General features: G+C 54.8%; 53 protein-coding genes, 1 tRNA gene and 1 riboswitch (2 of these 55 only partly in view). Of the genes, 29 read left to right on the plus strand and 25 right to left on the minus strand.

The annotated features are described in order from the left end of the window. From ACXAE6_RS00500 to ACXAE6_RS00530, 7 genes are all read left to right on the plus strand, one after another. Window positions 1-815, plus strand: partial view of a GH36-type glycosyl hydrolase domain-containing protein gene (locus ACXAE6_RS00500; RefSeq protein ID WP_475143068.1) — the 3' end only. It extends 7,894 nt beyond the left edge of the window; 815 of the gene's 8,709 nt are visible here — the last part of the coding sequence; the start codon falls outside the window, past its left edge; the stop codon is at window positions 813-815. Between the two features lie 43 nt (window positions 816-858). Next, on the plus strand, window positions 859-2,202 hold the full coding sequence (gene nhaA / locus ACXAE6_RS00505; RefSeq protein WP_475143069.1) for a Na+/H+ antiporter NhaA: 1,344 nt from the start codon (window positions 859-861) through the stop codon (window positions 2,200-2,202). A gap of 156 nt (window positions 2,203-2,358) precedes the next feature. Further along, window positions 2,359-2,568: a DUF3185 family protein gene (locus tag ACXAE6_RS00510; RefSeq protein ID WP_475143071.1), complete on the plus strand. Its 210-nt coding sequence runs from the start codon at window positions 2,359-2,361 to the stop codon at window positions 2,566-2,568. A gap of 54 nt (window positions 2,569-2,622) precedes the next feature. Continuing rightward, window positions 2,623-3,033: a DUF4398 domain-containing protein gene (locus tag ACXAE6_RS00515; RefSeq protein WP_475143073.1), complete on the plus strand. Its 411-nt coding sequence runs from the start codon at window positions 2,623-2,625 to the stop codon at window positions 3,031-3,033. A 14-nt stretch (window positions 3,034-3,047) separates the two neighbouring features. Continuing rightward, window positions 3,048-3,863, plus strand: a complete 816-nt coding sequence (locus ACXAE6_RS00520; protein ID WP_475143077.1) for an OmpA family protein — start codon at window positions 3,048-3,050, stop codon at window positions 3,861-3,863. Between the two features lie 191 nt (window positions 3,864-4,054). Beyond that, window positions 4,055-4,819, plus strand: coding sequence for a diguanylate cyclase domain-containing protein (locus tag ACXAE6_RS00525; RefSeq protein ID WP_475143079.1), 765 nt, complete (start codon window positions 4,055-4,057; stop codon window positions 4,817-4,819). Then, the gene (locus ACXAE6_RS00530; RefSeq protein WP_475143081.1) at window positions 4,776-5,018 is read left to right on the plus strand and encodes a hypothetical protein; all 243 of its coding nucleotides are present in this window, start codon (window positions 4,776-4,778) and stop codon (window positions 5,016-5,018) included. Before ACXAE6_RS00525 ends, ACXAE6_RS00530 begins: the two co-directional genes overlap by 44 nt. A gap of 17 nt (window positions 5,019-5,035) precedes the next feature. Here the strand turns inward: ACXAE6_RS00530 and ACXAE6_RS00535 are convergent, their stop codons facing one another. Next, window positions 5,036-5,323, minus strand: a complete 288-nt coding sequence (locus ACXAE6_RS00535; RefSeq protein ID WP_475143083.1) for a hypothetical protein — start codon at window positions 5,321-5,323, stop codon at window positions 5,036-5,038. Between the two features lie 391 nt (window positions 5,324-5,714). On the opposite strand from ACXAE6_RS00535, the gene ACXAE6_RS00540 reads away from it, so the two are divergent. Further along, complete coding sequence (locus tag ACXAE6_RS00540) at window positions 5,715-5,876, plus strand: hypothetical protein (protein WP_475143086.1); 162 nt, start codon at window positions 5,715-5,717, stop codon at window positions 5,874-5,876. Between the two features lie 236 nt (window positions 5,877-6,112). Here ACXAE6_RS00540 and ACXAE6_RS00545 read toward each other — a convergent pair whose 3' ends face one another. Together ACXAE6_RS00545 and ACXAE6_RS00550 are read right to left on the minus strand one after the other, a co-directional pair. After that, on the minus strand, window positions 6,113-6,664 hold the full coding sequence (locus ACXAE6_RS00545; protein ID WP_475143088.1) for a hypothetical protein: 552 nt from the start codon (window positions 6,662-6,664) through the stop codon (window positions 6,113-6,115). 68 nt (window positions 6,665-6,732) lie between these two features. Beyond that, a complete protein-coding gene (locus tag ACXAE6_RS00550; RefSeq protein ID WP_475143091.1) occupies window positions 6,733-6,936 on the minus strand; it encodes a CsbD family protein in 204 nt (67 codons plus the stop codon). 116 nt (window positions 6,937-7,052) lie between these two features. On the opposite strand from ACXAE6_RS00550, the gene ACXAE6_RS00555 reads away from it, so the two are divergent. Next, the gene (locus ACXAE6_RS00555; protein WP_475143095.1) at window positions 7,053-7,433 is read left to right on the plus strand and encodes a hypothetical protein; all 381 of its coding nucleotides are present in this window, start codon (window positions 7,053-7,055) and stop codon (window positions 7,431-7,433) included. 104 nt (window positions 7,434-7,537) lie between these two features. On the opposite strand, the gene ACXAE6_RS00560 is transcribed toward ACXAE6_RS00555, so the two are convergent. From ACXAE6_RS00560 to pyrC, 7 genes are all read right to left on the minus strand, one after another. Then, on the minus strand, window positions 7,538-7,885 hold the full coding sequence (locus ACXAE6_RS00560) for a hypothetical protein (RefSeq protein ID WP_475143098.1): 348 nt from the start codon (window positions 7,883-7,885) through the stop codon (window positions 7,538-7,540). Between the two features lie 39 nt (window positions 7,886-7,924). After that, the gene (locus ACXAE6_RS00565) at window positions 7,925-8,947 is read right to left on the minus strand and encodes a hypothetical protein (protein ID WP_475143101.1); all 1,023 of its coding nucleotides are present in this window, start codon (window positions 8,945-8,947) and stop codon (window positions 7,925-7,927) included. Window positions 8,948-8,992: 45 nt separating this feature from the next. Beyond that, window positions 8,993-11,647, minus strand: coding sequence for a DEAD/DEAH box helicase (locus ACXAE6_RS00570; protein WP_475143103.1), 2,655 nt, complete (start codon window positions 11,645-11,647; stop codon window positions 8,993-8,995). A 2-nt stretch (window positions 11,648-11,649) separates the two neighbouring features. Further along, entirely contained in the window at window positions 11,650-13,446 is a 1,797-nt protein-coding gene (locus tag ACXAE6_RS00575; protein WP_475143106.1) for a site-specific DNA-methyltransferase, read from the minus strand. After that, window positions 13,446-15,224, minus strand: coding sequence for an ATP-dependent nuclease (locus ACXAE6_RS00580; protein WP_475143109.1), 1,779 nt, complete (start codon window positions 15,222-15,224; stop codon window positions 13,446-13,448). The genes ACXAE6_RS00575 and ACXAE6_RS00580 overlap by 1 nt, the downstream gene beginning before the upstream one ends. 245 nt (window positions 15,225-15,469) lie before the next feature. Continuing rightward, window positions 15,470-15,556: transfer RNA gene (locus tag ACXAE6_RS00585), tRNA-Leu, on the minus strand. 63 nt (window positions 15,557-15,619) lie between these two features. Beyond that, on the minus strand, window positions 15,620-16,660 hold the full coding sequence (gene pyrC, locus ACXAE6_RS00590; protein WP_475143111.1) for a dihydroorotase: 1,041 nt from the start codon (window positions 16,658-16,660) through the stop codon (window positions 15,620-15,622). A 244-nt stretch (window positions 16,661-16,904) separates the two neighbouring features. On the opposite strand from pyrC, the gene queA reads away from it, so the two are divergent. The 9 genes from queA to ACXAE6_RS00635 all read left to right on the plus strand — a co-directional run bounded on the left by queA (window position 16,905) and on the right by ACXAE6_RS00635 (window position 28,151). Next, window positions 16,905-17,945 carry a tRNA preQ1(34) S-adenosylmethionine ribosyltransferase-isomerase QueA gene (queA, locus tag ACXAE6_RS00595; RefSeq protein ID WP_475143114.1) on the plus strand — a complete coding sequence of 347 codons (1,041 nt, stop codon included), beginning with the start codon at window positions 16,905-16,907 and terminating at the stop codon, window positions 17,943-17,945. Window positions 17,946-17,959: 14 nt separating this feature from the next. Further along, on the plus strand, window positions 17,960-19,078 hold the full coding sequence (tgt, locus tag ACXAE6_RS00600) for a tRNA guanosine(34) transglycosylase Tgt (protein WP_475151678.1): 1,119 nt from the start codon (window positions 17,960-17,962) through the stop codon (window positions 19,076-19,078). 130 nt (window positions 19,079-19,208) lie between these two features. Further along, complete coding sequence (gene yajC / locus ACXAE6_RS00605) at window positions 19,209-19,562, plus strand: preprotein translocase subunit YajC (protein ID WP_392800226.1); 354 nt, start codon at window positions 19,209-19,211, stop codon at window positions 19,560-19,562. A gap of 97 nt (window positions 19,563-19,659) precedes the next feature. Next, the gene (secD, locus tag ACXAE6_RS00610; protein ID WP_475143120.1) at window positions 19,660-21,507 is read left to right on the plus strand and encodes a protein translocase subunit SecD; all 1,848 of its coding nucleotides are present in this window, start codon (window positions 19,660-19,662) and stop codon (window positions 21,505-21,507) included. A 10-nt stretch (window positions 21,508-21,517) separates the two neighbouring features. Beyond that, window positions 21,518-22,468, plus strand: coding sequence for a protein translocase subunit SecF (gene secF / locus ACXAE6_RS00615; protein WP_475143123.1), 951 nt, complete (start codon window positions 21,518-21,520; stop codon window positions 22,466-22,468). A 113-nt stretch (window positions 22,469-22,581) separates the two neighbouring features. Further along, the gene (locus tag ACXAE6_RS00620; RefSeq protein ID WP_475151680.1) at window positions 22,582-23,595 is read left to right on the plus strand and encodes a tryptophan--tRNA ligase; all 1,014 of its coding nucleotides are present in this window, start codon (window positions 22,582-22,584) and stop codon (window positions 23,593-23,595) included. A gap of 2 nt (window positions 23,596-23,597) precedes the next feature. After that, a complete protein-coding gene (locus ACXAE6_RS00625; protein ID WP_475143127.1) occupies window positions 23,598-24,824 on the plus strand; it encodes a glycosyltransferase in 1,227 nt (408 codons plus the stop codon). Window positions 24,825-24,922: 98 nt separating this feature from the next. Next, window positions 24,923-27,655: an aconitate hydratase AcnA gene (gene acnA, locus ACXAE6_RS00630; RefSeq protein ID WP_475143129.1), complete on the plus strand. Its 2,733-nt coding sequence runs from the start codon at window positions 24,923-24,925 to the stop codon at window positions 27,653-27,655. A 235-nt stretch (window positions 27,656-27,890) separates the two neighbouring features. Continuing rightward, window positions 27,891-28,151, plus strand: coding sequence for a hypothetical protein (locus tag ACXAE6_RS00635; RefSeq protein WP_475143133.1), 261 nt, complete (start codon window positions 27,891-27,893; stop codon window positions 28,149-28,151). Between the two features lie 14 nt (window positions 28,152-28,165). Here the strand turns inward: ACXAE6_RS00635 and ACXAE6_RS00640 are convergent, their stop codons facing one another. Next, complete coding sequence (locus ACXAE6_RS00640; RefSeq protein WP_475143136.1) at window positions 28,166-28,765, minus strand: LysE/ArgO family amino acid transporter; 600 nt, start codon at window positions 28,763-28,765, stop codon at window positions 28,166-28,168. Between the two features lie 96 nt (window positions 28,766-28,861). Between ACXAE6_RS00640 and ACXAE6_RS00645 the strand changes: the two genes are divergently transcribed. From ACXAE6_RS00645 to ACXAE6_RS00655, 3 genes are all read left to right on the plus strand, one after another. Beyond that, window positions 28,862-29,731, plus strand: a complete 870-nt coding sequence (locus ACXAE6_RS00645; RefSeq protein WP_475143139.1) for a LysR family transcriptional regulator ArgP — start codon at window positions 28,862-28,864, stop codon at window positions 29,729-29,731. Between the two features lie 132 nt (window positions 29,732-29,863). Beyond that, window positions 29,864-30,337, plus strand: coding sequence for a Dps family protein (locus ACXAE6_RS00650; protein WP_475143143.1), 474 nt, complete (start codon window positions 29,864-29,866; stop codon window positions 30,335-30,337). A gap of 91 nt (window positions 30,338-30,428) precedes the next feature. After that, a riboswitch (cobalamin riboswitch) is annotated at window positions 30,429-30,606 on the plus strand. 102 nt (window positions 30,607-30,708) lie between these two features. Next, window positions 30,709-32,526: a TonB-dependent receptor domain-containing protein gene (locus ACXAE6_RS00655; protein ID WP_475143146.1), complete on the plus strand. Its 1,818-nt coding sequence runs from the start codon at window positions 30,709-30,711 to the stop codon at window positions 32,524-32,526. A 24-nt stretch (window positions 32,527-32,550) separates the two neighbouring features. Here ACXAE6_RS00655 and holA read toward each other — a convergent pair whose 3' ends face one another. The 5 genes from holA to ACXAE6_RS00680 all read right to left on the minus strand — a co-directional run bounded on the left by holA (window position 32,551) and on the right by ACXAE6_RS00680 (window position 38,123). Next, on the minus strand, window positions 32,551-33,573 hold the full coding sequence (gene holA, locus ACXAE6_RS00660) for a DNA polymerase III subunit delta (protein WP_475143149.1): 1,023 nt from the start codon (window positions 33,571-33,573) through the stop codon (window positions 32,551-32,553). Next, on the minus strand, window positions 33,573-34,076 hold the full coding sequence (locus ACXAE6_RS00665; RefSeq protein WP_475143153.1) for an LPS-assembly lipoprotein LptE: 504 nt from the start codon (window positions 34,074-34,076) through the stop codon (window positions 33,573-33,575). The genes holA and ACXAE6_RS00665 overlap by 1 nt, the downstream gene beginning before the upstream one ends. Beyond that, window positions 34,066-36,645 (minus strand): leucine--tRNA ligase, encoded by a 2,580-nt coding sequence (gene leuS / locus ACXAE6_RS00670; protein WP_475143156.1) that lies wholly within the window; start codon window positions 36,643-36,645, stop codon window positions 34,066-34,068. The genes ACXAE6_RS00665 and leuS overlap by 11 nt, the downstream gene beginning before the upstream one ends. Window positions 36,646-36,805: 160 nt before the next feature. After that, window positions 36,806-37,573 (minus strand): fructosamine kinase family protein, encoded by a 768-nt coding sequence (locus ACXAE6_RS00675; RefSeq protein ID WP_475143158.1) that lies wholly within the window; start codon window positions 37,571-37,573, stop codon window positions 36,806-36,808. Further along, on the minus strand, window positions 37,560-38,123 hold the full coding sequence (locus ACXAE6_RS00680) for a class I SAM-dependent methyltransferase (protein WP_475143160.1): 564 nt from the start codon (window positions 38,121-38,123) through the stop codon (window positions 37,560-37,562). The genes ACXAE6_RS00675 and ACXAE6_RS00680 overlap by 14 nt, the downstream gene beginning before the upstream one ends. 253 nt (window positions 38,124-38,376) lie before the next feature. Between ACXAE6_RS00680 and ACXAE6_RS00685 the strand changes: the two genes are divergently transcribed. After that, entirely contained in the window at window positions 38,377-41,010 is a 2,634-nt protein-coding gene (locus ACXAE6_RS00685; protein ID WP_475143163.1) for a hybrid sensor histidine kinase/response regulator, read from the plus strand. A 37-nt stretch (window positions 41,011-41,047) separates the two neighbouring features. Continuing rightward, on the plus strand, window positions 41,048-42,202 hold the full coding sequence (locus ACXAE6_RS00690; protein WP_475143165.1) for a mechanosensitive ion channel protein MscS: 1,155 nt from the start codon (window positions 41,048-41,050) through the stop codon (window positions 42,200-42,202). 430 nt (window positions 42,203-42,632) lie between these two features. On the opposite strand, the gene ACXAE6_RS00695 is transcribed toward ACXAE6_RS00690, so the two are convergent. The 3 genes from ACXAE6_RS00695 to glnL form a co-directional block, all read right to left on the minus strand. After that, window positions 42,633-43,856 carry an argininosuccinate synthase gene (locus ACXAE6_RS00695; protein WP_475143167.1) on the minus strand — a complete coding sequence of 408 codons (1,224 nt, stop codon included), beginning with the start codon at window positions 43,854-43,856 and terminating at the stop codon, window positions 42,633-42,635. 128 nt (window positions 43,857-43,984) lie between these two features. Then, a complete protein-coding gene (gene ntrC / locus ACXAE6_RS00700; protein WP_475143170.1) occupies window positions 43,985-45,412 on the minus strand; it encodes a nitrogen regulation protein NR(I) in 1,428 nt (475 codons plus the stop codon). Next, on the minus strand, window positions 45,399-46,478 hold the full coding sequence (gene glnL / locus ACXAE6_RS00705) for a nitrogen regulation protein NR(II) (protein ID WP_392800179.1): 1,080 nt from the start codon (window positions 46,476-46,478) through the stop codon (window positions 45,399-45,401). The genes ntrC and glnL overlap by 14 nt, the downstream gene beginning before the upstream one ends. Before the next feature lie 252 nt (window positions 46,479-46,730). On the opposite strand from glnL, the gene ACXAE6_RS00710 reads away from it, so the two are divergent. Then, window positions 46,731-49,847, plus strand: a complete 3,117-nt coding sequence (locus ACXAE6_RS00710; protein ID WP_475143176.1) for a diguanylate cyclase domain-containing protein — start codon at window positions 46,731-46,733, stop codon at window positions 49,845-49,847. On the opposite strand, the gene ACXAE6_RS00715 is transcribed toward ACXAE6_RS00710, so the two are convergent. Then, window positions 49,816-50,172 (minus strand): acetyl-CoA sensor PanZ family protein, encoded by a 357-nt coding sequence (locus ACXAE6_RS00715; protein ID WP_475143178.1) that lies wholly within the window; start codon window positions 50,170-50,172, stop codon window positions 49,816-49,818. The two genes, ACXAE6_RS00710 and ACXAE6_RS00715, sit on opposite strands and share 32 nt — an antisense overlap. A 112-nt stretch (window positions 50,173-50,284) precedes the next feature. Between ACXAE6_RS00715 and hisB the strand changes: the two genes are divergently transcribed. The 4 genes from hisB (at window position 50,285) to hisF (ending at window position 53,131) form a co-directional block, all read left to right on the plus strand. Then, entirely contained in the window at window positions 50,285-50,875 is a 591-nt protein-coding gene (gene hisB, locus ACXAE6_RS00720; protein WP_475143180.1) for an imidazoleglycerol-phosphate dehydratase HisB, read from the plus strand. Window positions 50,876-50,977: 102 nt separating this feature from the next. Further along, window positions 50,978-51,595, plus strand: a complete 618-nt coding sequence (gene hisH / locus ACXAE6_RS00725; RefSeq protein ID WP_475151682.1) for an imidazole glycerol phosphate synthase subunit HisH — start codon at window positions 50,978-50,980, stop codon at window positions 51,593-51,595. Window positions 51,596-51,627: 32 nt separating this feature from the next. Further along, window positions 51,628-52,371: a 1-(5-phosphoribosyl)-5-[(5-phosphoribosylamino)methylideneamino]imidazole-4-carboxamide isomerase gene (hisA, locus tag ACXAE6_RS00730; RefSeq protein WP_475143182.1), complete on the plus strand. Its 744-nt coding sequence runs from the start codon at window positions 51,628-51,630 to the stop codon at window positions 52,369-52,371. A 1-nt stretch (window position 52,372) separates the two neighbouring features. Next, on the plus strand, window positions 52,373-53,131 hold the full coding sequence (gene hisF, locus ACXAE6_RS00735) for an imidazole glycerol phosphate synthase subunit HisF (RefSeq protein WP_475143184.1): 759 nt from the start codon (window positions 52,373-52,375) through the stop codon (window positions 53,129-53,131). Window positions 53,132-53,208: 77 nt separating this feature from the next. On the opposite strand, the gene ACXAE6_RS00740 is transcribed toward hisF, so the two are convergent. From ACXAE6_RS00740 to ACXAE6_RS00755, 4 genes are all read right to left on the minus strand, one after another. After that, the gene (locus ACXAE6_RS00740; RefSeq protein WP_475143186.1) at window positions 53,209-53,622 is read right to left on the minus strand and encodes a hypothetical protein; all 414 of its coding nucleotides are present in this window, start codon (window positions 53,620-53,622) and stop codon (window positions 53,209-53,211) included. Window positions 53,623-53,778: 156 nt separating this feature from the next. Beyond that, window positions 53,779-54,354 carry a hypothetical protein gene (locus ACXAE6_RS00745; protein WP_475143190.1) on the minus strand — a complete coding sequence of 192 codons (576 nt, stop codon included), beginning with the start codon at window positions 54,352-54,354 and terminating at the stop codon, window positions 53,779-53,781. 42 nt (window positions 54,355-54,396) lie between these two features. After that, window positions 54,397-55,374: an SRPBCC family protein gene (locus tag ACXAE6_RS00750; protein ID WP_475143194.1), complete on the minus strand. Its 978-nt coding sequence runs from the start codon at window positions 55,372-55,374 to the stop codon at window positions 54,397-54,399. Window positions 55,375-55,402: 28 nt separating this feature from the next. After that, a complete protein-coding gene (locus ACXAE6_RS00755; protein ID WP_475143196.1) occupies window positions 55,403-56,308 on the minus strand; it encodes an AraC family transcriptional regulator in 906 nt (301 codons plus the stop codon). Window positions 56,309-56,414: 106 nt separating this feature from the next. Here ACXAE6_RS00755 and ACXAE6_RS00760 point away from each other — a divergent pair, with 106 nt between their 5' ends. Then, window positions 56,415-57,542 carry a zinc-binding alcohol dehydrogenase family protein gene (locus ACXAE6_RS00760; RefSeq protein WP_475143200.1) on the plus strand — a complete coding sequence of 376 codons (1,128 nt, stop codon included), beginning with the start codon at window positions 56,415-56,417 and terminating at the stop codon, window positions 57,540-57,542. A 22-nt stretch (window positions 57,543-57,564) separates the two neighbouring features. Here the strand turns inward: ACXAE6_RS00760 and ACXAE6_RS00765 are convergent, their stop codons facing one another. Then, on the minus strand, window positions 57,565-57,671 hold the 3' end of the coding sequence (locus tag ACXAE6_RS00765; protein WP_475143203.1) for an SRPBCC family protein. The gene runs 340 nt beyond the window's last position; the window shows 107 of its 447 coding nt (coding positions 341-447); its start codon lies beyond the right edge, outside the window; the stop codon is at window positions 57,565-57,567.

Consider the following 57,671-nt stretch of genomic DNA (forward strand, 5'->3'; position numbering starts at 1 on the left):
ATGGCCAATGGTATCGGCGCGCCAGTTACGACAACGGTCATTGGCTTGGCTCACGCACAAACGATGAATGTCAGATCGACTCCATCGCGCAAAGCTGGGCGGTGCTGTCCGGGGGCGCCGATCCACAACGCGCAGCCACCGCCATGGCCTCGGTAAGCGAACGATTGATTGTCAAAGACCCGGGGCTGGCGCTGCTGTTGACGCCGCCATTCGACCAAACGCCGTTTGATCCGGGCTACATCAAAGGGTATCCGCCAGGTGTGCGCGAAAACGGTGGCCAATACAGCCACGCCGCCATGTGGGTGATCTTGGCGTTTGCCAAGTTACGCCAAGGCCAGGCGGCTTACGATCTGTTCGCATTGCTCAATCCCATCAACCATACGCTGACGCCAGATGCCGTGGCGCGCTACAAGGTGGAACCTTATGTGGTTGCGGCCGATGTTTACTCGGTGTCGCCGCACGCCGGTCGTGGTGGCTGGAGTTGGTACACCGGCTCGGCGGGCTGGATGTATCGCGCCGGTGTCGAGGGCATTCTCGGTATTCGACGCCAAGGTGCATCTCTGCTGATTCAGCCTTGCCTGCCCGATCATTGGGATGGTTTTGAAGCGCAGCTCCGCATCGATGCCACGGTTTATTCATTGGTGGTCAACATCAATCGAACTAACGACCAGCCTGATCGTGCCCAGTTAGATGGCGCCGACATAGCCATAACCGGGGGCGTTGTTAGTGTGCCGTTGGACGGTGGTGAACATCAGTTGTTGCTCAATTTTCGGGCCAATGCGGCGTCCCAGGCCGAGCCGGGCGAGGTGATCTGAGCATGTTCAGTGCCACGCCAGCCCTCGCTGATACCAAGCCTTGATGTCGACTCACCCCCAACCCACAGGCACCTCTCAACTGCCAAGAACGGTGGCCGGCAAGCTGAAACGACCCTTTGCCCGCTTCATGGACATTGAGTCCGCCGGCGGTGCTGTGCTGTTGCTGTGCACACTGGTGGGAATGTTATTGGCCAACTCGCCTTGGGCTGTAGGGTTCGAGCAACTGTGGCTGATGCCAATTGGGCTGGAGATTGGTCCGCTGAGTTATTTGCACAGCGTGCGCGAATGGATCAACGACGGCCTGATGACCCTGTTCTTTTTTATCGTGGCATTGGAACTCAAGCGCGAACTGATTCTGGGTGAACTGAATTCCCCACGCATGGCCGCTTTATCCATAGCCGCCGCGGTGGGCGGCATGTTGGTTCCCGCTGCGCTCTATCTGCTCATGCAATGGGGCCAGCCAGGACAGCACGGTTGGGGCACCGTTATGGCCACCGATACAGCCTTCGTCATCGCCTGTCTAGCCCTACTGGGGCGGCGCATCCCACAGAGTTTGCGCGTATTCATGCTCTCCTTGGCCATTTTCGATGACTTGGGTGCCATTCTGGTCATTGCCTTGGGCTACAGCAGTGACCTCGTCTGGTCCGCTCTATTCATTGCCGGTGCCGGATTGGCTGCGATTTACGGCCTCGGTCAACTGGGTTTCCGAAGCGTCCCGCTGTATTTCTTTTTTGGCATCTGCATCTGGTTTGCCATGGATGTCTCAGGCATCCACGCCACCGTTACCGGAGTTGTTCTGGGTTTGATGACGCCGGCCCAGCGCTGGGTCAACGACGACCGACTTTATGCCATTTTGAATCAGGTGATTGCTCATCCTCAGTTGGGCATCACCGCTGAAGACACCAAAGATCGACACACCTTACAGATTGCTGAAATTGCCGCGCGCGAAACACTATCACCGGTGGAACGCCTGGAAATCAGCCTGCATCCCTGGGTCAGTTTCTTGATCATGCCACTGTTTGCGCTGGCCAATGTCGGCCTTGCATGGTCATTTGAAAGCATTGACATCTCAATCACCCTGGCCATTTTCTGCGCGCTCGTGTTCGGCAAACCGATGGGCATTTTGTTGTTTGGTTGGTTGGCCGTGCAGCTAGGTATAGCGACACGACCACACAATCTTAGTTGGGGCCATATGGCTGGTGGCGCCTTACTCGGTGGCATCGGATTTACCATGGCGCTGTTTATTGCCAGCGAAGGTTTTACACCGCCCAATCTCGATAGTGCCAAGCTGGGTATTTTTATGGCATCAATCGCATCGGCATTGGCAGGCCTGTGTTTCTTATTTTTATTCAGTCAACGGACCCTCGCGAATAAACAACCTTCTTAACCACCGCCCTTCACCACGGTCTAAATCGACAGGGTGTAATTTCTCAAACCGTACGATAGCGAACAGACACAACCTGATGCAGGGATGAAGATGGGATGGTGACAGAAAGTCATTGTCAATTACTGCAATGGTTTACCCAACTAAGGAGGCGCAACAATGTACACCGAACAAATAATCACATTGGCACTACTCGTTCTCGGGGCAGTGCTGATCTTTTTCGGATACCAGAGTTCTCAAAACATGACCGGCCAGGTTTATGAAACATTTATGGGCCGTTTCAGAGACGCCACGCTGTGGTATTTCATCTTCGGTGGCGCGGCGATTTTAGTCGGCCTCGGAGTCTCGGCTATGCAATTACGCGGTTAATCCGCGCGCACCATAGCCATTGATTTTAGCCCTTCGATACAAGGATAAACCCAAATGATTGCCATGATACAACAACCCAAAATTGATCGAAAAATGCCTTTGTTAGCTGGCTTTATAATGATGATGACACTGGCACTGGTCATCAGCGGTTGCTCTTCGGCACCGATGGCTGGCGAAAAACTGGCCGATGCTGAAACAGCCGTTCAGAACGCCAACAGCAGCGACACCCACCAATATGCGTCAGCCGATTTAAAGCTGGCGATCGACAAGCTGGACCGCGCTCGACTGGCAATGGCCGAGAAGCAATATGAATCTGCCGGCCAGCTTGCGGACGAAGCCGCGCTCGATGCCCAAATCGCGCAGTTACATGCCCAGACAGCTCAGGCTCGGTTGGCCGCCAGAGAATCGGAACAGGCCGCACGTGCGTTGCGTCAGGAACTTAACCGCTTAAACGTTCAGCAATGAACCAGGAGCACAATATGAAAACTCAATTGTTTTTAATAACAGGACTCACAGCATCCATTACTGCATGTTCAGGCCTGCCGGCAAACAATGCCAACCTCGACAGTGCCCGAGCGCATTATCATCAGGCGGAGAACAACCCACAGGTCGTGATGCACTCTGAGCAAGAGCTGGAGCAAGCAGAAAAGTCGTTGGACGTGGCCGATAATGCCGTCAAGAAGGAGCAAGCCGCGCCTACCGTCGAACATCTGATCTACATGGCCGATCGTGAAGTGACGGTTGCTGAAAGCACGGCAACACTGCGAGCGTTACAGCAGGAAACACGTGCTTCCAGGCTCCAAAACAGCACCAACTCGGCCGCCTTGCGCAGCAGTAAGGACGCTCAGATGCAGCAAGAATTGGATCAGAAAACAGCACGGATTGCAGTACTGAATCATCGACTGCAGATGAGCAATACCCAGGTTAACGGTCAGATCATCACCCTGGGTGACATCCTGTTCGATACCGGCAAGTCGACCGTCATACCCAGTAGCTCTGCGAATCTCAAAAAACTGTCCGATGTGTTGAAAAATGATCGTGCATTATCGGTAGATATTAACGGTCACACCGACAGCACTGGCACGCGCGGCTTCAACAACACCTTGTCACAGCGCCGTGCCGACTCAGTAATGCGTGAGTTGATTAGGCTGGGTGTTGCCAACAGTCAGATTCAAACGCACGCAATGGGTCAGGACCATCCCATCGCTGATAACGGAACCTCGGCCGGTCGGCAAATGAACCGTCGCGTTGAGGTGGTTGTCAATCCCGGCATGGCTCGGCTGTCAGAGAGTTAATGAATAGTTAATGGATCAATTTTGATGCATGAACCGACGTTGCGCTCTACCGAGCGCATTTTTTTGTGAGTGCCGGTTTCCAAAGATCCATCCACAGCAAGTCCATGCCCTGCTCGTCACGTTCTTAGGTAGTAGTGTTTTACTAAGAGGAAGTAAAAGATAGCAACCGAAGAGAGACTCTAGTCATGGTTATGTCCAATACAACATTTGATGTTGGTGCTGATCAAACGATCTCACTCGATGCAAAGATTAAGCAACAGCGGGCCATGCTCAATCAATTACGCATTGAAGTGGTACAAACAAAAAAACAACTTCGGAAAGCAAAGAAAGATCTTCGCGATCTGGACATTCAACGGATATTTGACAACCAAACATCGGACCGCCTGGACGCCGCCCAGACTGAGCTTAAGGCGAAGGCTGCACTCAAACGCCTGTACCAGTTATCGCGTTACAGTCAGCACGACGTGCTGACCGGAATGCCGAATCGGGCGCTGATGATGGACCGACTGGAAAACGCCATTGCTCTGGCCAATCGCAATCACTATCGCATGGCGATTTTGTTTGTCGATGTGGATCGTTTCAAGAGCATCAACGATCACTACGGTCATACCATGGGCGACGAGGTGTTGAAGTGGTTGAGTGAGCGTTTGGTTGGCGCAGTGCGTCAATCCGATACGGTCAGCCGTCATGGTGGTGATGAATTTTTGATTCTCTTACCGCAAATTGAATCAGCCAAGGATGCGCTGAACATTGCCAATAAGGTGATCGCAGCCATCAACGAACGCTGCCACCTGAACGGCCAGTCACTGATGTTGGCAACCAGCATTGGCATTGCCATCTTCCCGGAACAGGGGGCTGATCCCGATAGTTTGATACAGCAGGCCGATAAGGCCATGTACCAGGCCAAAAGCAATGGCGGTCAACAGTGTCATCTGCTGTCGGAACCCGTCTTTTGAAGCCTGGTTTTCTGTCGTGATTGCTAATGCCGGTGGTTCCCACTCGGTCCGCCAGAACGCCGCCGCCGAAGGCAATGGGCAGAGCGGCGGGGCTACGTGCCAGGGCATTGGCCCGGTGTGCCAGACTGTCGAAGCACTGATGAACGAGGCGGGCCTGACGGTCAATATCCTCGCGCATCAGCGCCGCCTCTTTCTTTAATTGGCTGCGACGGGACACTAGGATTTGCGCCTTGATGCAGACAGCACCATCCCTGCGGCAAAGGCGAGGCCCAGTGAAATCAACGGGTTGCCCTGCACGAAGCCGCTGATGGCCTGCATCGTTTTACCGGAGCGCTCCTTGGTTTCCCGTCCGATTTCCTTGGCATGAGTTTTCGCCTCCCCGGCCTCATGGCGGATCCGCTCCTCGGCCTTACCCGACGTCCTGGCAATGCGGTCAACCGACTCATGGGCGCGCTCAGAGAGTCGATCTGTGGTGGCGTGGTCGCTATTGGTTGACTTGCTCATGGTGTTCTCCATTTCAAGGGTGTGGCATGGGTGGGTGCTGTTTGGCGTCCATCGCCAAGCAGGGTGTAGTCTCTCGCCAATGCCCACCGGTTGTATGGGCGGCAACGAACAGATCCGCTAATTAGCCACTATTACCAACCGAAAATACCAACGACATCACCAACGACATTACCAACGAAAGTACCAACCGAGACATTCCTGTTTTGCTTCCGTACCGAGTGATCAATTGACCGGCACCGGCCAGTTTGAGCGCTACGTACGCCGCCGCACAGAACGTTGCAACAACGGCTGTCATGATGCTGCTCAAACGTGCTGGAAATTAGGCAGGGCCTGAACAGTTCGGTTCGGATCCGGTGTATTTCAGCAACCAACCCCTAGGAGTTAAATAGATATGAAACTTGGTAAAACCTTTGCAGTGAGTTTGCTTATGAGCGCCCTGATGATCGGGTTATCTGCCTGTGACGACGGCGCTGCCGAAGAGGCTGGTGAAGAAGTAGACGAGGCAGTCGAGGAAACTGGCGATGCCATCGAAGGCGCCACCGACAATAACTGATCGGTAATCTCTGCTGGCAGGCTGTTCACATTCATGACGTTTCGTCAGCCTGCTACCAGAACCTATGTCCCAACATCCGTAACAGAACTCCACGCCTGGACGACCGGCGCTTCGGGCAAGTTGGCAAACAGTGATAAAAATAGAGCCAATGACAGAAGACTGTTCATTGGCTCCGATACCCACCGCATTGCGATGGGTGTTGTTACAGTGCTGCTATTCAGTCAGCGGCTCTGCGTTCATTCGATGTTGTAGCCAAGACCTACTGTATAAGCCCAGGCGCCGTCGTCCTGGAACGCATCGGACGCATTGCTGGCGCCTTCAAACAAGAACTGATACTCGATGCGAGAGAGGAAATAGGTTTTCGTTTGCACGTAATACTTTAACCCCGCTTCCAGACCGGCAAAGGCGCTGTTATTGACGCCATCGCCATAGATGCCACCAAGGCTGCCACCGACGAACGGCCGTGCACGATCATTCAGGAACTGATAGTTGGCGTAGCCACGGGTTGAGCCGTTCCAGAAATCGTTGGTAATGCTCTCACCGCTGATGTTGGCGTAGTTGACACTTTGCCGAACACCGGCAACCAGTTTCTCGCTCAAGTACCAGCCCAAATCACCGCTCACGCCGAAGGTGCCGCTATTGAAGTTCTGATCGTTGCTACCGGTCCCGGAGATGGAGAACTCCTTATCCTCCTGGTTTGGACCGTAGGTTGACGACTCTGCCAGTGCGGCCATCGGCAGTGCACCGAGAAGAGAGAGGGTGATGACTGCAGTGTTGACTTTGATCATGGTAAGTTCCTTTTGATGTTGTGCTGATTGAGTTTGCGATTGTGTTAGTGCTGTTGACCTGCCGCTGATTAAACGGAGCCATTGCGTTCAAAGTCTTTGATCTGTGTCTCGGCTTCATCCTTGGAAATACCGTAGGTGCTCTGAAGTTCTCCTTTTAATTGATCACGCTTACCGGCGATGACATCAAGACGATCATCGGTCAACTTGCCCCACTGTTCTTTGGCTTTCCCTTTATATTTTTTCCAATTGCCTTCAATAGTGTCCCAATTCATTTTGGTCTCCTATGGCACTGTTGATTCTATGTTTCGATGAATGATGTGGCATAAATGTGGACGGCTTAATACATCACCTCACCCAGCTACAATGACAACTATTTCGATCTTTATCTGTGCGTTACCCCACCTTGATGGCCACTATCGGTCCGCCGGATAAAGCCACCTCCGTCGTGCTGAAACATTCGTCTGAAAAACTGCGGCGGGCAGAGCGATTGGATATCAACTTGTTGTTGAACTGGACATTGAAGGTCGCATGGCAATCGCACCGAGTGCATCTGCTTTTTTTAAAGGACGCCGATCCCGTCCAGACCCACTACGCCCATCAAATGGACCCGGAACTTGAGAATCGTGGAGTAGTATCGAGTTATCAATATTACCGGGGCACCTACCTTTCCGATGACCGAAACGAGCCGGTTCGAGAAGAACTGCTAAACAAAGCAGCTAAGCATATCGGTGAGCAGGGTTGGAGTGCTCAGATTGGGAATGCGCGGTAGTAATTGAGGTCATCTGGGTAGTTCTGCCTGTTGTAAATCAGGCAGGGCTATCAATCAGCTCTGTATGAAGTTCTTTAAGACAATTACTTTGTTATCCAATAAGACTAACGGGCATCCGGCGCATTCTTATACGCCGCTGCAAGTTCATCTTCATTTGGTGCCTGCTTTGATAACCAATCCCAGTTAAATACTTCGTTTTGCGCAAGAGGCACATTGCCATCGGAGCTAAAACCACTGCCAGGCATACCCGACTCTTTTGATACAACCAAGCTGGTCAACGGTGGCATACGGTTTTCGATGCAGTATTGCTGAATAGGTCTTAGGTAATCGCCAAGGGCAGCGGCTGGTACACCGCAAGCTTTTCCCACTAGGTCGTAGGTTAGTACTTGTCGATTCTTAGCAGCCAAGACCAAAACACTCCATAACTGCTGTGCACGCTGCTCTCGTTTCATAATCTGCATCCTTGTATTTCAAATCGAAAATGAACCTATTTAAGACTGATTAACACTGAATGAGACTTCAGGGAAGTTCGCTTCGATCTTATCTATAAACTTCTGCACATTATGAACACCCCAGTTTCTTGCCACATAATAGCCTTGGCCCTCAAACACTATTTCAGGGTCTTTCGTGTAACGGTATTTAGAGTAGCGCTTTTCCGTCTCTGTCATTTCATCGACTGACTTCAACAAGCGGAAGCTACAGGACGTATCTTCTTTTAAGAACTCAAACCATCCCTCGCCCAGCCGACCTTTTTTCTCTAATAACTTGACTGTGAAATACCCAATATCTGACTTCTTAAACTGGTCGCGATAAAGTTCATCGAGGTAATAGATCGAGTAGAGCGACCTATCCTTTTGTTCGTTTCTTGAAACTCTTTCCTCTCGCCGTTTTTGCCGAACTTCAACTTGATAGCTCTCGGCTTCAGGCAACGGAATGATTTGATCGCAGTTTAGGACCAGTGCATCGTTCAAGCGATGCAAAGTGAGACGAACACAGCGAATGTCTAGGTCGCGCTCATTGAGCCACAAAACTGAGGTGGTTATCTCTTTAGAAAAATTGGCTGACGCTAAAACGATGCGCACACTCTGGGCGAAGTCATCTTCAATGGGGACATCCCAGCCTAAAAACTCGCATAGCTTAGGCTCGGCTTCGAAGTCTAGGCCGTTTTTTTCAAGATAGCGTTTAAAAGCACTAACAGCTTGATCCCAAGTCATATTCGCAACCATCGCCGCATAGCGAATGGCCTGAAGCTCTATATGGCCGCCATCGTCGGTGCGCTTCAGCTCGATAACGACTAAGTTGGCTTCTTTATCAACGGCCAGCAAATCGATACGGCGGCTGCTTTCATCCCAGTCGCCAAATTCTTCCGCTATCACCATGATTTCAGGGTCAATGGCTTCAATGTTCATCTTCAACAAACGTTGAAGGTCGCGCCGCTCCCATATCTGCTCTTGCTGGAAGCTTCGGGATTCCAGGGGTTTTAAGGCATCATCGCTTACTTGATAGAGCGGCATCTTATTTCCTTTTAAATTTTCAAAGAATGACTAAATGATCACCAATCAGCACCCACCTATCGCTTCTTCCACGGTCGGCTTCCAGTCTTTCTCCATCACCATCTGGAATTGAACCGGCTTATCCTGGCTCTCAAGTGAAAGTTGTCCAACTTCTGAAGTTACGTCAGCATATTGAGTCAATAGTTCAAATAGCTTTCGCTTGTATTCGGTATCATCGTTTCCTTTTAGATGATCGCCTTTAGTTTCCAGCACTGAGAACCGGAACTTACCTTGATCAGTTCCGTGCACACAAGCCAGTAAATCGGGATATACGCGGTGTTTCTGCCAGCCCTGTAAACCATAAGAGCGTTGGTTAACGGCAATTCGATGCCACCAATAGACACACTTATGCTCATCAAGGTACCAGGCTGTATTCTTTTCCAGATTGTTGAACTCTTTCTGATAAACCTTCTCAAATAAATTTTTTTCTAACGGCTCGCCATTCTTTCTATATAGTTGTTGATCAATATCTGCTAAATCAATCTCTAACGTTTCAGCGATCTTCCAGTTAAGTGCTGGATCATTTGATGACACGAGCCTTAAGGCAATCTCACCGCTTTCCAGTTTTTCGCGGAACAGTGATTCTGCCATTTCGTTAACCTGCTCGCGCAAATCTCGTTTCATCGACTGAACTAAATCGAGGCGATTGACAAAAACCTGTTCGTCACTAACACCTTGTGCTTTCAAGGCACTCAAAGTCTCGTCCAGTAAGCGCATGCCTTGCCAAGGGTTAGGCACCACATCCAATAATTGGCGCACAAGGTAGGGGACGTCTAGTCCTTCGTCCGGTCTAACTTCGATATCTTCTTGCTCAAGGTCAAATACCGTTTGCTCTGCACCTTTTGCTTTTCGATCCAGATTGACACGGGCAACTGTACGCTGGAGCTTTGCCTCATCCATTGTTGCCTTTTCAGCCGACAAGAATTGCAATGCATCCCAATTCAACTCACCCAGTACATCCCGCTCGTAATCTAATGGGCGATAACCATCCGATGCAGTCTTATCCAGATGCAAAACTCTCGGCAGAAAAATGGGAGGGAGGCCTTTGAACTTTTCGTTACGCCTTATGGTCTCACGGCGCATATTCCGAGCTTGACCACTGCTTGGGTCTACCGCTTTAACGCTGGAGGCTAAATCGGCCATGCCTTCATCCTCCAAGCCCTTGCGAACGCCATTAACCGCTTCGGTTACGTCTTGGTCGAAGGTGAAAACGTAGCACTCATCCAATGCTGCCACATGTGTGGCTTGGGCATAGGGCTGTCGCAGTACACGTCCTATCATTTGGGTTAATGCAGTTGTTGCGGTAGTGCGCGATAAAACAGCCAACACATAGGCAAAGGGACAATCCCAGCCTTCACGCAGTGCGTCTTTCGTGATGATAAAACGTACTGGTGAAGTTGGAGACAACAAATCCTCATCGGCAAGCTCGTCGTCGCTGGAGGTCTTAAGACGTATATGCTCTTCCTTCACGCCGAGTTGATCACGCAAATATTCGCGAGCATCTTCTGAATGAACGAAGCCAGCATCACGTTGTTCCTTGCCGGTACGCTCAACACGCACTACGACTATAGGACGAATATAGCGACCCGCCTTATTCTGATAAGCTGCACTAGACTCTTCTAGCTCGACTTGTTTTGCATGCGCTAGTGATAACGTATGTTTCCAATCGCCTTTGCCCTCGTTAATCACGTTGATGGGCAATTTAATCATTTCTTCATCTTTTAGATCGGCACCGGGCACATTCACTAAAACGTTAGATTGGTGTATGCCATTGGTGTTTGGGGTCGCCGATAGCTCCAAGATAAAACGCGGATTAAAGCCAGCTAAGGTATTACGGGCGGTATCGGAATAGGCTTTATGCCCTTCATCGACAACGACTATAGGACGGACCAACCGCAATACATTGCCCAAACTTTGCTTAACAGAGATCGTGCCCGGAACAACACCTTCACCGTAGCCGTAATCGACCAGATCGTTTTGATCTAAATTCGGTATATTCGTCAGTAACGCATTGTTGGCTTCGTAATCGTCTTCCAGTGGAAAGAAGGAGGTAAATCGACCACTGTCCCGAAACAGTCGCAATGTCTCTTTGGACTTTCTAGCGGCGGAAGGCAGCATCAGCAACATGACACATAACTGCCCTTCCACATCCTGGCGAGTAAACGCATCGGTCTTTTCCAGTAACTTCACCCGCCCTCCAGAAGCTCGTTCTAACATTTGCCGATAGGGATGTTCACGATTAGCCAACTGCTTCCAAGTCTGACGGTAGATAGCCTCCGAAGGCACCACCCATAACACCAACCCGGTTTGCCGCTTGAAATAATCGGTTTGCACACGCTCCAGTACAGCCGTTGCCAGTAAAGTTTTACCACCGCCAGTAGGCACTTTTAAGCAGATATTAGGAATCGAGTTACCCAATCCATCATGGCGTGATAAATAGGGTGCCACGATGGGGTCATCTTTTTGATACAGATATGGCAACAACCGCTCGGTATTAAGCTGATCCCAGGTATCTCGGCAATAATCCCCTAAGTTGGCTTCTTTGCCCTTGCTTTTCTGGAACTCTACGAAATCTTCCGCCTCTTCTCGCTGTTCCGCTAAAACCGTTAAGTAGCGCTCTAGCTTACCCAGTACGCCTTGCTGGTATTCTTTCAGTTCCATGTTCAGTCCCCTAAAATCCGGTGAACGGCGTAGGGCAACTGGCAGAATTCAATGCGTTTGGCTGTCAGTTCTTTTTGGCTCATAAACTTGGCCACGGCAAAAACAATGGTCCGTTTACCGCCTTTGTTACTTTGTTCAATGGCTACCAGCCGCTCGGCATTAAGCGCTGCTTCGTTAGAGCGCAACCAAGATTTATCTGGCTGATAAAAAAGGTGCACACGGAATAGTTCAGTTTCGCCAATAAAACCATCGGGAGCCGGTTTACCAACTTTTTCGAGAGATTGGCCTGTCGCCGTATAGAACACATAGCGAGCCAGTGCTTCGAAACTAGGCATATCTTTGCCCGTCAGCAGACTCTCGATATCAATCGGCTCACCCAAAGAACAGTAGGTAAAGCTGCCGCCCAATCCAGGCGCGGTTTCTGTTACTTCGCGTTCACCTAATACAGTGAGCACTCCGTCTTTTATTTGTTTACTAATCTTGTCGTATTCATGGCTATGTAAGTTTTCAATGGAAGTAATGTGACCCAAGATTTTTGATTGTTTCTTCTCGAAAGCGCTCCACGTAATACTATCCCGATATAGTTCATCTCGCTGCGTCCCTTTGAAGTGATATCCTTTGATAGCCCGACGAACACGCTCTGCCGTAAGCGAGTCAGCATAATCTTCACACTCGACTAGAATAAAGCGACGCTTACCATCATCTTCTATATTAGATTTCAATACACTATGAGCAGTAGTTCCCGAACCGGCAAAAGAGTCCAGTATTATAGAGTCTTCAAATGCAGCTAATTTAAGAACACGCTCCACCAACTCAACTGGCTTAGGAGTAGGAAATGGTGAGACGCCATCAAACATCCGCTTTAGGGTGTTATTTGCATGTCGAGTGCTTCCAACATCAGAAGAAAACCAAATAGTCTCTGGCGCTCTTTTCTCTTGGTCTTTCAAATAAATTTTTCGGATCACTCTAGTTTCATCGTCAACAAATCTAGCTTCTCCAGATTTTATTTTCTTTTTGAATGTCTCCTCTTTCCATCTCCATCCATTTTCTGGAGGATCAATATACCCGCCTGAAGGTGTGTCCAATCTATATTTTAGGTTAGGCCTATACAAAGAGTTACGTACGTCTCCTAATCTCCACGGCCCATTCGGATCATTATCGGGATTCGAATAATTAACATTGTCTTCTTCTCTTCTATCTAGCCCATCGAAGGAAAAATCTTCATTTCCATAAACAAGCATATGGTTATGATGGACCGAAAAAATATCGCTATAACCCTTACCTTGAACAGAATGCTGCCAAACAATATTGGCGACAAACCTACTTTCTCCCATTATCTCGTCTAATAACATTCTAAGTCGATGGGACTCATTATCATCTATTGTTATCCAAATACTTCCTCTTGAGGACAACAATTCCTTTAAGATATTAATTCTTGGCCACATCATACACAGCCATTTGTCATGACGTTCAAGATCATCTTTGTCGACAGGATTGGCTGACTTTTTAAGCCACTCCTTCATTAAAGGCGAACGTACATTATCGTTATAGCACCAACCTTCCTCGCCAGTGTTATAAGGCGGATCAATAAAGATACAGTCTACTTTTCCCGCATGGGTTGGCAGCAATGCTTTAAGCGCTTCTAGGTTATCGCCATGGATAATAAGGTTATCGTCCAATGAAGGTTGCTTTCCTTCCAACGGCAAAGATTTTTCCGGTACCACCTGTAATTCACGAAACGGCACACTGAGGTGATGCGAATAAACGAATTGCTTACCCTTAAATTCGAGCGTGGGCATTAACGACTCCTAATCCAATCGAGACACGCCTTAAAGGCGGGCATTTGTTGTTCAATCTGTTCTGCGTTCATAGCGCGTAACTGTCGCTCTTGCTCAATAATGGCGTCTTCGCCTTTGTCTGTCGCGCCGGTCACCTGTTCTATACAACCGACAGGCCAAACCCAAACTTGTGAGGCTTTTAGCTGCTCGTGGTTGTTTTGCGCAAGTTGCTTCCCTTCTTCATCCGATGCGAAACAAGCCCAAACATCAGCAGCGGTCCAGTCATTCCCTTTTTGGGGAAGGCCATTGTCGCTCAAACGGAAACCTTTTTCAGGTTGCAGGCGGTTGAGTACGGTCTTCACGTCCTCTAAATCTGCGCCTTCCCGTTCGAGTAAATCACTCGTCCGAGCGTTGGTATAGGCGAAATCAAGGTCCGCTATCGCACAGGCGCGAATACCCATGGCATTAAGCACGTCCAGCGCCTTGCCAAAACCTGAACAACTTCCAATAGATACAAAAGCGATATGATCTAAATCGGGTGAACGCTGGTAAAGCTGTTCATAGGCCAGAGGCAGTAACCTTCGGTCTGTCTTTCCCTCGCACAGTACAACGCGCTCGGCAAAGTAGATCTCGGTTAAGTTACCCAATTCAAAAAGCGTTTGTGATTGCGCTTCAGCGCCAGCAATAGCATCACGAACGGCCTGGCTCATTGGTTTCCTAGCGGTAACCCCTTCATCAGGAGTATTGCCCACAATAACAGTGTTATGGGCATTATCGCGGCTAAGCATCAGCGGAGAGTGGGTTGAAAACACCACTTGGAACCCCGCACCCGATAGCGTTTTCAAGGCTTCGCGCAAACGCCTTACGCCTTGAGGGTGCAGGTAGAGCTCGGGTTCATCAATTAAAAGTAGCCGACGGGAAAGCTGGTCATTTTCGGTACGCCGTATATCCGCCAGGTATCGTATTAGGGCTAGCTGTATTGCCCGTTGTGCGCCTGTGCCCATTTCATCAAAACGACGCCGCTCGCCATTGGTTGTGTTGGTAACACTGAGGTTGCCTGCTTTAAAAAACTCTTTCAGTTCTACGATTTGCAAATCCAGGTCTAGCGACAATCCCGGAAAGAAGTTATCTAGCGCGGTGGTAGCATTCGTATCGAATTGCTGCAAATGCTCAGAACGCTGTGCGCCATCTTTAGTTAAGATGCTTCGGATGGTATTAAGTGAGGTCGTCAATTCTTCATGGGCTGCCAATAATGGTTGCATAATTTCATCTAACAGCCCCTTGATTGTGGTACCCGCTTTGGCTTTGCCGAGGTCTTCACCAATGTCGTGCATAGCCAGCACATGAAGTGGCTCAGGTAGCAATGCCTTTACTGCCTGGGGAAGTCCAGTTGGGTAATTACGCCATTGCTCCGGGACTCCTTCTTGAGGGCATTCATCTACCTCCCAGACTTCCTGACTAATCGAATTCGCCCCAGTACCTGTTGCCAATACCCTTATCCAGAGGCGACCGTCGCGGCAAAATGGCTCTATCGCACGCCTATGAGCTGCATTGGGAATCAAGGCTATGACGTTTTCATCAACGCCATCTATGCAAGCTGCAATCACCACTGGTTGTTGAGGATCATTGAAATCGCCAGATTTTAAGGCACTAGGTTTTAACACCCAGCGAAGCGCTTCAAGGATCGTGGATTTCCCCGCGTTGTTCTGCCCAACAAGAGGGGTGTAGCTGTCTAGCTGGAGGGTAACATTTCGGCAAGCCTTGAAGTTTTCGATATGTATGCAACTCACTCGATGCATCTGAGGCTCCTTGGTTTGCTGAGTCCTTTGAACGTAGGAAACCTACAAGATGCGGCGCCTTTCAGCCAGAGGAAACAACAAAAAAGCCCCAACCACTCAACGTGATCAGGGCTCCTTTAAATTTGGTACCAGAGGCCGGACTCGACGGTCCGACGCTTCGGCCGGCACAGTGCCGGTTTGAGTCCGGTAGCGACGCCGAGCACAAAAAAGCCCCAACCACTCAACGTGATCAGGGCTATCTAATATGGTACCAGAGGCCGGACTCGAACCGGCACAGTGTTGCCACCGGGGGATTTTGAATCCCCTGCGTCTACCAATTTCGCCACTCTGGCATTGCTTTCGCAAGTGACGGGCATTCTAGCGAAAAATCCTTGCCCGTCAATGGCTTGTCTGGCTCAAGTTGCGCTTTTCACGCGCCAGTTGATGGTTTGGCCGGCCTGGAACGGGACGATCGTCTCGCCATCGGCCAGGTCGATCTGCGCTGGCAGTTGCCAGGGTTCGCGCACCAGGGTGACGGTGCCTTGGTTGAGCGGCAGGCCGTAGAAGTTGGGGCCGTGTTCGCTGGCGAAGGCTTCCAGTTTGTCGAGCGCGCCGAGTTCTTCGAACACCTGGGCGTAGAGTTCCAGCGCCGACCAGGCGGAATAGCAGCCGGCGCAGCCGCAGGCGGTTTCTTTTTTGTGGCGTTCGTGTGGGGCGGAATCGGTGCCCAGGAAGAATTTGGGTGAGCCGCTGGCGACGGCGGCGCGCAGCGCTTCCTGATGAGTGCGGCGCTTGAGCACCGGTAAACAATAGTTGTGCGGACGGATGCCACCAACCAGTAAGTCGTTGCGGTTGAGCATCAGGTGCTGCGGCGTGAGCGTGGCGGCGACGCGGTCGGGCGCGGCCAGTACGAAGTCGGCGGCGTCTTTGGTGGTGATGTGTTCGAAGACGACTTTTAAGCCCGGGTGACGCTCGACGATGCCCGCCAGATGACGGTCGATAAATACCTGTTCGCGGTCGAAGATATCAACATCGCCATCGGTGACTTCGCCGTGAATCAGCAATAACAATCCCGCTTCGGCCAGAGCGTCGAACACCGGGTCGAGGCTTTCCAGCGCGCTGATGCCTGCCGTGGAGTTAGTGGTCGCACCGGCCGGATAGAGCTTGGCAGCAACCACACCGGCGGCTTTGGCGGCCTGGATATCGGCAGCCGTGGTGCGGTCGGTTAAATAGAGCGTCATCAGTGGCTCGAAACTGCTGCCGGCCGGCCGTGATGCCAGAATGCGTTCGCGGTAGGCGCTGGCCATGTCGGCGCTGGTGACCGGCGGCGTCAGGTTGGGCATGACAATGGCGCGGGCAAAGCAGCGCGCGGTGGCGGGCACGGTTTCGGCCAGCATGGAATCGTCACGAAAGTGCAGGTGCCAATCGTCCGGGGTACGCAGGGTCAGTTGAGTCATCGACAGGGCCTAAATAGTGGTAACAGCAGTGAAAATAAGCGCGCCGGATTTTACCAGATTTCAACGCCTGGCGCTGTCATTGGGCGGTCATGGAACGGAGTTAGTCTGCGCTCGTCGTTAAAGCACTCGGCAACCGATCGTAGCGATCGGAGAACCTCGGAACCTTGGCCGGCCTCTGCCGGCTTTTTTTATGTCCGCTCTGCCCCTAAAATACGCGGCCCTTTTTCCAGGCCCGACGACCCGCATGGACGTTCGCGATTTCGATTTCAATTTGCCCGACGAGCTGATCGCTCGCCAACCCGCCGCCGAGCGCACCGGCAGCCGCCTGCTGTGCCTTGATGGCACTACCGGTGCCATAACGCATCGCCAGTTCCCGGACTTGCTCGACCAGCTCGAACCTGGCGATCTGCTGGTGTTCAACAACACCCGGGTGATACCGGCGCGGCTGTTTGGCCAGAAAGCCAGCGGCGGCAAGATCGAAGTGTTGATCGAGCGCATGACCGGTGAGCAAACGGCGCTGGCGCATGTGCGTTCGTCGCGCTCGCCCAAAGCAGGCGCTCGTTTGGAGCTGGAAGGCGGCATCGAACTGGAAGTGACTGGCCGTGACGACAACCTCTTTAAACTGCGCTGCCTGAACGAGACGCCGCTGGTTGAACTGTTGGAACAACACGGTCATATGCCGCTGCCGCCCTATATCGACCGCGCTGATGAGGCGAGCGACCGCGATCGTTACCAGACCGTCTACGCCGAACGCCGTGGCGCTGTGGCGGCACCGACCGCCGGCCTGCATTTCGATGAAGCGCTATTAAAGAAGCTCGCCGACAAGGGCGTGAACACGGCTTTCGTCACGCTGCACGTCGGCGCCGGTACCTTTCAGCCGGTGAAAGCGGACAAGGTTGAAGACCACCATATGCATTCGGAGTGGATTGAAGTTTCCGAAGCCGTGGTCGAGGCGGTGCGTGAAACCCGCGCGCGTGGTGGCCGGGTTATTGCCGTCGGCACCACCTCGGTACGGTCGCTGGAATCGGCCGCTGCCTCCGGTGAGCTACAACCTTTTACCGGCGACACCAACATCTTTATCTATCCGGGCTATCGTTTCGCGGTGGTGGATGCGCTGGTCACCAACTTTCATTTGCCGCAGTCGACGTTGATCATGTTGATCAGCGCCTTTGCCGGCCGCGATGCGGTGATGGCCGCCTATGAAGCCGCCATCGCAGAACGCTACCGCTTTTTCAGTTACGGCGATGCCATGTTTGTCAGCCGCCAATCCGAGGACACCGCATGACCCGCCAATGTTTTATGGACTTTGAACTCAAAACCACCGATGGCGCTGCCCGTCGTGGCACCCTGAATTTCCCGCGCGGTAAAGTCGAGACACCGGCCTTTATGCCGGTCGGCACCTACGGCACGGTGAAAGGCATGACGCCGCAGCAGATTGAAGAGATCGGTGCGCACATCATTCTCGGCAACACCTTTCATCTGATGTTGCGCCCAGGCACTCAGGTGATTGAAGAGCACGGCGACCTGCACGATTTCGCCGGCTGGAATAAACCGATTCTCACCGACTCCGGCGGTTTTCAGGTGTTCTCGCTGGGCAAGATGCGCAAGATCACCGAGCAAGGTGTGACCTTCCGCTCGCCGGTCGATGGCGCCAAGGTCGAGCTGACGCCGGAGCGTTCCATGGAAGTGCAGCGCGCTTTGGGTTCCGACATCGTGATGATTTTCGATGAGTGCACACCGCACCCGGCGACGCACGAAGTCGCTAAAAAATCGATGGAATTGAGCCTGCGTTGGGCGAAACGTTCCAAGACCGCCCACGGCGACAGCCCGTCAGCCTTGTTCGGCATCATTCAGGGCGGCATGTATGAAGACCTGCGCGATGTCAGCCTGAACGGCCTCACCGACATCGGCTTCGACGGCTACGCCATCGGCGGCCTCAGCGTGGGTGAACCCAAAGAAGACATGATGCGCATGCTCGACCACGTCACCCCGCAGATGCCGACCGATAAGCCGCGCTACCTGATGGGCGTCGGCACGCCGGAAGATTTGGTTGAAGGCGTGCGCCGTGGTGTCGATATGTTCGACTGTGTGATGCCGACGCGTAACGGTCGCAACGGTCACTTTTTCACCACCGACGGCGTGGTGCGCATCCGCAACGCCCGCCACCGTCACGACACCGCGCCGCTCGATGCGCAGTGCGATTGCTATACCTGCCAGAACTTCAGCCGCGCCTATTTACACCATTTGGACAAATGCGGCGAAATGCTCGGCGCCCAACTCGGCACGCTGCACAATCTGCGCTATTACCAGCGCTTAATGGCTGGTTTGCGCGGTGCCATTGAAGCGGGTAAATTGTCGGCCTTTGTGGACGACTTCTACGCGGCTCGTGGCCTGGAAACACCGCCGCTGACGCTGTGATCGACCAACAACCGAACACCCAGCCTTGAGGCTTGGCCAAACGGCCCCATCAAATGGGGCTGCTATGCCTATTTAACTGCCTCTGGCTTATTACAAATTCAATCAACCTCTGGCATTTCGGAGTTACACAATGAAAAAACTGCTCGCCGCCGCTGCCCTGGCTCTGTCCCCGGCGCTGGCCCTGGCTGCTCCTGCCGCTCCGGCACAACCGACCTGGCAATTGCCGATCATGCTCGGCCTGTTCGTGCTGATCTTCTGGTTCATGGTTTGGCGTCCGCAAAGCAAGCGCGCCAAAGAACACAAAGCGCTGATCGCTGCGCTGAGCAAAGGCGATGAAGTGACCACCGCTGCTGGCATCGCTGGCAAGGTCACCAAAGTCAGCGACGACTACGTCAGCGTTGAAGTCGCCGAGAAAGTTGAACTGACTTTCCAAAAACAGGCCATCGTCGCCACCCTGCCCAAGGGCACGCTGAAGGCCCTCTAATCGGCCGCAGCCAACGCCGCTTCTTCGGAAGCGGCGTTTTCAATTAAGCCGGTAGCTCGCTGGCTCTCTGGCCTGCTCAATCGCTCAGGAAACCCTCATGCTGAACAAGTATCCGCTGTGGAAATACGCCATCGTCGTCGTTGTGCTGGCGTTGGGCATCCTCTACAGCTTACCGAACCTCTTTCCCGCCGACCCGGCTGTCCAGGTGCGTGGCGCCGACGCCGGCATGGTTATGAACCAGACCAGTCTGAACCGCATTACCAACTTGCTCGACGAAGCCGGCATCGACCACTTTGGCGAGGAAGTCGTCGGTCAATCAGCACTGGTGCGACTGAATTCCAATGACGACCAGCTGGACGCCAAAGCCGCCATTCAACGCGGCCTGGGTAGCGACTACATCGTTGCCCTGAACCTGGCACCGACCACGCCCGACTGGTTGACCGCCCTTGGCGCGCAACCCATGGCTTTAGGTCTCGATCTGTCCGGCGGTGTGCACTTCCTGCTGGAAGTCGATATGGACCGCTTTATCGATACTCAGTTGAACAGCTACTCGGCCAATATCCGGCGCAGCTTCCGCGAAGAAAATATCCGTTATCGTGGCGTCGATGTGCTCGACAACGATTCCATTCAGATTCTGCTGGCCGACAGCGATTTCCGCGACCAGGCCGAAGACTGGCTGCGTGACAACCTGCCCGATTTCCAATACGAGAACATCGAAGCGCGTGGCCTGCCCGGCCTGTCGCTGACGCTGACCGACGCCCGCATCAATGAATTGCAGGACTACGCCGTCAGCCAGAACCGCACCACCCTGAACAACCGTGTTAACGAACTGGGCGTGGCCGAACCGCTGGTTCAACGTCAGGGTGAGAACCGCATCGTGGTGGAACTGCCAGGCGTGCAAGACACCGCTCAGGCGAAGAACATTCTGGGCAAGGCTGCCAACCTGGAATTTCGTCTGGAAGCCACCAGTGGTGGTGAAGTCTTCCCGATGCGTTCCAGCCAGGGCGGCCGTGGTACGGCGTCTCTGGAACGCGACGTCATCGTCACTGGCGACAACGTCACCGATGCACGTACCTCTTACGACCAGAACGGTCTGCCGCAGGTTCAGGTCAGCCTGGACGGCGAAGGCGGCTCGCGCATGGGTCAGGTGACGCGTTCCAATATCGGCCGTCCGATGGGCGTTTTGTTCATCGAACAGAAGTCAGTACTGCAGCGTTACGAACAGCAAAATGGCGAAGCGGTACCGATTTACGACAGCGTCGAAGAGAAAGAGATTATTTCGCTGGCAACCATTCGCGGCGCCTTCTCCAACTCGTTCGTGATCACCGGTCTGGACAGCCCGCAGGAAGCCTCCGAACTGGCGCTGCTGCTGCGCGCAGGTGCGCTGGCGGCACCGATGAGCTTTGTCGAAGAACGCACCATCGGCCCTAGCCTGGGCGCGGAAAACATCCGCCAGGGCACCAACTCAGCGCTGATCGGTTTCGCCCTGGTGGTGCTGTTTATGGTTGCCTGGTACAAGGTTTTCGGCATCTTCGCCAGCGTCGCGCTGAGCGCCAACCTGGTATTGATTGTCGCGGTAATGTCGCTGATGGGCGCTACGCTGACCTTGCCCGGTATTGCCGGTATCGTGCTGACCATCGGTATGGCGGTGGACGCCAACGTGCTGATTTTCAGCCGCATTCGTGAAGAGCTTGCTCAGGGACGATCACCACAAGCAGCCATCGACGCCGGTTACGGCCGTGCTTTCGTAACCATTCTCGATGCTAACATCACCACCTTGATCGTCGCGGTGATTCTGTTTGCCATTGGCACCGGTCCGGTCAAAGGCTTCGCGGTGACGCTGTCGGTGGGCATCATCACCTCCATGTTCACGGCCATCATGCTGACGCGTGCGCTGGCAAACCTGACCTTTGGTGGTCGGGCCCTGAAAAAGCTGCCGATCTGAGGACGCCAACATGAGTGAACCCAAAGTCTTTAACTTTATGGGTCGTCGCCATTGGGCGACGGCTTTTTCCATCACCCTGCTGATCATTGCCGTGGTGTCGTTGGCGGTGCGTGGCCTGAACTACGGCCTCGATTTTACCGGTGGTGCCCAGATTGAAGTCGGCTACGAGCAGCCTGCTGATGTCGAGCAGGTACGCAGCGTCTTGACCGAAGCCGGTTATCGCGATGTCGTCGTGCAGTATTTCGGCAACAACACCGACGTACTGATCCGCATGCAGGAAGACAACAACCCCAACCTGGGTAACGAGGTATTGGCGTTGTTGTCGCAAGAACGCGCTGACGTTGAGCTACGTCGTAACGAATACGTCGGCCCGCAGGTGGGTGAAGAGCTGCGTGAGAAAGGCGGCATCGGCATGATCGTCGCGCTCGGCCTGGTGATGGTCTACATCGCGCTGCGCTTCCAGTTTAAGTTTGCCGTTGGCGCGGTGGTGGCCTTGATTCACGACGTCACTATCGTGCTGGGGTTTTTCTCCGTCACGCAGTTTGCGTTCGACCTCACTGTACTGGCCGCGATACTGGCGGTGATCGGTTATTCGCTGAACGACACCATCGTGGTATTCGACCGGGTGCGTGAAAGCTTCCGTACCGTACGCCGTGACGACCCAACTTATCTGGTCAACCTTTCGCTAACGCAAACGCTGGACCGTACCATCATCACCTCTCTGACCACCTTGCTGGTATTGGTTGCCCTGGGTCTGTTTGGCGGTGAATTGATTCGCGGTTTTGCCGAAGCCTTGATCGTCGGCATCGTCATCGGCACCTATTCGTCAATCTATGTGGCGTCCAACATTTTGTTGAGCATGCAGCTCACCAAAGAAGACTTGATGCCGCCGGAAAAAGAGAAGATGGACGAGGAAGAAGTGCCGTCCTGGCTGACCGATCCGGACGAAGAAAAGTCCTGATCCGGCAGTGTTAAGCAACACCTTTCGAGCCCCGGCCACTGCGCCGGGGCTCTCGATTTTAGCGGCCCTTTCCGCTAAGGTTCGCCCTTCCTGTTTACAGCCAATCGAGAACTATCAGCATGACGCGCGTCCTGACCGGCATCACCACGACCGGCATTCCTCACCTGGGTAACTACGCCGGCGCCATTCGTCCCGCCATCGCCACCAGCCAAAACCCGGACACCGAATCTTTCTTTTTTCTGGCCGACTATCACGCTTTGATCAAATGTCAGGAACCGGAACGCGTTCAGGAATCGGTACGCGCCATCGCAGCAACCTGGTTGGCTTGTGGTCTGGACCCGGAACGCGTCACCTTCTATCGCCAGACCGACATTCCGGAAATCACCGAGCTGACCTGGGTGCTGACCACGGTCACCGCCAAGGGTCTGATGAACCGCGCCCACGCTTATAAAGCCGCAGTGCAGGACAACCTCGACGACAACAACGCCGACCCGGATCGTGGCATCACCATGGGTCTGTTCAGTTATCCGGTGCTGATGGCCGCCGACATCCTGATGTTCAATGGCGAAAAAATTCCGGTCGGTAAAGACCAGACTCAGCACATCGAAATGGCGCGCGACATCGCCGGTCGTTTTAACCACATCTATGGCGATACCTTTAAATTGCCCGAGGCGGTGATTGAAGAGTCAGGCATGATTCTGCCCGGTCTCGACGGTCGCAAGATGTCGAAGAGTTACAACAACACCATTCCGTTGTTCGAAGGCGAGAAAAAATTCCGCAAATTGATCAATAAGATCAAGACCAACTTACTGGAACCAGGCGAACCCAAAGACCCGGACGACTCGGCCCTGTTCGATATTTATTCGGCCTTTGCCAGCCCCGAGCAGATTGCCGACATGCGTCAGCAATACGCCAACGGCATCGCCTGGGGTGAAATGAAGCAGCAGTTGTTTGAATTCCTCAACGAGGAACTTAAAGACAAGCGCGAACATTATCTGACCTTGATGGACGATCCGGCTCAGCTCGACGCCATCTTAAAACGCGGCGCCGAAAAAGCGCGTGACCTGTCGGTTCCGTTGATGGCCGATGTGCGTCGCAAGGTCGGCATCGGCCCGATCGCCGGCTGAACATGACCACTTCGGCCGGCCTGGCACTGTTGCTCGCCCGGCACTGGCCGGAGCCAAATTCGACCGCTGCCGGGCGACGCACGCTCGACCTGATTGGCGCCTTGGAAAGTGCCGGTTACACAGTCGAGATCGCCAGTCCGGCGGAGGCTTCTCCGTTCCAGGCCGCTACCGGCCACCGCCAACACGCCATCGCTGTAAACGACTCGGGTTTCGATGACTGGATTGCGCAGCTTAAGCCGGCGCTGGTGGTGTACGACCGCTTCGTGATGGAAGAACAGTTCGGCTGGCGCGTGCATCAGCAATGCCCGGGCGCCATGACGCTGCTCGACACCAGCGACTTCCACAGCCTGCGCGAAGCGCGTCAGCAAGCACTCACTTCCGGCCAGCCGCTGAACCTCTTTAACGCCACCGCCGAGCGCGAATTGGCGGCTATGGCGCGCTGCGATCTGACGCTGATGATTTCTCAATTCGAAATCGAACTGCTGAAAACGCAGTTTCAGTTCCCGGCCGAGCAACTGCTGTATCTGCCTTTTCTGGTCGACCAATTGCCCGATCTGGACGCCCTGCCCGGTTTCGATGAACGCCAAAATCTGATGATCATCGGTGGTTTCAAACACGCGCCCAATCGCGATGCCGTCGCCTGGTTCCGCACTGCGGTCTGGCCTTTAGTGCGTCAGCAGTTACCAACCCTGGAATGCCACATCTACGGCGCCTATGCCGATCACGCCATCCAACAGCAACATCAACCCAAGGCTGGCTTTTATCTGAAAGGCCGCGCTGACGATGTGCTGGCAACGCTGAAACAATATCGGCTTAACCTGGCGCCTTTGCGCTTTGGTGCCGGCCAGAAAGGCAAGATTCTCGATGGCTGGTTGAGCGGCACCCCGACTGTCACCACGCCAATCGGCGCCGAAGCCATGGCGCCTTTGGACAACTGGGGCTATACCCTCAGCGACGATCCGCAACAGTTGGCGAACAACATCGTCGAGCTTTATTCGAACGCTGTTGCCTGGCAGCAAACGCAGCGATCCGGTGTGCAAGCGTTGAAAAGCGGCTTTTGGCATCAAGATTATGTTCCAGGCTTTGTTCGTCGCCTGCACAGTGTGGCGCTGGATCTGGCGCAGCATCGCAACCGTCAGATCTGGGGCCGCATCCTGCGGCGCACCGAGCACCGGGCCGAAGAGTTTATGAGCCGTTGGATTGAAGCCAAGAACAGAGGAAGTCATTAAACCGCGCTCATAGCGAAGACTCATCGGTCCGGCAGTGGACAACTGATCGCGCAGCTCCCATCTTGTAGGGGATGCGGACCAACGACGGAGGATTTTCGATGAGCAACAGCTTCAACGCCCTCGACAGCCTGGCAGTAGGTGACAAGACCTACCGCTACTACAACCTGCAGGCACTGGCCGATAACACCGACCTCGACCGCCTGCCCTTCTCACTGAAAATCCTGCTGGAAAACCTGCTGCGCAAAGAAGACGGCAAAAACGTCAGCGCCGAGGATATTAAAGCGGTGTGCAACTGGGACGCCAAAGCCGAACCCAGCCATCAGGTCGGTTTTTCGCCGGCGCGTGTGGTGTTGCAGGATTTCACCGGCGTGCCGGCCGTGGTCGATCTGGCCGCCATGCGCGATGCCATGAGCAAACTTGGTTCCGACCCATCGCGCATTAACCCGCGCTCCCAGGTGGACCTGGTGATCGACCACTCGGTCATGGTCGACTACTACGGCGACATGGAATCGCTGAAGAAAAACACCGACAAAGAATTCGAACGCAACAACGAACGCTATCAATTTCTGCGCTGGGGCCAACAGGCGCTGGACAACTTCCGCGTGGTGCCACCGGGCACCGGCATCGTGCACCAGGTGAACCTGGAATACCTCGCCGAAGTGGTGATGACCGAAGACAAAGACGGCGAAACCTGGGCGCTGCCCGATACGCTGGTCGGTACCGATTCGCACACTACCATGATCAACGGTCTGGGCGTACTGGGCTGGGGAGTCGGTGGCATCGAAGCCGAAGCCGCCATGCTCGGCCAGCCGATCACCATGCTGATTCCCGAAGTGGTCGGCTTTAAATTCAACGGCAAGCTGCCTGAAGGTGCGACAGCCACCGATCTGGTGCTGACCGTTACTCAGATGCTGCGCAAGAAAGGGGTGGTCGGTAAGTTCGTCGAATTCTACGGCGACGGCCTCGACAACCTGCCCTTGGCCGACCGCGCCACCATCGCCAATATGGCGCCGGAATATGGCGCGACCTGCGGCATCTTCCCAATCGACGACGAAACCCTGCGCTATATGGAACTCTCTGGTCGCAGCCAGCAAAACCGCGATCTGGTTAAAGCCTACGCTCAGCAACAAGGCATGTGGCGCGAAACCGGCGCCCGCGAGGCCGACTACAGCGATACGCTGGAACTCGACCTCTCGACTGTTGAGCCCAGCCTGGCGGGCCCAAAACGTCCGCAAGACCGCGTGCCATTGAGCAACGCCAAAGCCGAGTTCCTCAAACTGCTCGAAGAAAACGAAAACACCATCGCTTCCGATCAGGCCGATGGCCGCTTCCTCAGCGAAGGCGGCCAGACGGCGGTCGACAGCGCCAAGCTGCAGGACAAAGGCGCGGTAGAGTACGAAATGGATGGCAGCCGCCATCTGCTCAAACACGGCGCAGTGGTAATCGCCGCCATCACCAGTTGCACCAACACCTCCAACCCGGCGGTGCTGATGGCCGCTGGTCTGGTCGCCAAGAAGGCGCGCGAGAAGGGTTTGATGTCGCAGCCCTGGGTGAAAACCTCGCTGGCGCCGGGCTCGCAAGTGGTTCCGGCCTATCTGGAAAAGGCCGGCGTGCTGGCGCCGCTGCAAGAGCTGGGCTTTAACATCGTCGGCTTTGGCTGCACCACCTGCATCGGTAACTCCGGCCCGCTGGATTCGGCCATTTCCGAGGCAATTCGCTCGGGCAACCTCAAGGTATCGTCGGTACTCTCGGGTAACCGTAACTTCGAAGGCCGCATTCACCAGGATGTGCCGACCAACTATCTGGCCTCGCCACCGCTGGTGGTCGCTTACGCGCTGGCCGGTTCCATGGCCATCGATCTGAACACCGAACCGCTGGGCACAGGCAGCGACGGCAAACCGGTTTATCTGAAAGACATCTGGCCGAGCCAGCATGAGATTGCCGACTGCGTGAACAGTGCCGTCTCGTCCGGTCTGTATCAGGAAAAATACCAGGACGTTTTCGCCGGCACCGAAGCCTGGCGCAACCTGCCGGTGCCGGAAGACGAAATCTATTCCTGGCCGGACTCAACCTACGTCAAGCAGCCGACCTACTTCGAAGGCATGACCATGGAGCCCAAAGCTCCTGCCCCGGTCACCGGCGCACGCTGCCTGGTTAAAGTGGGCGATTCGATCACCACCGACCACATCTCCCCGGCGGGTGCGATCAAACCGGACAGCCCGGCGGGCAAATACCTTCAGGAAAACGGTGTCGAGCCCAAAGACTTCAACAGCTATGGCTCACGCCGCGGCAACCACGAAGTGATGGTGCGCGGCACTTTCGCCAACGTGCGGCTGCGCAACCAGCTGGCGCCGGGCACTGAGGGCGGTTTCACCACCCACTTTCCAAGCGGTGAGCAGACCAGCATCTTCGACGCCTCCATGCAGTACCAGAAAGATGGCGTGCCGCTGGTAGTGCTGGCCGGCAAGGAATACGGCACCGGTTCATCACGTGACTGGGCCGCCAAAGGCACCAATCTGCTGGGCGTGAAAGCGGTGATCGCCGAGAGCTTCGAGCGCATTCACCGCTCTAACCTGGTCGGCTTTGGCGTGTTGCCATTGCAGTTCCAGCCCGGCGACACCCACGAAAGCCTGGACCTGAGCGGTGCGGAAAGCTTCGATATCCAACCGATCGAAGGTGAGCCGGAAACACTGGAGGTCACCGCCACCAGTGACGAAGGCCAACAAACCCGCTTTACCGTTCAGGTGCGTATCGACACCGCTGTGGAGTGGGACTACTACCGCCATGGCGGCATCCTGCACTACGTTTTGCGGGAACTTGCAGCGCAATAAAAGACGCGCCCCGGGATCCTTCCCGGGGCCGTTAACACCCCAGCTTATGCCCATCCAATAGTTTGACATCCTGCCCCAAACTGACGTTACCATTACCCGAAACGACAATTTATTGACGCGACTTGTACTTTAAGGCGATATAAATCACACTTTCCAAGACGACTGAGTCACAAAACTTGGTCGATCAGGTTGGCCCTTGTAGGCTGCATTCTTTTATTTGAGTCGGGTAACCGGGATGTTTATCGACGGTCTTACAGAACACGAAAAGCACCAACTGGCCATTCATCTGCGTGAGCACGACCACACGCCTTTTATGGTCATCAAGCACGCCCATGCTGCGTCTGAATGCGCGAAACGCGGTATGGAAATTCATCCCATTGACGGCAAGTATTTGAAATTGCTGGATGAAACCATAGCCAGTCTCTACGACAAACATCGCCAAGGGTCGGGCCTGCACTACGCCATCGGCCGGTCAAAGCGTCGGGGTCTAGCTTGAGGACGATGCTGTTGCTAAACCAACAGTGATACCGCCACGGCCACCATCACCAGGCCAATCGCCGCATCGAAACAACGCCAGTGCCAGGGCGAACGCAGCCACTGCTGCAAATAGCGCCCCAGACCAGCCAGAGCGCTGAACCAGAACAACGACGCCAGAGCGGCACCCAAGGCATACCAGCCAGGTGCCGGCTGCTGGGTACCTACACTGCCGATCAACACCACCGTATCCAGATAGACATGAGGATTCAGCAGCGAGATCGCCAGTGCCTGACCTGCCAGCGTCCAGGCGCCCGTGGTGCTGACCGCAGGCCCCGCCAACAAACCCGAATTTCCCTGCCAGGCGCGCAACAGTGACTGCGCCGCCAAATAGAGCAACAGCCCCACGCCCAACCAGGTCAACACCGGCACCAGCGCCGGTACCAGACGCTGCACGCTGTCCAGACCAAACACCCCGGTAACAATCAGCACCGCGTCGACACCGGCACAGACCAAAGCCAGTACCAGCCGATGCTCACCGCGCAGGCTGCGGCTCAACACCCAGGCGTTCTGCGCACCAATAGCCACGATCAAACCCAGGGATACCGCAAAGCCCGTCATTAGCGACGACAACATAAAACAACTCTCAGCGAAAGAATGACTGGGCGCAGCCTAAGCGCTGCGACTATCATTAATCCAACGAATAATCTTAATGCTTAATTAGAGTTTCTAATGATCGACTACCGTTTGCTGGAAGCCTTGTCCGCCGTGATTGAAACCGGCGGCTTCGAACGCGCCGCCGAACAGCTGCATCTGACTCAGTCCGCCGTTAGTCAACGCATCCGGCAACTGGAAAACCTGCAAGGTCAGCCCGTGCTGATCCGCACCCAGCCACCGGTGGCCACCGACCTGGGCCGACGGCTGAACAACCACCTGCAACAGGTTCGTCTGCTGGAACACGATCTAACCCAGGCCGACCAGCCGCTGAGCATCCGCCTGACTGCCAATGCCGACTCCATGGCAACCTGGCTGCCGGCAGCACTGGGTATGGCCGAATCCAGCCAGCGGTTCAATTTCGACTTGATCGTTGAGGATCAGGACATTGGTTTGAAGCGGATGCGTGATGGTGAAGTCATGGCCTGCATCTGTGCGCAGAGCCAAAGCGTTAACGGCGGCCGCGTTCAGCCTTTGGGTGTGCTGCGTTACCGCGCCCTGGCCAGTCCCGACTTTATGCAACGCTACGGCTTAAGCGACGACAACGCCCTGAGCCAGGCACCCTGTCTGATCTTCAATCACGACGACCGACTACAGCACCGTTTTCTCGCCGATCAGGGCCTGGCCGGACCGGGCCGGGTGCACCGCTGTCCAACCTCCGAAGGCTTTGTACGCATGGCCCAGGCCGGTCTTGGGTTTGGCATGATGCCGGAACTGCAAGTGACCGATGCTCTTGAGCTGGGTCACCTGGTCGACATCCGCCCCGGCTATCATCTCGATGTGCCGCTGTACTGGCACTACTGGCAGACCGAAAGCGACGCCCTGGGCGAGCTGCGCGGGGCAGTAACACAGTACGCAGGACAAGTCTTGCGACCGATCATCAATTGACAATTATTATTGAAAAGATTCATTTTCAATCATAAAAACTATCGCCACCTTTAAAGCAATTCATTCGCCCTTATCTGATAGGTGTAAGACACTAGGCAGCAATTAAATTGAAGCCTGAATAGGAGGCAAACCATGAGTACCAATGCTATTGGCTTAAGCACCACCAGCGCCGAAAAACTGGCCAAAGGCCTGAATGAGTTGTTGTCTAACTATCAGGTCTTCTACATGAACGCCCGTGGTTATCACTGGAACATAAAGGGCGACAACTTCTTCGAACTGCACGTCAAATTCGAAGAGCTTTATACCGACCTGTTGACCAAAATCGATGAAGTGGCTGAGCGTATTCAGACTCTGGGTCACGAACCGCTGCACAGCTACAGCGACTACATCAAACAGGCATCCATTGAAGAGCACACTAAAATTCGTGACGGTCGCGTTGCCATTGGTCACATCCTGGAATCTTTCCAGTCACTGATCGGCAAACAACGTACCTTGCTCGCCGTCGCTTCCGATGCCGCCGACGAAGGCACCGCTGCATTGATGAGCGACTATATTCGCGAACAGGAAAAAACCGTCTGGATGTATCGCTCTTACATGGGTGAATAACGACGCTTCAGTTCCCCTTTGAAATAACCTTTCACGGCCGATGCACCCGCATCGGCCGCTTGTTTTAGACCACCCCCATCGCTAACATCGCGCTCGACAGAAAGCCGTCGGTGAACGGGAAATCAGTGCAAAGCTGATGCTGCCCCCGCAACGGTAAGAGGTGCGCGACGCAACCAGCCACTGCGATTTATTCGTGGGAAGGCGCCAAGCCCGATAAGCCTGCTTATCACACCTCAAGCCCGGAGACCGGCCGACGAGCTTCAACCTGTTGTTGCGGAGGGCAACAAGGTGGCTACCAGCGTGCATCAATTATGCGCTGCGCTTCTTTGCGCCTTCGTTTATTCAATCATGAATAACGAAAGGAACATTCCATGAAACATTCACTTCTGGCATTAGGATTAATTTCCCTGCCCATTCTAGCTTTGGCTGAAGATAATACGGTGGTGGTGACTGCCAGTCGGTATGAGCAGCCGATTACCAATACATTGGCGGCGGTTACGGTGTTGACTGAGGAAGATATTCAACGCTTTGGTGATAGCAGATTGACTGAAATATTGTCTCGTGTCGTCGGTATTTCCCAAACACCTACAGGCAGTTTAGGTTCTGCTGATTCACTGAAAATCCGAGGTGCCAGCACCAAACAAATGATCGTACTGATCGATGGCGTTCGGGTCGGCAGCGCAACCCTCGGGGGCGTAACACTTTCGGCAATTCCGGTGAATAATATTGAAAGAATCGAAATTGTTAGAGGTCCGGTTTCCAGTCTCTATGGTGCTGATGGCATTGGTGGTGTCATACAAATATTCACTAAAGCACCAACGCAAGAAGAAGAGGATTTATTCGTAGCCGCTGAATACGGCAGCTTTAATCAGCAGCGCTTCAGCACAGGTTTTACCGCCATAGCGGGGAACACCAGCGCTACCGGTGGCTTCAGTTACCTGACAACGGATGGCTTTGACAGCACCACACTCAACAGCAATGGCAATGAAGACAAGGACGGCTTCGAGCAATGGTCAGCCAATATTGGAATTGAGACTGACCTTACTGAAAACCTAAGTTTAGGGTTAGCACACAGCCAATCATTTGGTGTCGTTCAATTCGATGCTAGTGGCTGTAGCAGCAACTGTGATAATCAGTTTGAAAGTGAAACTACCCTGATGACCTCGAGTATCAACCTGAACTACCAAGCGGCCGACAATTGGCAGTTTAAAACTCAGCTAGGAAGACACTGGGATGATCAGTTCAACAAGGGCTACAGTTCTGAAAACACGACGGAACGTTTGTCCTACAGCATTCTGGCTGCAAAAACATTCAATCCCTCACTGAGCGCTAGCTTCGGCACCGATGGGTTATTCGATAGTATTGACAGCTCAAGCGATTATGACGAAACCGAACGAAATAACTTTGGCTTGTTCGGCCATACGCGCTTCAGCACAGGCGATTTTGCAATAGAAACATCAGCCCGAGTCGATGAGAGCAGCGCCTATGGAACCAAGCCTAGCGGTAATATTGCACTGCTAGCGAACGTCGTTAATGACATAGACGCCATCGTCAGTGCCGGTACGGCATTCCGCGCCCCCACCTTTGCCGACTTATACAACACCTTTGCACCCTCACCAGATCTGGATCCGGAACAGTCCAGGACGGTCGAGTTGGCCTTACGAGAAATCACCGATGCGAGCTACTGGCGTATCAGTCTCTACCAAACCAATTACGATGACTTGATTCAACTCGATCCAAGCCAAGATTACAAAGCCATCAACGTTGCCGAAGCGACAGTACAGGGCATAGAGGCGGAATGGTCGCTCACTTTCAATAGTTTCGATATGAACGTTAGTGCCGGCTATATTAATGCTCGAGACGGGGATGATGATCAGTTGGAGAACATTGCCAGCTGGAGCGGAGATGCTTCATTGGCACGCCATTTCGGAGCTGCTCAAGCCAATGCCGATCTTCAACTGGAAGGTGAGCGAAAATCTGGTGGCAAAACCTTTGATGGTTTCGTTTTACTGGGTTTAGGAACTCAGTATAACTTCGGCAGCCAGGGGAAAAGCCGTCTATTCGGTCGCATCGACAATGTGCTGGATACCGACTACGCCCTGAACCACACGACCAGTAGCACCGCTGACGACTTCGACTACAACACCCCAGGCCGAACCTTCAAAGTCGGTATCGAATACCACCTCTGATTAATCACCGATTTTAATCGGTTATCACAGCGCAGCCGGCACGCGTCCCGGCTGCGCGACTTCACTGATTACTACACTTAATGCATGCCATGGATCACCGGCGCGGCGGCCTTTGATGGTGGCGTCGATTTCACCACAGCGCACCAGGCAGTGTTGCCAGTGCTCGAGGCCGGCACGGCGAATGGCTTGTTGGTACGGGCCTTGGCGTTTGTCGAATATACGCAGTCGCTTGAATACCGCCTGCAGTTGCTGGCCGGCCTGTTGCGCTTCGGCCAACTGCACCAGATGACGCAGTTCGCGTGATAACACCCACAGCACGATAGGTGCTTCCACACCTTCGGCAGCCAGCCCTCTCAGCACTCGCTGGCTGCGCGCCAAGTCACCATTTAAAAAGGCGTCGGATAAATCGAAAATATCGAAACGGGCGCTGTCGGCGACGGACTGAATAACGGTATCGAGGTCGATACTGGTGTTATCGCTGAGCAGTAATAATTTATCAATTTCCTGACGGGCGGCGAGCAGGTTGCCGTCCACTTTATCAGCCAATAATGCCAGCGCATCATCGTCGATGGTCAGCCCCTGAGCTTGCAGTCGCTGACGCAACCAGGCGGGTAATTGATGGCGCTCTACCGGCCAGATCGGCAGCCACCAACCCTGGTCGATTACCTGATTAAACCACTTGGCTTTGCTTTGGGTGGCTTCCAAACGGTCCGACTGGACCAACAAAACATTATCGGGATTGGCGTTGGCGGCATAAGCCACCAAAGCTTTGCGACCATCATCTTTCAGTTTGGCGCTGAGCCGAACTTCCAACAGTTGACGGTCACCAAAAAGCGACATCGATTGATTGGCGTCTTGCAATAAATTCCAATCAAAGTTGGTGTCGGCATGAAACACCTGGCGTTCATTGACGCCGGCTGCGCGCGCCGCCATACGCACCTGATCGGCCGCTTCCAGCGTCAGCAAGGGCTCATCACCGCTGATCCAGATAATGGCTGGCAGGTTCTGCTGCAATTGCTGAGTCAGCTGTTGGGCGGTGATTTTCATCAGCGCGACTCCGGCACCCGGTTCAGTTCTGCGTCGGAAATGGCTTCAAGCTGGTCAAGCAAGCGCAAGGCAATACGCTGACGCAGGAAGGATTGGCGCTCGACTCGCGCCTCGTCTTCGTCGACTTCCGGGCTCAGGCTCAAGCGCGTTTCCGAACGAGTGCGGCGATGATCAATCACCGCCACACCCTGAGCATTCACCAGGCTCCATTCGACCTCAAGCGTCAGCACTTCGGCTTCGCTCAATTCAACGTTGGTATCCTCAACACGATGAATCTGCAACAGAGTATCGGCCGGTCCTTCCGACAGCGCCAAGCCATAAATGGCGAAGGTATCGCGGGTAATCAGGTAGAGCTCATCCTGATTACCACTGGCCTGCCACACCAAAGGGCTGAGGCCTTCGGCAAAACGGAACTGGCCTTTCAGCTGATAGCCGCAACCCGTAAGCACTGCGGCCAGCAACACAACCAGAATACTCTGTTTGATCAACGCATTAATTCGCAACGATGTTCACCAACTTGTTGGGCACAACAATCACTTTGCGCACCGTGGCATCGCCGATAAAACGCTGCACATTTTCGTCAGCCATGGCGGCGGCTTCGACGCTGGCTTTGTCGGCATCGGCCGGTACTTCAACACGACCACGCACCTTACCGTTTACCTGCAGCACATAGAGCAGGCTGTCTTTGACCAGCGCACTGTCATCGGCTTGCGGCCAACTGACGTCGAGGATCAAACCTTCATGGCCCAGCTCGTTCCACAGTACCTGAGTGATGTGTGGCACGATCGGCGCCAAAACGCGCACAGCGGTTTCCAGGGCTTCGCTGACAACGGCACGATCCTGGGCGTCTTTGGCTTCAAACTTGTTCACTGCGTTGAGCAATTCCATCACCTTGGCGATGGCGGTATTAAAGGTTTTGCGCTCGCCAAAATCGGCAGTGACACCTACGATGGTTTCGTGAGTTTTACGACGCAGTGTTTTCTGGTCGTCGCTGAGTGCGTCCACATCCAGCTTGGCAATATCACCGCCTTCAACCAACTGATGCACAGCACGCCACAGGCGCTGCAAAAATTTCTGCGCGCCCTGCACGCCTGATTCAGTCCACTCCAGAGTTTGATCCGGCGGCGCAGCAAACATGGAGAACAGACGCAGCGTATCGGCGCCATATTCTTCAATCGCCTGTTGCGGATCCTTGCCGTTGTTTTTCGATTTGGACATCTTCGCCATGCCAGCGTATTCCACCGGCAGACCAGTAGAAATCTGACGGCCGCCAATTACCTTGCCTTTGTCGTCGCGCTGCGCTTCGACATCGGTCGGCGCTACCCAGACGCGACCTTCATCGCCGGTGCGGAACCAGGTTTCCGCCAGCACCATGCCCTGACACAGCAAGTTGGTAAACGGCTCATCGGATTTGACCAGACCTTCATCGCGCATCGCCTTGTAATAAAAACGCGCGTACATCAGATGCATGGTGGCGTGTTCGATGCCGCCGATGTATTGATCGACCGGCAACCAGTAGTTGGCCTCTTCCGGTTCGATCATGCCGTCGTTGTAATGCGGCGTGGTGTAGCGCGCGAAATACCAGGACGATTCCATAAAGGTATCGAAGGTATCGGTTTCGCGTTTGGCCGGTTGGCCAGCCAAGGTGGTGTCTTCAAATTCCGGGTTGTTTTTGATCGGCGAACTGGCGCCATCGAACACCACGTCTTCGGGCAATACCACCGGGAATTCATCGGCCGGTTTGGCTTCGCCATCGACATAAACCATCGGCACCGGCGCGCCCCAATAACGCTGGCGGCTGACGCCCCAGTCGCGCAGACGGTAGTTGGTGGTGACTTCACCCAGGCCTTGAGCGGCCAGCCAGTCAGCGATTTTCTTGAAAGCTTCCTGACTGGTCAGACCATCGAATTCACCGGAGTTCACCACCACACCTTTTTCGGTAAAGGCTTCTTTTGTCAGATCGACAGTAGCATCGCTGCCGTCGGCCGGCGCGACCACCTGCTTGATCGGCAGACCGTAGGCGGTAGCAAATTCCCAGTCGCGCTGATCGTGGCCAGGCACAGACATAACCGCGCCACTGCCGTAATCCATCAACACAAAGTTGGCTGACCAGACCGGGATTTCCTCGCCGGTGATCGGATGAATGGCAACCAAGCCAGTGGCATGACCTTTCTTCTCCATCGTCGCCATATCGGCTTCGCTGGTAGTCATATGGCGGCATTCTTCAACGAATGCCTGCAGGCTGGGATTGTCTTTGGCGGCGGCCGTGGTCAACGGATGGTCGGCCGCCAGCGCCATATAGGTCACGCCCATCAAGGTGTCGGGACGGGTGGTATAGACTTCGACCGACTGGTCGCTGTCTTTCAATTTGAAACGCAAGGTCACGCCCAGGCTGCGGCCGATCCAGTTGCGCTGCATCGCCTTCACTTCTTCCGGCCAGCCCTCGAGCTGGTCGAGTTGCTCCAGCAATTCACCGGCGTAGGCCGTGGTTTTGACGAACCACTGGTCCATTTCTTTGCGTTCCACCGGCGTATCACAGCGCCAGCAGCAACCGTCGTGCACCTGTTCGTTGGCCAATACCGTCTGGTCCACCGGACACCAGTTCACCGCCGAGGTCTTCTTATAGGCCAGACCTTTCTCGACCAGGCGAGTGAAGAACCACTGTTCCCACTTGTAGTACTCCGGCGAGCAGGTGGTGACTTCGCGGCTCCAGTCGTAGGCAAAGCCCAGGGCTTTGAGCTGGCCGCGCATGTGGTCGATGTTTTCATAGGTCCATTTGGCCGGCGCCACACCATTCTGAATAGCGGCGTTTTCCGCCGGCATGCCGAAGGCGTCCCAGCCCATCGGCTGCAGGACGTTTTTACCCAGCATGCGCTGGTAACGGCTAATAACATCGCCGATGGTGTAGTTGCGAACGTGCCCCATGTGTAGCTTGCCGCTTGGGTAAGGCAGCATCGACAGGCAGTAGAATTTCTCTTTGCTCATGTCGACGGTGGCTTTGAACACCTGTTGCTCATTCCAGGTGGTTTGCACCTGGCGTTCAATCGCGGCCGGGGAGTAGTTCGCGTCCATCGGATTCCTGTTGTTCGAGGTCAAAGTTTAAGATCACAGTTTGGAGTCAAAGCTGAAACGGGTGGCAGGCACACACCCGGACGGCTGAGGATACCCGACCAGCGGGCTTTTTTCGACTGGCAGAACGGTCTGAACAGCCTTGGTGAGGATAAAAACGGCGTCAGCCCAGATAGCGCTTCAGCACAGCAACGACGGCGCCGTGATAGACCGCGCCAAAGAGGTTCAGATGGTTCAGCCAGTGGTACAGATTGTACAGCGGGATGCGCTCATCGAAGCCCGGCGCCAGAGTATTCTCTGCCTGGTACGCCCGATAAAACTCAGCCGCAAAACCACCAAAAGCATGGGTCATCGCCAAATCGGCTTCCGCCCAGCCGTAATAACAGGCCGGGTCGATCAGCACTGGCACTGCGGCGGCATCGAAAATCAGATTGCCGGACCACAGATCACCATGCAGTAACACCGGCTTCTGAGCTGGCAACCAATCCGCCAGCTTATCGACCAGACGCTCAGCTGACTGCACTTGCGCAGCGCTTAACAGACCGGCATCGCGGGCGCGTTGCAGTTGGGGTCGGTAGCGTTGCTGCTGATAGAACTCGACGCCGTCAGCACACCAGCGGTTGGTCTGGCGACTGTCACCACAGAAGGTATCGAGGGAAAAACCAAAACGCTCGGCGCTGACCTGATGCTGCTGCGCAAGCTGACGTCCGGCCTGTTGCCAACTCTTCGAACCGGGCTGGCCCAAGGCTATGGCTTCCATCACCAGACGATCGTCCGCCACCGACATCACCTTCGGCACTCGCCAGCCGGTATCGGCCAGAGCTTGCAAGCCGGCGGCCTCGGCGGCGTAAAAACCCGTCGGCGCGGCCTCGTTGTGCTTGACCAACACTGACGTGCCATCCGCCAAACGCTGACATTCAAGCCGGTTCATCGCCAAACCCCCCCGCTTTGCGCAGCACCACCACATCCGCTGCCACGGTCTCCAAGGCAGCAGCGCCCAACCATTGCGCCAGCCAGCGAAAGGTTGCCGGCGCATAGAAAGCAATATGGGTGGGGTCGTGGGTATAACGCCATTGCTGGAAAGCCGCCTGGTCACGTACCTGCTGGGTTTGAATCACCAGTAAACCGCCTGGCAGCAGTTGTTGCCATAAGCTCGACAACACCTGCGCCGGTTGCGCCAGATGCTCAATCACCTCGGTCAAGGTAATAAAATGAAATCGACGCTGTAAAACTTCGCTATCCGGCCGATAGAAAAGATCATATAGCGCAACCGGATAGCCGGCCTCTTCGAACATCGCAGCCAGCGCAGGACCGGGCCCGCAGCCGAAGTCCAGCCCCTGATGGCCTGATGGCATCCGATCGACCACCGCACAAAATGTGCGGCTCAGGAAGCGCCGATAGCCAGCGTCGTCTAGAGTGTTTTCATGTCGGTCGTATTCAGCCTTTTCCTGATCTGCCGAAATATGCTGCTGGATGGGCACGCGCACGAGCTGGCAATGTTGGCAACACCAGTAGTCACGTTTGCCCCGACGGTGCCAGTGTGACGCCTGTGTTGCACCACACAGCGGACATAGATGCGCCTCTGGGGCTGGAATTGGGTGCTTAATATCAACCATGCTAAGAGTCATTTCCGACAGGTCTAATAAGGCTACCAAGGAGTCCGGTATATACGCCATCGCTGCACGCTGCCGGTCTGGTTGGCTGACTTGGGGTCAACAAGGGAAACCCGCTATCGTGCCATTTCGTTCAGTACGTCGTCTTTGGGTAGTGCTGTGGCTTTTACTCGCTTGCACTGCGTTGCCAACCTTGCTCTGGGCTGAAGAACAAAGCCTGGACACACGCAGTTATTGGTTGTCACTGCCTGACGATTGGCAGCCGCAACGACTGGATGCCGAAACCCTGCGCAGCGTCCAGACTGACCTTACCATCAACTGGGATGGCGGTGTCGACTGGCATCTGATGACCTTGCAATCAGACCAGCCCATTCGCCATTTTTTGGACTTCCGTAATTCTTCCGTTATCGGCCTGTTTCATCATTGGGTATTCGATGAAAATGGCCAGCAGGTCGCTGAATTTGAAGGCGGTATTCAAAGCGATGTCTACAACCCTATCTTTCTACGCCACAGTCGCTTAATTGTTCTGCCGCCGGGTCGGTATCAAATCCTGACCCGACTCGACAGCCCCTTCTATCTGGCCGAACCGGTGCCGCATATTTTCCCCTTCGACGGCTATTTGAAGTCGATCAAAATTGGCAACGCCATCACTCTGATTGGCATGGGTATTTTTTTCTCGATGGGCGTCTATTACATCGTCCTGGGTTTAAGCCGACGCCGAATAGGCGACTTTTTTTACGCTGTTTTTATCTGGGGTAATTTCGTCTATAACGGCGCCGCCCTGCTGGTGTTTTCCGATCTGTTTCAGATCAAGAATTTTTATTTAATCAGCATCCCCATTGTGGCCGCATCCAACCCGGCTTATATCGCCTTCGTCATGGTGTTGCTGAACATCAATCGCTACACCTCGCGCACCTTGACGCGCATCGGGCACGGCATTATCGGGCTGTTAATGGTGTTTTGGGTGATCGCCCTGGTGCAGCCGACCTGGTCACTGGAACTGGCGCGTTATGGTGTCGGGCTGTTTGCGCTCTATGGTATCAGCGCGGGCATAACCCGGTTGATACAGGGCAACCGGACCGCGCGCTATTATCTGATCGCCAACATTGCTTTTTTTATTCCGGGACTGATGTCGATTGCCGTTTCCACCCTGGCATTTTCCGAAACCCTATTCGTCGAACACGTCGGGCTCTTTGCAGTCGCCATCGAAGTGATTCTGTTATCGCTGGTCATCAGCCATCAGGTCGGCATGGTTTATCGCGAAAAAGAAGCCGGGCTGTTTGCCACTCAGGAAGCACTGCTGGCCGCCAACCAGGCATTGGAAACCAAGGAACGTTTTCTGGCTAACGTCAGTCACGAATTACGCACGCCTTTAAATGCCATTCAGGGTTCGGTAGAACTGATCGATCAATACAGTTTACCGACCCGAGTTCAGCGTCATATTCAGGCCATTCATACCTCGTCTAATTTCCTGCTTTATCTGATCAACGACATTCTCGATCTGGCCAAGCTCAACGCTAACCAGCTTGATCTGGTCAACGAAGCATTCGATCTCGATGTCGCCATCGACGAACTGGGCGGACTCTATTGCAATGCCTTCAATCGCGACCGGGTTTGCCTGACCATCGATATCGATGCCCGGGTACCTCGGCAATTAACGGGCGATGAGAACCGCATCAAGCAGGTACTCGCCAACCTGCTCAGCAATGCTTTCAAATTCACCGAGCAAGGTGACATCCGCCTGACCATTCGACCACTGGATAACCGGCACCTGGAATTTCGCGTCAGCGACACCGGCATCGGCATCGATGCCGACAAACTGCTGAGCGTGTTTTCCGCCTTCACTCAGGCCGATGCTTCCATCGCCCGCCGCTATGGCGGTACCGGCCTCGGTCTGCACATTGCCTCGAAACTGGTCAACCTGATGGGCAGCGATTTAGGTGCCGACAGCGAACCCGGCCGTGGCAGCCACTTCTATTTTCAACTACCCGATGTTGGCCCTTTTGCCGCGCCGGCGACCACCGTTCAGCCGCTCGGGTTGATCTATGAAAATGAAGAACTGGCAACATTGCTGCAGCAAGATCTGACGCGATTCGGTATGGTACCGGCGGTGCATCTGGCTATCGCCGACCTGCCGGAGCAAAACCTGCCGGCGGTCCAACTGTGGCTGGTCATCGCCAAGAACTTTGACGCTGTGGTACACGAACGGCTGAGCGATACCGCTGTGCCGGTAAAATGGTATGTGCATAACGCCACCGGCTCGGAACACAACAACGACACCATCGATATCGAACTGCTGCCCTACGCCCGCATGAGTCTGGCGCATCTGTTGGAAACGCCGGCGGCGATCGAGCCACCGGAACAGGTCAACCGACTGCTCAGCCAGATGCAGATCGTGGCCGTCGATGACAACCTGGTGAACCTGAAAGTACTGATGGGCATGTTGCGCCGGCTGAATGTTGACTGCGTCGGTTTCGAACGCCCCGAAGAAGCCATCCGCTACATCGGCTCGAACTTCCCGGATATTGTGCTGATGGACGTGCAAATGCCCATCATCGATGGTCTGGAAGCCACGCGGCACCTGCGTCAACAAGGCTTTCGCCATCCGGTTATTGCCTTTACCGCCAACGCCTCCGATCATGACCTGGATAACTGCAGCTCGGCTGGCATGAACGATGTGCTGGTCAAGCCCATCAAACTGGAAGATTTGAAACGCATGTTATTGAAGTGGTCAGATTCGGTCAGCAAGCGCTGACTTCTGACTGGGAAGTAACCGTTGAAAAGGAAAGTCTATGAACGCTTCGAAGTGGTCACTGATCTGGCCAATGCTACTGACGTTTTTAGTTCCCATGGCCGCTGCCTGGTTTGCCTACCCGACGCATCTACCGCCGAGTTTTGGTATCTTCCCGCCGGTCCAGGTGCCCGGTACGCCTGGCTTTAACCTCATCTATTTTATCGCCGTCTCGGCGGTCGCCCTGTTTATTGCCGCGGTCTATATCCTGCCCAAGCGTTTTGGTTTTTCTGGTAGTGAACCGACCGCAGCACCAGCCAAAAAAAGCCTGCCCTGGTGGTTCTGGGCCGGCGGTGCGGTGATGCTGTTTTTCTGGTGGCTGATGTGGGCCCGACCACCGGCTCTGGGCACTCTGGTTTACTACGCCTTCAGCCCGCTGTGGTGGGGCTTTATTGTTATGCTCGACGGCATTAATTATCGGCAGAACGACGGCAAATCATTGCTCGCCACCAAACCGGGTTTGATGTCGTTCAGTGCTTTGACTTCGGTCGTCGGCTGGCTGTATTTCGAATTCTACAACTTCTTCGTGCAGTCCAATTGGTATTACCCCAATGGCCATATGGAAGAGCTGCCGCACAGCCTGATCGTGTGCATGTATCTGGTCGCCTACAGCACGGTGTGGCCGGCCATTATGCAATGGTTCAACCTGCTCAACAGCTTTCCCAAACTGGTGGCGCGTTACCAGAATGGTCCCAAATGGAGTGTCAAAGGCAATAACCTGATCATCTTTGGCGTCATCATTATCGTCCTGCTGGTGTTCTTCCCATTCGGCATGTTCTGGAGCATCTGGATCGGCCCGATGGCAGTGATCATCGGCATGATGCAGCGGCTGAATATCTGGACACCTTTCTCTGCCATGGCCGAAGGCAACTGGTCACCGACCCTGTTGATTGCGCTGGCGTCGATCTGCAATGGTTTCTTCTGGGAACTGTGGAACTACGGCAGTGCCAACCCCGACCTCGGTTACCCGACCAACCCGCATTATTGGAACTATGACGTGCCCTATGTGAACGTCATTCATATTTTCTCGGATATGCCGCTGGTGGGTTATTTCGGCTACTTACCTTTTGGTTTGCTGGTCTGGGTCTTTTTGATCTGGGCGGGCCAATTAATGGGCAAAAATACCGATCTGTATTTGCACGATCAGTCACGTTAGCCCCTGATCTCTGAATCCAGCCCTGCAATGGGCTGAGATACCTTCCCCATAAAAAAACGCCCGATACACCGGGCGTTTTTTTATTTTGCACAGCCGAATGAACCCAACGGGCGCGTTTTGTCTTAACCATCGGCCGAAAAACCAATTATTTGCGAAAAATCAAACGTTTACCTGAAAAAACAACGTTAATTTAAACGAAAAATCAAACGGGCGTGATTGAGAATGCACCAGTGCAGTCGCTGTTGCCTGAAACGAATGTCTGAAACGAACGCTCAAGCCGGTTCCAGTATGACGAAAACGGAAATGACGCTGTAGGCCCGGAGCTTGACCCGCGTCTAGAAGCACGCCGGCAATAACCACGCTATTTCAACAGAAAAATACCAAAAAAATGGGCCGCGATGGCGGCCCATTTTCATCATCGCGCCTAGCGTTATTTCAACGGGCTGCGACCTTTGCTCGCGGCGATGCGCATGCGCAAGGCGTTCAGTTTGATAAAGCCTTCGGCGTCTTTTTGGTTGTAAGCACCGGCGTCGTCTTCGAAGGTGGCGATGCTTTCATCGAACAGGCTGTCGTCGGACTGACGGCCGGCGATGATGACGTTGCCTTTGTACAGCTTGACGCGCACCTTGCCGTTCACGCGCTCCTGAGAGGCGTCGATCATTTCCTGCAACATGCGCCGTTCCGGGCTCCACCAGTAGCCGTTGTAGATGACTTCGGCGTACTTGGGCATCAGTTCGTCTTTCAGGTGCGCGACTTCGCGATCCAGGGTGATGGATTCAATGGCGCGGTGCGCCTTGAGCATGATAGTGCCTCCGGGCGTTTCATAGCAGCCGCGTGACTTCATGCCGACGTAACGGTTTTCGACGATGTCGAGACGGCCGATGCCGTTGTCGCCGCCGACCTTGTTCAGGTAGGCCAGCACTTCGGCCGGACTCATGCTCTTGCCGTCGATGGCGACGATGTCGCCTTTCTCGTAAGTCAGTTCCAGGTAAGTCGGGCTATCCGGTGCTGCTTCCGGGCTGACCGACCAGCGCCACATATCTTCTTCGGCTTCGGCCCAGGGGTCTTCCAGAATGCCGCCTTCGTAGGAGATGTGCAGCAGGTTGGCGTCCATGGAATAAGGCGACTTTTTGCCTTTCTTATTGAAGTCGACCGGGATGGAATGCTCGTCGCAGTAGGCCATCAGTTTTTCGCGTGAATTGAGGTTCCATTCACGCCAGGGAGCGATGACTTTCACGCCCGGTTTCAGCGCATAGGCGCCGAGTTCGAAACGCACCTGGTCGTTGCCTTTGCCGGTGGCGCCGTGGGCGATGGCATCGGCACCGGTTTCGTTGGCAATTTCGATCAGGCGTTTGGCGATCAACGGACGGGCGATGGAGGTGCCCAGCAGATATTCGCCTTCGTAAATGGTGTTGGCGCGAAACATCGGATAGACGTAATCGCGCACAAATTCTTCGCGCAGGTCGTCGATGTAGATTTCTTTAATGCCCAAGGCTTGGGCTTTGGCGCGCGCCGGTTCGACTTCTTCACCCTGGCCGATATCGGCCGTAAAGGTGACGACCTCGCAGTGGTAGGTTTCCTGAATCCATTTGGCGATGACGGAGGTGTCGAGGCCACCGGAGTAGGCCAGAACGACCTTCTTGATATCGGACATGATTGCTCCCAGGGCTTATTACAGGCGGTAAGAAAGGCGCCCTATTCTACGGCCTTGGCGGGCTGGCCTCCAGTGCATTCCCAGCAAGAGTGCATGTCACTGGAGGCTTTTGCGGATGGTTTTGGCGCTCAGTCGTCTTCTTCGACCGGCGCTTCCATCTCCATGTCCAGTTCTTTGATCTTGCGGGTCAGTGTATTGCGGCCCCAGCCGAGCAGTTCGGCGGCATCGCGACGGCGGCCGGCGGTATGCTTGAGTGCGGTTTCGATCATGATGCGCTCAAAACTGGGCACGGCGTTATCCAACAAACGGCGTTCGCCGCGCGCCAGTTCGCGGTCAGCCCAGTTGCGCAGCGCCTGTTCCCAGTTTTCGCTGGCCACCGGCGCCTGGGTTTCATCCAGCAGTTCCGGCGGCAGGTCTGACACCAGCACCTCACGACCGGACGCCATAACGGTGATCCAGCGGCAGGTGTTTTCCAACTGGCGGACGTTGCCCGGCCAATCGAGGCGGCTCAAATAGGTTTCGGTTTCCGGACGCAGGGATTTCGGCTCCACATCCAGCTCTTCGGCGGCTTTATGCAGGAAGAATTCGAGCAGGCGCGGAATGTCTTCACGACGATCGGCCAGACGCGGCAGATGGATACGGATGACATTCAGTCGGTGGAATAAGTCTTCGCGGAAACGGCCTTCTTTAACCAGGTTTTCCAGATTCTGGTGCGTCGCCGCGATGATGCGTACATCGACTTTAACAGCGGTATGACCCCCGACTCGGTAGAACTCGCCATCGGCCAGCACACGCAACAAACGAGTTTGGGTTTCTGACGGCATATCGCCGATTTCATCGAGGAAGAGCGTGCCGCCATCGGCCTGTTCGAAGCGACCCCGGCGCTGCCCCTGAGCACCGGTAAAGGCGCCTTTTTCGTGACCGAACAATTCCGATTCCATCAAATCGCGCGGAATGGCGGCCATGTTCAAGGCAATAAAAGGGCTTTCACGACGCGGGCTGTGACGGTGCAGAGCGTGCGCGACCAACTCTTTACCGGTGCCCGATTCACCGTTGATCAACACCGTAATATTCGATTGCGACAAGCGGCCGATGGCGCGAAACACTTCCTGCATCGCCGGCGCTTCACCGATGATTTCGGTGTTACCCAAGGCCGGCGCTGGCTCGGCCGACGCCTGCTTTTGGCGGGTGTGTTCGATGGCACGCTCGACCAGCGAGACGGCTTCTTCGACATCGAACGGCTTGGGCAGATATTCGAAAGCACCGCCCTGGAAAGACGCCACAGCGCTGTCCAGGTCGGAATGGGCGGTCATGATGATGACCGGCACCTGAGGATGATGATCGTGAATGCGGCTGAGCAGTTCCAGACCGTCGATGCCTTCCATGCGCACGTCGCTGATGATGGCATCGGGCGGATCCTGGTCGATCTTGCGTAACAGCGCTTCACCGGTTTCAAAGCTGCGGCTGTCGATGCCCTGCTTTTCAAAGGCTCGCTCCAGTACCCAGCGAATTGACCGATCATCGTCGACGATCCAGACGCGATTAAGACTGCTCATTGAGCCCCTCCAAAGGTAAATAGACGCTAAAACGAGTCGAACCCGGTACTGAATCGCACTCAATCACGCCCGCGTGATAATTGATAATCTGCTGGGCGATGGACAGTCCCAGCCCAGTGCCCGATGGCCGTCCCGAAATCATCGGGTAAAAAATCTTCTCCAACATTTCCGGCGGAATGCCCGGTCCGTTGTCCAGCACATCCAGCCGCACCACCAGTCGATAGCGATGCTGACGGATGGTGAATTGCCGCACCGTGCGTGTGCGCAAGGTGATGGTCGGCTTAACGATGTCGTTTTCCAGCAGCGCCTGGAGGGCGTTGCGGGCAATGTTCAACACCGCCTGAATCAATTGCGCTTCGTCGGCTTCCATATCCGGAATACTGGGGTCGTAATCACGCACCAGTTCAATCCGGTCGCCGCTTTCCACGTTCAACAGCGAATAGACCCGCTCGGCAATCTGGTGAATATTGACCGGCATCTTGTTCGGCACCTGATGGCTGCCCAACATCCGATCCACCAGATTGCGCAGCCGGTCGGCCTCCTCGATGATCACCTGGGTGTATTCCTGCAAGGAGGCATCGGGCAATTCACTGGCCAGCAATTGCGCCGCGCCGCGAATACCGCCCAAGGGATTTTTGATTTCATGCGCCACACCACGCACCAGATGGCGCGTGGTTTCGGTCTGTTCGATCAATCCCTCATCGCGGCTGATGCGCATGGCACGATCGGCCGGCAACATCTCGACGATCAGATGTAACTGCTCGTCTTCCATATAGGGCGTCACCATGAAATCGAGCGTCATGGCTTCGCGGTGTACCAATTGCCACTGCGCCGAGCGCACCGACAAGGTGGTACCTTCATCAACCGCCGACATCAGCACTTCCCGAATCTCAGTCGGGTTCACAAAGAGTGCATAGAAGGGCTGGCCGAGCACCTGCTTGCCCGAGCGGATAAGCAATAACTCCGCCGACGGGTTGACGTGTTCAACGATCAGCTTGTCGTCCAGTTGGATGACAGCGGTGAACTGATGATCCACCAACTGGCGAAAAAAATCGGTGTCTGGCACAAAAAATTCCTGTGGATCCAAGTGCGCTCGCGAGCCGCAGGCAGCTGTACGCAAGAAGCAGGCCATTGAACGCAGAGATTTAATGCACGATTTCGGGGCTTCTCAAAATTATAGTGCACCAAAAGTGCTCTTATTGATAAAAATTCGAACCAAAATGGTGCGTTTTGAGTTGAATTAACTGAGGACTGCTCGAAGTTCGAACTTACCGGCTTTCGTTTATACTCGAACGTCAATCCGCGACCGGTGTGCCAGATGGATCAGAAGTACCCGCTCAGACTGCTGGATAATGCCTGGCAACTCAGTGCCCGCGGGCAAGGACAAATCTTGCTGTTTGCTGATGCCAACGGTGCCAGCCTGGGCAGCTTGGTGAATGGTTTCCATCCCAACCCGACGCCGCGTCGCTTTCATTATCAACTCGGTCCGGATGCGGCTTTTTATGGCTATTACCCGCTGCTGGATGTGGTGTCGCACCTGTACAGCGAACGCGGCCCGTCCGATCTGGACAGTTGGTTTGCCGAACTCAACATTTACCCGCCCAATCGCACCATTTGGCGCCAGTTACTGGTCGATCACTACCTGCGCCGCCCGCCTTTGTTGCTCAAAGACCACGTTATTCAACAATCCTTAAGTATGGGTGACGATCTGGTGCGGCTGCTGGCGGCGCTCACCGCCGAGCGCCCGGTGTTGATTGCGTTAACCGGTGGTCACTGGGCGAGCACGTCGCTGCAACAATGGCTTGGCCGACAACGACCGACGCTGGCCGCTAAGGTGATGATCCTGGTCGCCAACGATGCCGACCAATTACCGCTGGTCGACAACATCGCCCAGGAAGCACCGCCGGGCCATGCCGTCAGCCAGGCGGGCTGGTTGATCGACCTGCCGCCGAGCAACAGCAGCCTGCCCAACTGGCCGCTGCTCGACCCGATCAAGAGCGAGAGCATTCCCACCCTGATTCAACAGGCACTGCAAAACCACGCCTTGCTGTGTCACGAAGAAACGCTGGCGCTGTGTGACCAGATCAACCAGATGCTGGACGAACGCCAGATCATTCTGGTCAACGATCACCGCTACGATTTACTGCTGCTCGAAGCCGAGGCGCTGTTCTACAGCGACCGTTACAACGGTGCCATCACGGCGCTCAATGAGTTGCTCGAACTGGCGCGTCAGGAAGGTGATGCGCTGTGGCAGTTCGATGCTTATCTGCGGCTGGCCTGGTGCGGTCTGCACAAATATCGCCTGGGCGATGCCTGGCAGATGATCAAACACGCTCAGTCGGCGTTGCAAAGTGTCGAGCGACAAAACGCCGATTGGCTGCTGCGCGAACGCCAATGGCTGCTGCTGCAAGCCCTGCTCTATGGCCAGGAACATCGGCGGCTGCCAGAGACCAGTCAGCATCGGCTGGAAGCCTTGCTGCCGATGGAGCGCAACGACGATTTCCTGTACGCCTTTCGCTTTGCTCAGGTCAGTTGGGCATCGAGCCTGAGCCCGAGTGAACTGACCTATTTGCGCAAGGCGCTGGTCGGCAGCCTGGGATGGGCCCGCCGGCTGAACAACAAGGTCGCGGCGATCAAGGTACTGCATTCGATGGCGACCCTGGCGTCACGCGTCGGCCGTCACAACCGCGCGCTGCGTTGTTTGTATCTGGCGCTGCATCTGGCTGAAACACTCGACTCACCCAGCCACGATGTACCATTGCTCAGTGCCCTGGGCTGGTTGCGACTCAACCAGAACGAACTGGCCGCCGCGCGCGATACCTTTCAGGCGGCGCTGCAACGACTGCAACAAACCACCAACTATCATCAGGTGGCGATCACCCTGAACAACCTGGCCTGGGCTTATTTTGTCGGCGCCAACCTGCCGGAATGCGACCGCCTGCTCGGCACCGCCATTCGCTTATGTCGCAGCCGCGGCTTCCGCAGCCTGCCCTACCACACGCTCGACGATTTATTGTTGCACCAGGCGCTGTGTCGTTTTTATCAGGGCAACAGTGTGCTGGCGCAACGCACCTTGCATGAGATTGACCACCGCCATCACAACCTCAGCGCCAAAGGTGAATTGCTGCATTCGTGCCTATCGCTGTATTTCGCGCGCGCCGAGAACGACAGCGCCGCCCTAGCCCTATTGACCGAGCGACTGAACGCCCAGATCGAAACCGAGCTGGAAATACCGGCCTATCAGGTCGATATCGTGCGCCATGCGCGTGGCGAACCCAGCCAACAGCTGACCTGGCTGAATCATGACATGAGCTCGGCCAATGCGTTGTCGAGCCGACCGGTTGATGTGGTGTCGCTGCTGCGGTCGGCAGAACTGGAAGGCGAGGTGGAAAAGCTGCAACAGCGGGTGCGTGATACGCGCTTGCTGTCGCATCTGAGTGCTCAGGCCAATGCCGCCACCGACGCCGGCCGGCTGACCGAAACCCTGGTCCGCCAGCTCAGCGCTCACCTCGACTGCGATTACGTCGCCATCGAACTGCGGCCTCAGGCTTATATGTCGCCCACTTTTCACAGCCACGGCCTGGATGACATCAACGCCGAGCGGCTGCATCAGGTCCTGGCGATGCACAAGCTGACCCGTGGACGGGTGCTGCTGAATTTGCGCGATCTGGATATGGAAGGCTTTGAAACCGGCGCGCTCTACATCAACTCGATCAGCCTGCCCAAGCACGACTTTGGCGACCTGGTGTTGATGACGCGTGACCCTCAGGGTTTTGAAGAATCGGTGTTGCGCACCACCGCCATGCTGGCGGCGCAATTGGCCGCCGCCATTCAACGACTGATGCACGAACGCGAGCTGCAGTATTTGTCGTCCACCGACATGCTGACCGGACTGATCAACCGCCAGGCGCTTTATCCGCGCTTGGAAGAAGAGTTATCGCGCACCCGACGGCACTCGAATTATCGGTTCTGCCTGGCGTTTCTCGATCTGGATAATTTCAAATACCTGAACGACCACTACGGCCATAATCTGGGCGATCAGGTGTTGCAGGGTTTTGCCAAATCGCTCGATGACCACAGCCGCGCCGAAGATTTGGTTGCGCGTCTGGGCGGCGATGAATTCGTTATTCTCTTTCCCGGCCAGACCGCCGATCAGGTGGAGCAATTCTGTCGCCGGCTGCTGAAACAATTCGGCAGCACCAAGGCCGTACAACAAACGCTGAAGCGCTTTACCGGCCAGTCTTTGAAGTTATCCAGCGAACGCCGTTTGGGCTGTTCAGTCGGCATTATTGAACTGGATCGTGACACCGTACCACGCTCCGTTGATGCGCTATTGAACCAGGCCGACCAGGCCATGTATGCGGCCAAAAGCCAGGGCAAAAACCAAGCCGTGGTGGTGCCTTTTAACGCAGCGCTGGACGATAGCGTTCGATAAAACCACGCACCTCAGTATTCACTTCAGCGGCCACCGCATAATCGGCATCGGCCAACACCAGCGCCAGCAAACGCTTCCCCACACCGCGACCCCGCGTCGCCGCCCGCACCGCAAAGCCAACAATGAGGTCATCCTGCAACATGGCCACGCCAACGATGCGTTCGTTAAAGCGGGCAACGATGAGCGCCACCGATGCCGGATCGGCCAGCCAGCTTTGCCAGGCGCGACGATATGACGCGCAATCGCTCTGTTCCGCCGCCAGGCGTTCAAGCTCGGCCAGATCGCGTTCAGTGGGTTGAGTCAGTGACTGTGCAGTGACCGGCATAACGGCCTCCATGGGTGGTTTGGCGCGCAGCATACCGATATACTGGCGCCTCGCAAGCGGGCGCAGACTTGCCCGCTCCCGTCGACCCAAAATGTAATTTCGAGAGTGTCCTATGAGTCGCCAGGCGACGATCGAACGCAACACCACCGAGACGCGCATCCGTGTCAGCATTAATCTGGATGGCGATGGCCAGGCCAAATTCGATACCGGCATGCCCTTCCTCGAACACATGATGGATCAGATTGCCCGCCACGGCCTGATCGATCTGGACATTCTGTGCCAGGGCGACAACCACATCGACGACCACCACAGCGCCGAAGACATCGGCATCACCTTGGGCCAGGCCATGGCCAAAGCCGTGGGCGATAAAAAAGGCATCACCCGTTACGGCCACGCCTATGTGCCGCTCGATGAAGCCCTGTCACGTGTGGTGATCGACTTCTCCGGTCGTCCGGGCCTGTTCTACGACGTGCCTTTTACCCGCGCCAGCGTCGGCGGTTTCGATGTCGATCTGTTCCGCGAATTCTTCCAGGGCTTCGTCAACCACGCCCAGGTATCGTTGCACATCGACAACCTCAAAGGCGCCAACTCCCACCACCAGGTGGAGACCGTCTTTAAAGCCTTCGGCCGGGCGCTGCGCATGGCATTGTCGGCCGACGAACGCATGGCAGGCGTTACCCCTTCCACCAAGGGTGTGCTCTAAGCCAACCGCAAACGGCCGGGCGCCAAGCCCGGCTAACACCATCACTTTTTGAATAATGAGGGCAACGTGAGCGCCACACTGCTGACCGTGATCGACTATGGCATGGGCAACCTGCATTCGGTGGCCAAGGCACTGGAACACGTTGCACCCGCTAACGTTCATATCGAAGTCACCGACAACCCCGAACGCATTCGTGAAGCCGAGCGAATTTTATTGCCCGGCGTCGGCGCGATTCGCGATTGCATGGCAGAAATTCGTCGTCAGGGTGTCGACTTACTGGTCGATGAAGCCGTGCGCGACGGCAAACCCCTGCTCGGCGTTTGCGTTGGCATGCAGGCGTTAATGGCGCACAGCCTGGAAAATAACGGCATCGATTGTCTGAACTATTTTGATGGCGAAGTGCGCCGCTTCCGCGATGGTGCTGTTGACCAACAGGGCCTGCCGATGAAAGTGCCGCACATGGGTTGGAACAACGTCGAACTGAACATCGACCACCCCTTATTGGCCGGTATTAACAGCGGCGATCGTTTCTATTTTGTGCATTCCTACTACGCTGATGCTCACCCGGAATACACTGCAGCGACCTGCGAATACGATGCGACGTTTGCGGCAATGATTTATCGCGACAATATTTTCGCCACCCAGTGCCACCCGGAAAAAAGTTTTCCCGCTGGACTGACATTGTTGAAAAATTTTGTCCGCTGGAACGGCCAACAATAAAAGCTGTATCGACACAGCGATGAGGAGTACCGATGCTGATCATCCCCGCCATTGATTTAAAAGACGGCCAGTGCGTGCGCCTGCAACAAGGCCGCATGGAAGACGCCACCGTCTTCGGTTCCGACCCGGTCGAAATGGCCGGTCGCTGGGTAGAAGCCGGTTGCCGTCGGCTGCATCTGGTCGACCTTAATGGTGCTTTTGAAGGCAAGCCGATGCACGCCGAAGTGGTCGCTGCGATTTCACGTCGCTACCCTCAGTTGCCGATTCAGATTGGCGGCGGCATTCGCAATATCGACATCATTGAAGCCTACGTCGAAGCCGGCGTCAGCTGGTGCATCATCGGCACCGCTGCGGTTAAAGACCCGGCTTTTGTACGCGAAGCCTGTGCTGCTTTTCCGGGAAAAATTATTGTTGGCATCGACGCTAAAGATGGCCTCGTCGCCACCGAAGGCTGGGCCGATGTGAGCACAGTAAAGGCCACCGACTTAGCGCGTGATTTTGCCGACGCCGGCGTTTCCGCCATCGTCTACACCGACATCGCCCGCGACGGCATGATGCAGGGCGTTAACCTCGAAGCCACCGTCGAAGTCGCCCAGGCCGGTGGCATTCCGGTCATCGCCAGCGGCGGTGTAACCGACATCCACGACATCGAACGACTGTGCACCGTCGCCGACAAAGGTTTGCTCGGCGCCATTACCGGCCGCGCCATTTACGAAGGCAAACTCGATGTGCGTGCGGCTCAGGCTTATTGCGACGAACAGACTGGAGCAAACTAAAATGGGTTTGGCGAAGCGCATTATTCCTTGTCTGGATGTTGACGCCGGTCGCGTCGTTAAAGGCGTTAATTTCGTCAACATCCGCGACGCCGGCGACCCGGTAGAAGTCGCCAAGCGCTACAACGACCAGGGCGCTGACGAAATCACCATGCTCGACATCACCGCCACTCATGAAGGCCGCGATACCATGGTCGACACCGTCAGCGCCATCGCCGGCCAGGTATTTATTCCGCTCACCGTTGGCGGTGGTATTCGCAGCCTCGACGACATTCGCACCATGCTCAACGCCGGCGCCGATAAAGTCTCTATCAACAGCGCCGCGATCAAAAACCCCGACTTCGTGCGCGAAGCTTCACAACGCTTCGGCGCCCAGTGCATCGTCGTCGCCATCGATGCGAAAAAAGTCGGCGATCACTGGGAAATTTTTACCCACGGCGGCCGCAACGCCACCGGCATCAATGCCGTCGAATGGGCGAAAAAAATGGACGACTACGGCGCTGGCGAAATCCTGCTCACCTCGATGGATCGCGACGGCGTTAAAACCGGATTCGACATCGAACTGACCCGCGCCGTCGCCGACGCCGTCCGCGTCCCGGTTATCGCCAGCGGTGGTGTTGGTAACCTGCAACACTTAGCCGACGGCGTCTTGGAAGGTCATGCCGATGCCGTATTAGCTGCGAGTATTTTCCATTTTGGGGAGTACAGTATTGGCGAGGCTAAAGAGGTGATGCGTGGCTGTGGGATTGAGATGCGGGTGTGACAGCCATCACCCGTACGTTCTTACCTTGATACCTCTAACCCATACGCCTAAACAACAATCATAAATTGCCATGGGAATTACGGAATTTCCTCAACATCCGGTTTGATAAACCCCTTCCTCGCCTCCTCAGAAAACAACCGTTCCGCCGAGTAATGCGTCAACATAATCTGCGTATCCAACATCTGCGGATGGCGATCGATCAGGTCGTCCGCTGAGGTAGCGCTGCCCGCTCTGTCCATAAAATGTTTCACCGCCAGTATCCAGGCTTTGGTCAGCGTCTCATGGAATTTAGCCGGATCGACGTTGTTGTGGATGAGGAAGTGGTTGAGGGTGTCGCGCATTTGGTCGGTAGCGGTGTCCGGATTGCTTTCACAAAGATAGACATAAGCCAGACGCAGGTGAGCGCGGTGGTTAAAGTCGGCCGCCGGGAAGGCACCGCTTTCCATTTGCTGTCGGAAGGTCTGGTCGTCGTGACTGGTGGTGAAGCTCATGGTGTCACCTCCTCGGTTGTCTTGATTCGGTCTTTCCTTTGGCTCCTCCAGGTGTTCTGGAGCCTAGACAACGATCGAGTCAAGATGTGATTAACATCCCACTTTTCTACAGCTGACTCAACCACCGTCTTGTAACGGCTACCGACAATCTCTGGGTTACAGCTCGGAAATCAGTTCTGCGGTGCTTTCCAGTCGCTCCCAGCGGGTATCGGTAATCAATTGGGTCTGAGGGTCCAGTTGCAGGTAGGTGCCTTCGATGATTTCCATACAAATCTCACCAGAGGGCGGAAAACCCTGGTCCTGTACCCATTGATCTACTTCGGCTTGAGTAAGATTGGTGATCTTGAAATCGGCGACTAAGGATTCTGTTTTGGGTGCGTTGTAATCCATCAAATAACAGGATGACTGCAACACCCGTATTTCATAGTGGTTATCGGCATTCGCTATCACGCTTTGCACGGTTTGATCTTGCAGTTCGCCAAAGTAAGCGCTGAAGTATTCACTCTCGAGGTTACCCTGCTCTATCCATAGACGGTATTTTTCAAACTCTTCCCCCTGCAAGGTTTGGCGATAGTAGTCCGTCAATTGCTGTTTGACGCCTGTTTCGCTGCTGAAATCGAGGCCCCAGAAATACTCATCCTGGTTCAACCAAAGTTCAACGCTGCGAGGCACAGCATCGGCGACGGCAAAGAGCGGCGTTACTGCCAGCATTGCTATGAAAGGTTTCAGCACGGCATACACTCCTGCCCTAGGGTGTTGTTAGTGAAGCAACTGTCAGCCAACGGCTTCGGCCCTGTTTTTCATCAAGACCAACAACGAGCGGTGGAAGTCGCGGAAAATAATTTCGCCCCAGAGCCGCGAATACCAGCCGAAATGGGTGTTATCGACCAGCGTGGTTTGCAGGTGCAATACCGTCTCACCCTTTTCGTTCTGGGTGATACGGTATTCCCCGTGCAAGGGTGAAAAATACTCGCCACCCAGTTTCACATGAGGGTCCAGCGCTTTGTCGGGAATTTTGTCCGGGTCGATATCGAAATCGTAAGCCATTCGCTGATTAGGTTCCCAGGCAGTGATGACTTCGTTAAAGACCACGCCTTTTTCCCAATAGCTGGTACGCACAGCGCCAACGCCACTGGCATCCATACGCGCTTCGACCGGCCGGGGAACACCGATCAATTGATTAAAAGACAGCGGCAATTCACCGTCTTCAATGATGGTGACGCTGGCGAGCTGGCGCCAAACGATGTCGGGCGATGCATTGATAACCACCTGATTGTGCACCTGGTAGGTTTGCGACGTGGACGGCAATTGAATCTCCAGCGGCCAGATCACCAGCGGAAATACAGCGACCGACAATAAGCTGCCATTCTTGCGCTGAAACATGACCCGATGAATCCAGCCAGCCAAGAGACCACCCAGGCTCGACAGCAACATAAACGCCGGCAGCGCCAAAGCGATGCAAATGCTGCCTTCAATAAAGGTCACAAAGGCCGCCAGCAGAAAAATAAAGATCGGCTGCCACGCCACGATGATCATGCGTTTCCAACGCAGGTCGGGGGTTTGCTGCAATTCAAAATGAATGCGGATATAGCCGATGGCGAAAGGCACACCGCAGAGAAACGAAATTGACACCAGCCAACCCACACCCGCGTTTAGATCGTCATCCACGGCGCTAAAAAGCCACATAAAAAACAACCGAAAAGAAGCGCCATAGAGCACACCCAATAAAATCCCTATGTGTTTTGGCTTCAAGCTCTGCTCCTTATCGGGCTGCGAATGCTTAGGTCGTTTGTACCGCTATGTATTGCCTGGGCGAGCATCCCATGCAGCGCTTAAAGGCAACGCCAAAGGCGCTTTCGGATTCGTACCCAACGGCCTGGCTGATGGCACTGACGCTCAGTTCGGTATCTTCCAGTAATTGGGCGGCATTGACCATGCGCCATTGCAGGAGGTAATCCATCGGCGTGCTATGAACCAGTGTTCTGAACCGGTTAACAAAGGCAGTACGTGACATGCCAGCGGCTTCACTGAGGCTGTGCAGTGTCCATTTCTGATTGAAATGGGCGTGCATCACCTGCAAGGCTTTACTGATTTTCGGATCGGCCATGGCGCTGAGCCAACCGACATCATCGAGATGCGAAAACTGATAGGCGCGCAGGGTGTAGATAAAAATCAGGTGGGATAAATAATCCAACACCAGGCCATTGCCGGCGAGTTGCGATTCGCACTCTTGAATCATCTGTTTAATGGTGTGCGTCAGCGGTTCGGTCGATTGCTCGGCGTAAACCATCAGTACCGGCGGCAGGACATTTTTTAGGAAGTCAGCCCGGGTTTTTTCGAAACCGAAGTAGCCGCAATACATCAGGCACCGACCACCACCTTGAAAGCTGTCCACCCGTTTTGCTGTGGGTGAACTCCACAGCAGATTACTGGGCATGTCCTCGAGGCTGAAGTCGTTGGCCAGTCGAAACGGCCGACCGCTGGTCAAAAGGACAGAGTCGCCAGCGGTCAACAACAGCGGTTCAAACCCCTCGACTGCTACCCAGCATTCACCATTAATAACGGTGTAGAAATACATGCCTTGGTGTTGCGGAAAATAGAAGCACACATCCCCACCAACATCGCGACCACCAACCAGGTAGTTTCTCGGTTTTGCCAAGCGGTAGATATGCGCCAAGGGATCCATGATTTTGTACTATCTCGATAATAATAAGCACTTTTAAGCATTATAAGTACACAGCGTGCGCTCTATAGTCAACGCCAACTTGGCTACGAACGATGGAGAAGCCACTGTGACAGCGCACAATAGCAATCTTGCTCTATGGCTCAATGACAAAGACGGAGACTTAGCTCTGGGCGAAGCCGCCATGGCAGAACCGGGCGAGTTGCAAATACAGATCCGCAACCAGGCGCTTGGACTGAATGTCTTCGATTGGATTCTCAGCCGACTCAGCGGGCTGATTGCGCCGTCGCTGCACTATCCCGCCATCCTGGGAACCGATGTGGCTGGTGAGGTGGTCGCGGTGGGGTCTGGCGTTAGCCGCTTTAAGGTGGGTGATCGCGTTCTGGGTTTGGCCTTGGGCAGTGACAAGAACGTCAATGCCGCCAGCCAGGGAGCCTTCCAGCAGTTCACCTTGCTTGAAGAAGCGAATGCAGCCCGGCTGCCGGATGATCTGTCCTTTGCTTCGGCGGCGGTTTTACCGCTGAGTTTTGCCACCGCTGCCAGCGCTTTACTACTCGATAATCAGTTGGGTCTCGATGCGCGCGGGCTATTTGCCGAGTCTCAACCGAAAGACGAAACGGTATTGATCTGGGGTGGCTCGACCAGCGTTGGCACCTGCGCCATTCAGTTGGCAACCGCCTGTGGCTACAGAGTCATCACCACAGCATCGCCTGCCAATTTCGACTATGTCCGCAGTCTCGGTGCCGCAGCCGTTTTCGATTATCAGGATGCCAAGGCCGTCGCCCAAATTGCCCAGGCATTAACGACTCCACTGGCTGGAACGGTGGCTATTGGTACAGGCTCAGTCGGGCGTTGCATTGAGGTGCTGAAACGCAGTTCTGGGGTCAAGCGTTTGGCCATTGCCAGTACACCGGTGCCGCTGGATGATCTGCCGGATGGCGGACTGCTGGGTTGGAAAAGCCGTACGCTACCAAAGCTAATGACGCTGATGGCCGCCCAGACGATACGTCTGAAACTCAACCGCATCCCGGCCAGTATGATTTGGGGCACCGACATCGCCCAACAAAACATCGGCCAGCGACTGTTCAGTAATTTTCTGGAACCAGCCTTGGCCAGCGCTCGCTTTCAGATTGCCGCCAAGCTGGTGGTGGTAGGCGATGAGTTGGCTGCTATTCCAAAAGCGCTGCGTGAACTGCGCAAACCCGCAGCCAACGGCAAGCGGGTGGTAACTCTGTAGCTCTTTAAGTGAGCGGCCTTTGTCAGAGCGTTGCTAACTTCGCCGACAAAGCTCGTTGAGCCTGGCGAGCACGCTTACCCATCACAGTGCGCAACAGAGGTGCCAGCAATCGGAACGTCCAACGAGTGT

The organism is Saccharospirillum sp. ABV4_185 (genome assembly GCF_056159245.1).

Bases quoted from the DNA above. Each gene is read 5' to 3' on its own strand.
- nhaA (WP_475143069.1), top strand. From the start codon at position 859: ATGTCGACTCACCCCCAACCCACAGGCACCTCTCAACTGCCAAGAACG.
- ACXAE6_RS00510 (WP_475143071.1), top strand. From the start codon at position 2,359: ATGTACACCGAACAAATAATCACATTGGCACTACTCGTTCTCGGGGCA.
- ACXAE6_RS00515 (WP_475143073.1), top strand. From the start codon at position 2,623: ATGATTGCCATGATACAACAACCCAAAATTGATCGAAAAATGCCTTTG.
- ACXAE6_RS00520 (WP_475143077.1), top strand. From the start codon at position 3,048: ATGAAAACTCAATTGTTTTTAATAACAGGACTCACAGCATCCATTACT.
- ACXAE6_RS00525 (WP_475143079.1), top strand. From the start codon at position 4,055: ATGTCCAATACAACATTTGATGTTGGTGCTGATCAAACGATCTCACTC.
- ACXAE6_RS00530 (WP_475143081.1), top strand. From the start codon at position 4,776: ATGGCGGTCAACAGTGTCATCTGCTGTCGGAACCCGTCTTTTGAAGCC.
- ACXAE6_RS00535 (WP_475143083.1), bottom strand. From the start codon at position 5,323: ATGAGCAAGTCAACCAATAGCGACCACGCCACCACAGATCGACTCTCT.
- ACXAE6_RS00540 (WP_475143086.1), top strand. From the start codon at position 5,715: ATGAAACTTGGTAAAACCTTTGCAGTGAGTTTGCTTATGAGCGCCCTG.
- ACXAE6_RS00545 (WP_475143088.1), bottom strand. From the start codon at position 6,664: ATGATCAAAGTCAACACTGCAGTCATCACCCTCTCTCTTCTCGGTGCA.
- ACXAE6_RS00550 (WP_475143091.1), bottom strand. From the start codon at position 6,936: ATGAATTGGGACACTATTGAAGGCAATTGGAAAAAATATAAAGGGAAA.
- ACXAE6_RS00560 (WP_475143098.1), bottom strand. From the start codon at position 7,885: ATGAAACGAGAGCAGCGTGCACAGCAGTTATGGAGTGTTTTGGTCTTG.
- ACXAE6_RS00565 (WP_475143101.1), bottom strand. From the start codon at position 8,947: ATGCCGCTCTATCAAGTAAGCGATGATGCCTTAAAACCCCTGGAATCC.
- ACXAE6_RS00570 (WP_475143103.1), bottom strand. From the start codon at position 11,647: ATGGAACTGAAAGAATACCAGCAAGGCGTACTGGGTAAGCTAGAGCGC.
- ACXAE6_RS00575 (WP_475143106.1), bottom strand. From the start codon at position 13,446: ATGCCCACGCTCGAATTTAAGGGTAAGCAATTCGTTTATTCGCATCAC.
- ACXAE6_RS00580 (WP_475143109.1), bottom strand. From the start codon at position 15,224: ATGCATCGAGTGAGTTGCATACATATCGAAAACTTCAAGGCTTGCCGA.
- pyrC (WP_475143111.1), bottom strand. From the start codon at position 16,660: ATGACTCAACTGACCCTGCGTACCCCGGACGATTGGCACCTGCACTTT.
- queA (WP_475143114.1), top strand. From the start codon at position 16,905: ATGGACGTTCGCGATTTCGATTTCAATTTGCCCGACGAGCTGATCGCT.
- tgt (WP_475151678.1), top strand. From the start codon at position 17,960: ATGGACTTTGAACTCAAAACCACCGATGGCGCTGCCCGTCGTGGCACC.
- yajC (WP_392800226.1), top strand. From the start codon at position 19,209: ATGAAAAAACTGCTCGCCGCCGCTGCCCTGGCTCTGTCCCCGGCGCTG.
- secD (WP_475143120.1), top strand. From the start codon at position 19,660: ATGCTGAACAAGTATCCGCTGTGGAAATACGCCATCGTCGTCGTTGTG.
- secF (WP_475143123.1), top strand. From the start codon at position 21,518: ATGAGTGAACCCAAAGTCTTTAACTTTATGGGTCGTCGCCATTGGGCG.
- ACXAE6_RS00625 (WP_475143127.1), top strand. From the start codon at position 23,598: ATGACCACTTCGGCCGGCCTGGCACTGTTGCTCGCCCGGCACTGGCCG.
- acnA (WP_475143129.1), top strand. From the start codon at position 24,923: ATGAGCAACAGCTTCAACGCCCTCGACAGCCTGGCAGTAGGTGACAAG.
- ACXAE6_RS00635 (WP_475143133.1), top strand. From the start codon at position 27,891: ATGTTTATCGACGGTCTTACAGAACACGAAAAGCACCAACTGGCCATT.
- ACXAE6_RS00640 (WP_475143136.1), bottom strand. From the start codon at position 28,765: ATGTTGTCGTCGCTAATGACGGGCTTTGCGGTATCCCTGGGTTTGATC.
- ACXAE6_RS00645 (WP_475143139.1), top strand. From the start codon at position 28,862: ATGATCGACTACCGTTTGCTGGAAGCCTTGTCCGCCGTGATTGAAACC.
- ACXAE6_RS00650 (WP_475143143.1), top strand. From the start codon at position 29,864: ATGAGTACCAATGCTATTGGCTTAAGCACCACCAGCGCCGAAAAACTG.
- ACXAE6_RS00655 (WP_475143146.1), top strand. From the start codon at position 30,709: ATGAAACATTCACTTCTGGCATTAGGATTAATTTCCCTGCCCATTCTA.
- holA (WP_475143149.1), bottom strand. From the start codon at position 33,573: ATGAAAATCACCGCCCAACAGCTGACTCAGCAATTGCAGCAGAACCTG.
- leuS (WP_475143156.1), bottom strand. From the start codon at position 36,645: ATGGACGCGAACTACTCCCCGGCCGCGATTGAACGCCAGGTGCAAACC.
- ACXAE6_RS00675 (WP_475143158.1), bottom strand. From the start codon at position 37,573: ATGAACCGGCTTGAATGTCAGCGTTTGGCGGATGGCACGTCAGTGTTG.
- ACXAE6_RS00690 (WP_475143165.1), top strand. From the start codon at position 41,048: ATGAACGCTTCGAAGTGGTCACTGATCTGGCCAATGCTACTGACGTTT.
- ACXAE6_RS00695 (WP_475143167.1), bottom strand. From the start codon at position 43,856: ATGTCCGATATCAAGAAGGTCGTTCTGGCCTACTCCGGTGGCCTCGAC.
- ntrC (WP_475143170.1), bottom strand. From the start codon at position 45,412: ATGAGCAGTCTTAATCGCGTCTGGATCGTCGACGATGATCGGTCAATT.
- ACXAE6_RS00710 (WP_475143176.1), top strand. From the start codon at position 46,731: ATGGATCAGAAGTACCCGCTCAGACTGCTGGATAATGCCTGGCAACTC.
- ACXAE6_RS00715 (WP_475143178.1), bottom strand. From the start codon at position 50,172: ATGCCGGTCACTGCACAGTCACTGACTCAACCCACTGAACGCGATCTG.
- hisB (WP_475143180.1), top strand. From the start codon at position 50,285: ATGAGTCGCCAGGCGACGATCGAACGCAACACCACCGAGACGCGCATC.
- hisH (WP_475151682.1), top strand. From the start codon at position 50,978: ATGGGCAACCTGCATTCGGTGGCCAAGGCACTGGAACACGTTGCACCC.
- hisA (WP_475143182.1), top strand. From the start codon at position 51,628: ATGCTGATCATCCCCGCCATTGATTTAAAAGACGGCCAGTGCGTGCGC.
- hisF (WP_475143184.1), top strand. From the start codon at position 52,373: ATGGGTTTGGCGAAGCGCATTATTCCTTGTCTGGATGTTGACGCCGGT.
- ACXAE6_RS00740 (WP_475143186.1), bottom strand. From the start codon at position 53,622: ATGAGCTTCACCACCAGTCACGACGACCAGACCTTCCGACAGCAAATG.
- ACXAE6_RS00755 (WP_475143196.1), bottom strand. From the start codon at position 56,308: ATGGATCCCTTGGCGCATATCTACCGCTTGGCAAAACCGAGAAACTAC.